At 73.3% G+C, this 57671-nt stretch carries 55 protein-coding genes and 4 tRNA genes (2 of these 59 running past the window's edge); 53 read left to right on the top strand and 6 right to left on the bottom strand.

The genetic code is table 11. The features are described 5' to 3' along the window. Positions 1-171, bottom strand: the beginning of a protein-coding gene (locus tag ACMT9T_RS00800; RefSeq protein ID WP_414743816.1) for a glutathione peroxidase. Its footprint begins 321 nt before the window's first position; only the first 171 of its 492 coding nucleotides appear in the window; the start codon lies at positions 169-171; its stop codon lies off the left edge, out of view. A gap of 130 nt (positions 172-301) precedes the next feature. Then, positions 302-2116, bottom strand: a complete 1815-nt coding sequence (locus ACMT9T_RS00805; protein ID WP_414743817.1) for a glycerol-3-phosphate dehydrogenase/oxidase — start codon at positions 2114-2116, stop codon at positions 302-304. A gap of 61 nt (positions 2117-2177) precedes the next feature. On the opposite strand from ACMT9T_RS00805, the gene ACMT9T_RS00810 reads away from it, so the two are divergent. Next, complete coding sequence (locus ACMT9T_RS00810) at positions 2178-3137, top strand: sugar-binding transcriptional regulator (protein WP_414743818.1); 960 nt, start codon at positions 2178-2180, stop codon at positions 3135-3137. Positions 3138-3158: 21 nt separating this feature from the next. On the opposite strand, the gene ACMT9T_RS00815 is transcribed toward ACMT9T_RS00810, so the two are convergent. After that, positions 3159-3231, bottom strand: a tRNA-Val gene (locus tag ACMT9T_RS00815). Between the two features lie 280 nt (positions 3232-3511). Here ACMT9T_RS00815 and ACMT9T_RS00820 point away from each other — a divergent pair. The 16 genes from ACMT9T_RS00820 (at position 3512) to ACMT9T_RS00895 (ending at position 17516) form a co-directional block, all read left to right on the top strand. Beyond that, a tRNA-Gly gene (locus ACMT9T_RS00820) sits at positions 3512-3583 on the top strand. Positions 3584-3633: 50 nt separating this feature from the next. Continuing rightward, positions 3634-3704, top strand: a tRNA-Cys gene (locus ACMT9T_RS00825). Positions 3705-3717: 13 nt separating this feature from the next. Beyond that, positions 3718-3792, top strand: a tRNA-Val gene (locus tag ACMT9T_RS00830). 164 nt (positions 3793-3956) lie between these two features. After that, positions 3957-6008 carry a threonine--tRNA ligase gene (gene thrS, locus ACMT9T_RS00835; protein ID WP_414743819.1) on the top strand — a complete coding sequence of 684 codons (2052 nt, stop codon included), beginning with the start codon at positions 3957-3959 and terminating at the stop codon, positions 6006-6008. Further along, positions 5996-6595, top strand: coding sequence for an HIT family protein (locus tag ACMT9T_RS00840; RefSeq protein ID WP_414743820.1), 600 nt, complete (start codon positions 5996-5998; stop codon positions 6593-6595). Before thrS ends, ACMT9T_RS00840 begins: the two co-directional genes overlap by 13 nt. Positions 6596-6608: 13 nt before the next feature. Continuing rightward, on the top strand, positions 6609-7511 hold the full coding sequence (gene pdxS / locus ACMT9T_RS00845) for a pyridoxal 5'-phosphate synthase lyase subunit PdxS (protein WP_116055610.1): 903 nt from the start codon (positions 6609-6611) through the stop codon (positions 7509-7511). Continuing rightward, positions 7501-8130 (top strand): pyridoxal 5'-phosphate synthase glutaminase subunit PdxT, encoded by a 630-nt coding sequence (gene pdxT, locus ACMT9T_RS00850; protein WP_414743821.1) that lies wholly within the window; start codon positions 7501-7503, stop codon positions 8128-8130. The genes pdxS and pdxT overlap by 11 nt, the downstream gene beginning before the upstream one ends. A gap of 76 nt (positions 8131-8206) precedes the next feature. Next, on the top strand, positions 8207-8974 hold the full coding sequence (locus ACMT9T_RS00855; RefSeq protein WP_414743822.1) for a YebC/PmpR family DNA-binding transcriptional regulator: 768 nt from the start codon (positions 8207-8209) through the stop codon (positions 8972-8974). A gap of 51 nt (positions 8975-9025) precedes the next feature. After that, positions 9026-9634, top strand: coding sequence for a crossover junction endodeoxyribonuclease RuvC (gene ruvC / locus ACMT9T_RS00860; RefSeq protein ID WP_414743823.1), 609 nt, complete (start codon positions 9026-9028; stop codon positions 9632-9634). 17 nt (positions 9635-9651) lie between these two features. After that, positions 9652-10296: a Holliday junction branch migration protein RuvA gene (ruvA, locus tag ACMT9T_RS00865; protein ID WP_414743824.1), complete on the top strand. Its 645-nt coding sequence runs from the start codon at positions 9652-9654 to the stop codon at positions 10294-10296. After that, positions 10293-11372, top strand: coding sequence for a Holliday junction branch migration DNA helicase RuvB (gene ruvB / locus ACMT9T_RS00870; RefSeq protein WP_414743825.1), 1080 nt, complete (start codon positions 10293-10295; stop codon positions 11370-11372). Before ruvA ends, ruvB begins: the two co-directional genes overlap by 4 nt. 76 nt (positions 11373-11448) lie before the next feature. Continuing rightward, positions 11449-11838 carry a preprotein translocase subunit YajC gene (yajC, locus tag ACMT9T_RS00875; protein ID WP_414743826.1) on the top strand — a complete coding sequence of 130 codons (390 nt, stop codon included), beginning with the start codon at positions 11449-11451 and terminating at the stop codon, positions 11836-11838. Between the two features lie 129 nt (positions 11839-11967). Next, positions 11968-13779 carry a protein translocase subunit SecD gene (secD, locus tag ACMT9T_RS00880; protein WP_414743827.1) on the top strand — a complete coding sequence of 604 codons (1812 nt, stop codon included), beginning with the start codon at positions 11968-11970 and terminating at the stop codon, positions 13777-13779. Further along, positions 13779-14789 carry a protein translocase subunit SecF gene (gene secF, locus ACMT9T_RS00885; RefSeq protein WP_414743828.1) on the top strand — a complete coding sequence of 337 codons (1011 nt, stop codon included), beginning with the start codon at positions 13779-13781 and terminating at the stop codon, positions 14787-14789. Before secD ends, secF begins: the two co-directional genes overlap by 1 nt. Next, positions 14786-15145, top strand: a complete 360-nt coding sequence (locus ACMT9T_RS00890) for a rhodanese-like domain-containing protein (RefSeq protein WP_414743829.1) — start codon at positions 14786-14788, stop codon at positions 15143-15145. Before secF ends, ACMT9T_RS00890 begins: the two co-directional genes overlap by 4 nt. Positions 15146-15266: 121 nt before the next feature. Continuing rightward, on the top strand, positions 15267-17516 hold the full coding sequence (locus ACMT9T_RS00895; RefSeq protein WP_043669726.1) for a RelA/SpoT family protein: 2250 nt from the start codon (positions 15267-15269) through the stop codon (positions 17514-17516). Here ACMT9T_RS00895 and ACMT9T_RS00900 read toward each other — a convergent pair. From ACMT9T_RS00900 to ACMT9T_RS00910, 3 genes are all read right to left on the bottom strand, one after another. Continuing rightward, positions 17503-18120 (bottom strand): type IV toxin-antitoxin system AbiEi family antitoxin, encoded by a 618-nt coding sequence (locus ACMT9T_RS00900; protein ID WP_414743830.1) that lies wholly within the window; start codon positions 18118-18120, stop codon positions 17503-17505. The two genes, ACMT9T_RS00895 and ACMT9T_RS00900, sit on opposite strands and share 14 nt — an antisense overlap. A gap of 95 nt (positions 18121-18215) precedes the next feature. Continuing rightward, on the bottom strand, positions 18216-19448 hold the full coding sequence (locus ACMT9T_RS00905; protein WP_414743831.1) for a DUF349 domain-containing protein: 1233 nt from the start codon (positions 19446-19448) through the stop codon (positions 18216-18218). A 259-nt stretch (positions 19449-19707) separates the two neighbouring features. Next, a complete protein-coding gene (locus ACMT9T_RS00910) occupies positions 19708-20001 on the bottom strand; it encodes a dioxygenase (protein WP_414743832.1) in 294 nt (97 codons plus the stop codon). Positions 20002-20074: 73 nt separating this feature from the next. On the opposite strand from ACMT9T_RS00910, the gene ACMT9T_RS00915 reads away from it, so the two are divergent. The 36 genes from ACMT9T_RS00915 to hisG form a co-directional block, all read left to right on the top strand. Beyond that, complete coding sequence (locus ACMT9T_RS00915; protein WP_414743833.1) at positions 20075-21490, top strand: replication-associated recombination protein A; 1416 nt, start codon at positions 20075-20077, stop codon at positions 21488-21490. 248 nt (positions 21491-21738) lie between these two features. Then, positions 21739-22368, top strand: coding sequence for a 30S ribosomal protein S4 (rpsD, locus tag ACMT9T_RS00920; RefSeq protein WP_012038492.1), 630 nt, complete (start codon positions 21739-21741; stop codon positions 22366-22368). 190 nt (positions 22369-22558) lie between these two features. Further along, the gene (locus tag ACMT9T_RS00925; RefSeq protein ID WP_116055597.1) at positions 22559-22780 is read left to right on the top strand and encodes a hypothetical protein; all 222 of its coding nucleotides are present in this window, start codon (positions 22559-22561) and stop codon (positions 22778-22780) included. 6 nt (positions 22781-22786) lie between these two features. Then, positions 22787-25444 (top strand): alanine--tRNA ligase, encoded by a 2658-nt coding sequence (gene alaS / locus ACMT9T_RS00930; RefSeq protein ID WP_414743834.1) that lies wholly within the window; start codon positions 22787-22789, stop codon positions 25442-25444. Further along, positions 25444-25929 (top strand): Holliday junction resolvase RuvX, encoded by a 486-nt coding sequence (ruvX, locus tag ACMT9T_RS00935; RefSeq protein WP_414743835.1) that lies wholly within the window; start codon positions 25444-25446, stop codon positions 25927-25929. The genes alaS and ruvX overlap by 1 nt, the downstream gene beginning before the upstream one ends. After that, entirely contained in the window at positions 25844-27571 is a 1728-nt protein-coding gene (mltG, locus tag ACMT9T_RS00940) for an endolytic transglycosylase MltG (RefSeq protein WP_414743836.1), read from the top strand. The genes ruvX and mltG overlap by 86 nt, the downstream gene beginning before the upstream one ends. Next, a complete protein-coding gene (locus ACMT9T_RS00945) occupies positions 27564-28454 on the top strand; it encodes a shikimate dehydrogenase (protein ID WP_414743837.1) in 891 nt (296 codons plus the stop codon). Before mltG ends, ACMT9T_RS00945 begins: the two co-directional genes overlap by 8 nt. Positions 28455-28494: 40 nt before the next feature. After that, positions 28495-29733: a chorismate synthase gene (aroC, locus tag ACMT9T_RS00950; protein ID WP_414743838.1), complete on the top strand. Its 1239-nt coding sequence runs from the start codon at positions 28495-28497 to the stop codon at positions 29731-29733. Positions 29734-29735: 2 nt separating this feature from the next. After that, positions 29736-30227, top strand: a complete 492-nt coding sequence (locus ACMT9T_RS00955; protein WP_414743839.1) for a shikimate kinase — start codon at positions 29736-29738, stop codon at positions 30225-30227. Next, the gene (aroB, locus tag ACMT9T_RS00960; protein WP_414743840.1) at positions 30224-31339 is read left to right on the top strand and encodes a 3-dehydroquinate synthase; all 1116 of its coding nucleotides are present in this window, start codon (positions 30224-30226) and stop codon (positions 31337-31339) included. Before ACMT9T_RS00955 ends, aroB begins: the two co-directional genes overlap by 4 nt. Then, a complete protein-coding gene (locus ACMT9T_RS00965; protein ID WP_414743841.1) occupies positions 31336-32118 on the top strand; it encodes an SDR family oxidoreductase in 783 nt (260 codons plus the stop codon). The genes aroB and ACMT9T_RS00965 overlap by 4 nt, the downstream gene beginning before the upstream one ends. A gap of 20 nt (positions 32119-32138) precedes the next feature. Then, complete coding sequence (locus ACMT9T_RS00970; protein ID WP_414743842.1) at positions 32139-32579, top strand: type II 3-dehydroquinate dehydratase; 441 nt, start codon at positions 32139-32141, stop codon at positions 32577-32579. A 114-nt stretch (positions 32580-32693) separates the two neighbouring features. Next, entirely contained in the window at positions 32694-33257 is a 564-nt protein-coding gene (efp, locus tag ACMT9T_RS00975) for an elongation factor P (protein ID WP_063071749.1), read from the top strand. A gap of 4 nt (positions 33258-33261) precedes the next feature. After that, complete coding sequence (nusB, locus tag ACMT9T_RS00980; RefSeq protein ID WP_116055589.1) at positions 33262-33675, top strand: transcription antitermination factor NusB; 414 nt, start codon at positions 33262-33264, stop codon at positions 33673-33675. Between the two features lie 89 nt (positions 33676-33764). Continuing rightward, positions 33765-34634: an ABC transporter ATP-binding protein gene (locus ACMT9T_RS00985; protein WP_414743843.1), complete on the top strand. Its 870-nt coding sequence runs from the start codon at positions 33765-33767 to the stop codon at positions 34632-34634. A 62-nt stretch (positions 34635-34696) separates the two neighbouring features. Beyond that, positions 34697-35752 (top strand): aliphatic sulfonate ABC transporter substrate-binding protein, encoded by a 1056-nt coding sequence (locus ACMT9T_RS00990; RefSeq protein ID WP_414743844.1) that lies wholly within the window; start codon positions 34697-34699, stop codon positions 35750-35752. Further along, positions 35749-36600: an ABC transporter permease gene (locus ACMT9T_RS00995; RefSeq protein ID WP_414743845.1), complete on the top strand. Its 852-nt coding sequence runs from the start codon at positions 35749-35751 to the stop codon at positions 36598-36600. The genes ACMT9T_RS00990 and ACMT9T_RS00995 overlap by 4 nt, the downstream gene beginning before the upstream one ends. A gap of 73 nt (positions 36601-36673) precedes the next feature. Beyond that, a complete protein-coding gene (gene acs, locus ACMT9T_RS01000) occupies positions 36674-38710 on the top strand; it encodes an acetate--CoA ligase (protein WP_414743846.1) in 2037 nt (678 codons plus the stop codon). Positions 38711-38823: 113 nt separating this feature from the next. Further along, positions 38824-39384 (top strand): bifunctional pyr operon transcriptional regulator/uracil phosphoribosyltransferase PyrR, encoded by a 561-nt coding sequence (gene pyrR / locus ACMT9T_RS01005; RefSeq protein ID WP_414743847.1) that lies wholly within the window; start codon positions 38824-38826, stop codon positions 39382-39384. Then, positions 39381-40337: an aspartate carbamoyltransferase catalytic subunit gene (locus tag ACMT9T_RS01010; RefSeq protein ID WP_414743848.1), complete on the top strand. Its 957-nt coding sequence runs from the start codon at positions 39381-39383 to the stop codon at positions 40335-40337. Before pyrR ends, ACMT9T_RS01010 begins: the two co-directional genes overlap by 4 nt. Continuing rightward, entirely contained in the window at positions 40334-41725 is a 1392-nt protein-coding gene (locus tag ACMT9T_RS01015) for a dihydroorotase (protein ID WP_414743849.1), read from the top strand. The genes ACMT9T_RS01010 and ACMT9T_RS01015 overlap by 4 nt, the downstream gene beginning before the upstream one ends. Continuing rightward, the gene (locus ACMT9T_RS01020; protein WP_414743850.1) at positions 41722-42249 is read left to right on the top strand and encodes a PH-like domain-containing protein; all 528 of its coding nucleotides are present in this window, start codon (positions 41722-41724) and stop codon (positions 42247-42249) included. Before ACMT9T_RS01015 ends, ACMT9T_RS01020 begins: the two co-directional genes overlap by 4 nt. 5 nt (positions 42250-42254) lie before the next feature. Then, positions 42255-43424, top strand: coding sequence for a glutamine-hydrolyzing carbamoyl-phosphate synthase small subunit (gene carA, locus ACMT9T_RS01025; RefSeq protein ID WP_414745844.1), 1170 nt, complete (start codon positions 42255-42257; stop codon positions 43422-43424). Further along, entirely contained in the window at positions 43424-46714 is a 3291-nt protein-coding gene (gene carB / locus ACMT9T_RS01030; protein ID WP_414743851.1) for a carbamoyl-phosphate synthase large subunit, read from the top strand. Before carA ends, carB begins: the two co-directional genes overlap by 1 nt. Then, positions 46711-47607: an orotidine-5'-phosphate decarboxylase gene (pyrF, locus tag ACMT9T_RS01035; protein WP_414743852.1), complete on the top strand. Its 897-nt coding sequence runs from the start codon at positions 46711-46713 to the stop codon at positions 47605-47607. Before carB ends, pyrF begins: the two co-directional genes overlap by 4 nt. Further along, complete coding sequence (gene gmk, locus ACMT9T_RS01040; RefSeq protein ID WP_043669661.1) at positions 47604-48512, top strand: guanylate kinase; 909 nt, start codon at positions 47604-47606, stop codon at positions 48510-48512. Before pyrF ends, gmk begins: the two co-directional genes overlap by 4 nt. Positions 48513-48560: 48 nt before the next feature. Further along, positions 48561-48830: a DNA-directed RNA polymerase subunit omega gene (gene rpoZ / locus ACMT9T_RS01045; protein WP_012038467.1), complete on the top strand. Its 270-nt coding sequence runs from the start codon at positions 48561-48563 to the stop codon at positions 48828-48830. 76 nt (positions 48831-48906) lie between these two features. Next, the gene (coaBC, locus tag ACMT9T_RS01050; RefSeq protein ID WP_414743853.1) at positions 48907-50124 is read left to right on the top strand and encodes a bifunctional phosphopantothenoylcysteine decarboxylase/phosphopantothenate--cysteine ligase CoaBC; all 1218 of its coding nucleotides are present in this window, start codon (positions 48907-48909) and stop codon (positions 50122-50124) included. 39 nt (positions 50125-50163) lie between these two features. Further along, positions 50164-51375: a methionine adenosyltransferase gene (metK, locus tag ACMT9T_RS01055; RefSeq protein ID WP_414743854.1), complete on the top strand. Its 1212-nt coding sequence runs from the start codon at positions 50164-50166 to the stop codon at positions 51373-51375. 42 nt (positions 51376-51417) lie between these two features. Further along, complete coding sequence (locus ACMT9T_RS01060) at positions 51418-53502, top strand: primosomal protein N' (RefSeq protein ID WP_414743855.1); 2085 nt, start codon at positions 51418-51420, stop codon at positions 53500-53502. 115 nt (positions 53503-53617) lie between these two features. Continuing rightward, positions 53618-54535 carry a methionyl-tRNA formyltransferase gene (gene fmt / locus ACMT9T_RS01065; protein WP_414743856.1) on the top strand — a complete coding sequence of 306 codons (918 nt, stop codon included), beginning with the start codon at positions 53618-53620 and terminating at the stop codon, positions 54533-54535. Further along, positions 54532-55989: an RsmB/NOP family class I SAM-dependent RNA methyltransferase gene (locus ACMT9T_RS01070; RefSeq protein WP_414743857.1), complete on the top strand. Its 1458-nt coding sequence runs from the start codon at positions 54532-54534 to the stop codon at positions 55987-55989. Before fmt ends, ACMT9T_RS01070 begins: the two co-directional genes overlap by 4 nt. Before the next feature lie 10 nt (positions 55990-55999). After that, a complete protein-coding gene (rpe, locus tag ACMT9T_RS01075; RefSeq protein WP_414743858.1) occupies positions 56000-56668 on the top strand; it encodes a ribulose-phosphate 3-epimerase in 669 nt (222 codons plus the stop codon). A gap of 31 nt (positions 56669-56699) precedes the next feature. Next, positions 56700-57068 (top strand): FKBP-type peptidyl-prolyl cis-trans isomerase, encoded by a 369-nt coding sequence (locus tag ACMT9T_RS01080; RefSeq protein ID WP_012038460.1) that lies wholly within the window; start codon positions 56700-56702, stop codon positions 57066-57068. A gap of 103 nt (positions 57069-57171) precedes the next feature. Continuing rightward, positions 57172-57435, top strand: a complete 264-nt coding sequence (locus ACMT9T_RS01085; protein WP_012038459.1) for a phosphoribosyl-ATP diphosphatase — start codon at positions 57172-57174, stop codon at positions 57433-57435. Between the two features lie 45 nt (positions 57436-57480). Continuing rightward, positions 57481-57671, top strand: the start of a protein-coding gene (gene hisG / locus ACMT9T_RS01090; RefSeq protein ID WP_414743859.1) for an ATP phosphoribosyltransferase. It continues 649 nt past the right edge of the window; the window shows 191 of its 840 coding nt (coding positions 1-191); the start codon lies at positions 57481-57483; the stop codon falls past the right edge of the window.

Below are 57671 nucleotides of genomic sequence, written 5' to 3' on the forward strand. Positions count from 1 at the left end.
GCGCTCCCCGTAGGTGCGCTGCAGCTGCTCGAGCTTCTCGTACTGCGGCGCGAGGCCGCAGCGGGAGGCGACGTTGACGACGAGGACGACCTTGTCGGCGTACGCGCCGAACGTGGTCTCCTCGCCCTGGAGCGTGGTGAGCGGGATCGGGTCGAGCCGGGGATGGGTCATGGCCCGAACGTAGCCCCGTCCCCTGACAGCGCCTCCCGGTCGGCGGAGCCGGGGCGCCCGGGACGCGAGGAGGCCGGCCGCCTCTCGGCGACCGGCCTCCCGGTGCGGATCGGGTCCGCCGTGCGTCCTGCTAGTTCGCGAACTCCGTGACGGTCGCGTCCGCGGCCACCTTCGTCGCGCCCACGTCGACGCCGTGGTACGTGCGCAGCGTGTCGACGGTGTCCTGGATCTCGTCGTCGCGCTCGTCGTCGCTCCAGCCGAGCGCCTCCTGCAGCACGTCCGCGATCTCCGCGAGCATCTCGTGGGTCACGCCGCCGACGAACGCGAGGTTCGTGCGGCGCAGCACGACGTCGGCGAGGTGCACCGCGTCCTCGTGCGTGGCGAAGTACGCGATCTCGGCGCGCGTGAGCTGCGGGTCGGTCGCGAGCGGCGTCGACGGCTGCCCGGAGAGGACGTCGATGACGCTCGTGGCGCGCGTGCCGTAGCGGTTCAGCAGGCGGTCGACCTGCTCGGTGCCGATGCCCTCGGCGCGGGCGGCCTGCGTGGCGATCCAGCGGGCCCGGGCGGTGCTGGAGGACGGGAAGTCCTTGCCGCCGCCGATGGGCATGCCCGTCGTGTCGACCGAGCGCTCGACGCCGAGGCGCGTGGTGGCCTCGGTCGAGAGGTGGGCGGACAGGGCGCGGAACGTGGTCCACTTGCCGCCGACGAGGCTCAGCACCTTGCTGCCGGCGAGACCCGCGATCTCGGTCTCGACGATGCGGTAGTCGCGCGACACGAAGCCGGGCGCCGTGTCCTCGTGGCGCGGCAGCGGGCGGATGCCCGAGTAGCGGTAGACGATGTGGTCGCGGTTCAGCTCGATCTGCGGGAAGACGTGCTTGACGAGGTCGAAGAAGTAGTCGACCTCCTCCTCCGTGCAGACGGCCGGCTCGCTCGGGTCGGCGTCGATGTCGGTCGTGCCGATGAGCACGCGGCCCTTGAGCGGGTAGATGAGGACGATGCGGCCGTCGTTGTTCTCGAAGAAGATCTCGCGGCCCTTGGTGGCCTCGAGCAGCTCGGCGTTGTCGACGACGATGTGCGAGCCCTTGGTGCCGCCCATGAACCTCGTGTCGCCGCCCATGGCCTCGTTCGTGAGGTCGGTCCAGGGGCCGGACGCGTTGACGACGACGTCGGCCGTCACGACGAACTCGGTGCCGGAGATCACGTCGCGCAGCTTCACGCCGCCGTCGGCGACGCCCACGGCCTCGAGGTAGTTGGCGCTGCGCGCGTGGTCGCCCGCGGCGAGGCCGTCCTTGAGCACGTCCAGCGCGAGGCGCTCGGGCTCGTGCACGGAGGCGTCGTAGTAGGTGCCCGTGAACTTGACGTCCTTGTTCAGCGCGGGCATGTCCTCGCGGGCAGCCTTGCCGACGCGGAAGCGGTGACGGGGGACCGAGCCGCCGTCGCGGGAGAAGGAGTCGTACAGCGTCATGCCGACGCTGATGAGCAGGGCGCCGCGCTCCTTGGTGGAGCGCTGCTTGTGGGTCAGCATGCGCAGCGGGGCGTTGAGGATGCCGGAGAACGTGGAGAAGATCGGCATCGTCGTCTGCAGGGGCTTCACGTAGTGGGGCGCGATGCGGATGAGGCCGTTGCGCTCCTCGACGGACTCGCGGACGAGGCGGAACTCGCCGTTCTCGAGGTAGCGGATGCCGCCGTGGATCATGTGCGAGCTGGCCGCCGAGGCGCCCGAGCCGTAGTCGGCGCGCTCGACGAGGACGACGTCGACGCCCTGCAGCGCCAGGTCGCGGAACGTCGCGATGCCGTTGATGCCGCCGCCGATGACGAGCACCTTCGCGCTCGGGCGGTCGTGGATGCGGGCGACGTTGTCCCGCAGGTCGGTCTTCTTCGACGTGGTCACGAGGAGGCTTCTTCCTGTTGTCCTGATGCGTGCGTGGTGCGCGTGCTGATGCATCCATCATCCGCCCGCGAACGGATCATGCGAAGCCCGTGCACGGATGTGCAAGCATGACCGGATGGTCGACGGCATCGCGCACGAGCGCACCCAGGACGCCCTCCGCGCGGCGCACCTCTACTACATGCAGGACCTGACGATGGAGGCCATCGCCCGGGAGCTCGGCACGAGCCGCTCGTCGGTCTCGCGGCTCCTCTCGTTCGCCCGGGAGACGGGGCTCGTCGACATCCAGATCCGCTCGCCGCTCGACCTCGCGACGGTGCTGGGGGAGCAGCTGCACGAGCGGTACGGGGTCGTCGCCCACGTGGTGCCGGTGCCCGACCAGACGAGCGACGTCGACCGGGTGGACCGGGTGGCCCTCTCGGCTGCACGGATGCTCACGCAGTACGTCGACTCGAACATGGTCGTCGGCGTCGCGTGGGGCTCCACCGTCAGCGCCGTCAGCCGCTACCTCGTCCCGAAGCCCACGCACAACACGCTCGTCGTGCAGCTCAACGGGGCCGGCAACGTGCGCACGACCGGGATCATGTACGCCAGCGAGATCCTCCGCCGCTTCGGTCAGGCGTACGGCGCGACCGTCCAGCAGTTCCCCGTGCCCGCGTTCTTCGACGACCCGGCCACGAAGCAGGCGCTCTGGCGGGAGCGGAGCACGAAGCGCGTGCTCGAGCTCCAGGAGCGGATGGACATGGTGCTGTTCGGCGTCGGGTCCCCGGTCGCCCTCGTCCCGAGCCACGTCTACTCGGGCGGCTACCTCGAGAGGTCCGACCAGCGCGCGCTCGACGCGGACGGAGTGGTGGGCGACGTCTCGACCGTCTTCTTCCGCGAGGACGGCTCGTCGGCGGACATCGCCATCAACGCGCGCGCGAGCGGCCCGGACCTCGCGACGATCCGCCGGGCGCCGCGACGCGTGTGCGTCGTGGCGGGAGCCTCCAAGGTGCGGAGCGTGCGCGGAGCGCTGGCCGCGGGGCTCGTGACGGACATCGTCCTCGACGAGGGGACGGCGCGCGCCCTGCTGCAGTAGCGGGGGAGAGGGAGATGACGGTGGGCGATACCGGACTCGAACCGATGACCTCTTCCGTGTGAAGGAAGCGCGCTACCAACTGCGCCAATCGCCCGTGCTCGCACCGCGGACGGTGCGGATCCATGATGCCATACCGCGGGGGCCGTCGCGGTCACGGAGGTCCCGCAGCCGGAGCCCGAGGCGCACGGCGCCGCGACACGCCCGGGTCGCGTCCGGGGGCGCGTCCACCCGATCCGCGTGAACACGGGGGAGCGGGCGGGTGGACGAGCTCGCGGAGGGGCCGCGGCGGGCCTCGTTTTGCACCCGCGACAACAGATCGGCTAGAGTCATCGAGCACGCAGGGTTGCCGGGAAGCCGGGAGCAGCGAGCGAAATGCGGATGTGGCGCAGTGGTAGCGCATCACCTTGCCAAGGTGAGGGTCGCGAGTTCGAATCTCGTCATCCGCTCGAACAGGGGCCCCGAAGGGGGTCCCTTTCACAAGGTGGGAACCACCGGTGGTGGGGTGGCCGAGAGGCGAGGCAGCGGCCTGCAAAGCCGTCCACGCGGGTTCAAATCCCGTCCCCACCTCGAGCAAGTGCATGAGCGATTGGCGCAGCGGTAGCGCGCTTCCCTGACACGGAAGAGGTCGCTGGTTCGATCCCAGTATCGCTCACCACCCAGAAGGCCCCGGGAGACCGGGGCCTTCTGCTTTTCCCCCTGAGGCAGCGCGCGTCCCGTCGATCCGCTCCCGGGTCGGATCCGCACGCCTCCCGTCGAGGAGGCCCTGTCGCGCGCCGGTAGTCTGGATCGGTTCCGTCCCCGTCCCGCAAGGAGCCCGCAGTGGTAGACGCCGCCCAGCCCGAGATCCACGACGAGGCCGCGCCCGCGGAGACGACCGCGCCGGTCGAGGCGACGGAGGCGGGCACGGGGTTCACCCTCTTCAGCGACCGCGCCGTCGTCGCCATGCGCATCGGCGGCGAGCTCAAGGACCTCGCGGCGGACGTCGCCCCCGGCGACCTGGTCGAGCCCGTCCGCATCGACTCGCCCGACGGACTCGCGATCCTCCGCCACTCGGCCGCGCACGTGATGGCCCAGGCCGTGCAGCAGATCAACCCGGAGGCGAAGCTCGGCATCGGCCCGCCCGTCACCGACGGCTTCTACTTCGACTTCGACGTCGCCGAGCCCTTCACGCCCGAGGACCTCAAGGCCATCTCCAAGAACATGGAGCGCATCATCCGCCAGGGGCAGCGGTTCACCCGCCGCGTGGTCTCCGAGGAGGAGGCGCGCGAGCTCATGGCCGACGAGCCGTACAAGCTCGAGCTCATCGGCCTCAAGGGCGGATCCACCGAGGAGCTGGGCGAGGACGGCGAGTCCGTCGAGGTCGGCGGCGCCGAGCTCACGGTCTACGAGAACGTCGACGGCAAGACCGGCGAAGTCTTCTGGCGCGACCTCTGCCGCGGCCCCCACCTGCCGAGCACGCGCATGGTCGGCAACGGCTGGGCGCTCTCGCGCGTCGCCGCGGCCTACTGGCGCGGATCCGAGAAGAACCCGCAGCTGCAGCGCATCTACGGCACGGCGTGGCCCACCAAGGACGAGCTGCGCGCGTACCAGGGCCGCATCGAGGAGGCGCTCAAGCGCGACCACCGCCGCCTCGGCGCCGAGCTCGACCTGTTCTCCTTCCCGGACGAGATCGGCTCGGGCCTCGCGGTCTTCCACCCCAAGGGCGGCATCATCCGCCGGGAGATGGAGGACTACTCGCGCCGCCGGCACGAGGACGGCGGCTACGAGTTCGTCTACTCGCCCCACATCACGAAGTCGAACCTGTTCGAGACGAGCGGCCACCTCGACTTCTACAAGGACGGCATGTTCCCCGCGATGCACCTGGACGAGGCGCGGAACGCCGAGGGGGAGATCACGCGCCAGGGCGCGGACTACTACCTCAAGCCCATGAACTGCCCGATGCACGTGCTCATCTACCGGTCGCGCCAGCGCTCCTACCGCGAGCTGCCGCTGCGCCTGTTCGAGTTCGGCACGGTGTACCGCAACGAGAAGTCGGGCGTGATCCACGGCCTCACCCGCGTGCGCGGCATGACGCAGGACGACGCCCACATCTTCACGACGCGCGAGCGCATGGCCGACGAGCTGAAGGGGACGCTCGAGTTCGTCCTCTCGCTGCTGCGCGACTACGGCCTCGACGACTTCTACCTCGAGCTGTCCACGAAGGACCCGGAGAAGTTCGTCGGGTCCGACGAGGTGTGGGAGGAGGCCACGGAGACGCTCCGCCAGGTGGCTGTCGACACGGGCCTCGAGCTCGTGCCGGATCCCGCGGGCGCCGCGTTCTACGGCCCCAAGATCTCGGTGCAGGCGCGCGACGCCATCGGCCGCACCTGGCAGATGTCCACCATCCAGCTCGACTTCAACCTGCCGGAGCGCTTCGGCCTCGAGTACACGGCGAACGACGGCACGCGCAAGCAGCCGGTGATGATCCACCGCGCGCTGTTCGGATCCATCGAGCGCTTCTTCGGCGTGCTGACCGAGCACTACGCGGGCGCGTTCCCGGTGTGGCTGTCGCCCGTGCAGGTCGTCGGCATCCCCGTGGCCGAGGACTACGAGGAGTACCTCGGCGGCGTCCTCGACCGGCTCCGCGCGGCGGGCGTGCGCACGCAGCTCGACACCTCGGACGACCGCATGCCGAAGAAGATCCGCACGCACACCAAGCTCCGCGTGCCGTACCAGCTCATCGCCGGCGAGGACGACCGCGCGGCCGGATCCGTGAGCTTCCGCTTCCGCGACGGCACGCAGGTGAACGGCGTGCCCGTGGACGAGGCCGTCGAGCGCATCACGGGCGCCATCGCGCGTCGCGAGCAGGTGGTGACCGCATGGCCCGTCTGACCCTGTCGGACCACGAGTCCGGGGGAGAGGACGACGGGGGCGCGACGCGCGTCGACGACCCCGGCCACCTCGCGGGCGTGCCGGACGAGTTCCAGCGCCTGTGGACCCCGCACCGCATGGTCTACATCCAGAAGGGGCAGCAGCCGGACCGCGACGAGTGCCCGTTCTGCATCGCGCCGTCGATGTCGGACGAGGACGCGCTCATCGTGGCGCGCGGCGAGCACGCCTTCGTGCTGCTGAACCTCTTCCCCTACAACAGCGGGCACCTGCTCGTCTGCCCGTACCGCCACATCGCGACCTACGATCTCGCGAGCCCGGAGGAGGTCGCCGAGATCGGGTCCCTCACGCAGACCGCCATGCGGGTCGTGCGCGAGGTGTCGCGGAACGACGGCTACAACATCGGCATGAACCAGGGGCAGGTCGCGGGCGCCGGCATCGCCGAGCACCTGCACCAGCACATCGTGCCGCGGTGGGGGCAGGACGCGAACTTCCTGCCGATCATCGCCAAGACCAAGGCGCTGCCGCAGCTGCTGGGCGACGTCCGCGCATCCATCGCAGCAGCCTGGCCCGCCCCCGCGGGCGAATAGGATAGGGACCACAATGACTGACACCAACACCCCCGGACAGGTCGGCTCGAGCCGCGTCAAGCGCGGACTCGCGGAGATGCTCAAGGGCGGCGTCATCATGGACGTCGTCAACGCCGAGCAGGCGCGCATCGCGGAGGACGCGGGAGCGGTCGCCGTCATGGCGCTCGAGCGCGTCCCCGCGGACATCCGCTCGCAGGGCGGCGTCGCCCGCATGAGCGACCCCGACCTCATCGACCAGATCAAGGCCGAGGTCTCCATCCCCGTCATGGCGAAGGCCCGCATCGGCCACTTCGTCGAGGCGCAGGTGCTGCAGTCCCTCGAGGTCGACTACATCGACGAGTCCGAGGTGCTGAGCCCGGCCGACTACGTGAACCACATCGACAAGTGGGGCTTCACCGTCCCCTTCGTCTGCGGCGCCACGACGCTCGGCGAGGCGCTCCGCCGCATCACCGAGGGCGCGGCCATGATCCGCTCCAAGGGCGAGGCCGGCACGGGCGACGTGTCCGAGGCCACCAAGCACATCCGCACCATCAAGTCCGAGATCCGCGCGCTCAGCGCCCTCACGCACGACGAGATCTACGTCGCGGCGAAGGAGCTCCAGGCGCCGTACGACCTGGTGCTCGAGGTCGCGAGGACGGGCCAGCTGCCCGTCGTGCTGTTCACCGCGGGCGGCGTGGCCACCCCGGCGGACGCCGCGATGATGATGCAGCTCGGGGCCGACGGCGTGTTCGTCGGATCCGGCATCTTCAAGTCCGGCAACCCGGTCGCGCGCGCCAAGGCCGTCGTCACGGCGACGGCGCTCTACCAGGACCCCGACGCGATCGCCCAGGCGTCGCGCGGGCTGGGCGAGGCCATGGTCGGGATCAACGTCGCCGACGTCCCCGCCCCGCACCGCCTCGCCGAGCGTGGCTGGTAGCACCGCGGGCCAGCACGGCGACGGACCGGTCGTCGGCGTCCTCGCGCTGCAGGGGGACGTCCGCGAGCACGTCCACGTGCTCGAGGGCTTCGGCGCCCGGACGCGCCTCGTCCGCCAGCCGAAGGACCTGCCCGGTCTCTCCGGCCTCGTGATCCCGGGCGGCGAGTCCACGGTCATGGACAAGCTGTCGCGCCAGTTCGGCGTCGCGGGGCCGCTGCGCGCCGCCATCGACGACGGGCTCCCGGTCTACGGCACGTGCGCGGGGCTCATCATGCTGGCCGACGAGATCGTCGACGCGATCCAGGGGCAGCGCAGCATCGGCGGCCTCGACGTCTCCGTGCGGCGGAACGCCTTCGGGTCCCAGACGGCGTCGTTCGAGGTCGACCTCGACGTGCCCGCGCTGGGCGATCCGCCCGTGCACGCGGTCTTCATCCGCGCACCCGTGGTCGCGTCCGTCGGCCCGGCCGCGTCGCCGCTCGCCGCGCTCGACGACGGCCGCGTCGTCGCCGTCCGCCAGGGCGCGCTCCTCGGCACCTCGTTCCACCCGGAGGTCACGGGCGACCTCCGCTTCCACCGCCTCTTCCTCGACATGGTCCAGGAGGCGGGCCGCACCCTCTGACCTGCCGGCCCCTCGGCGGGGCCGCCCGATGGTCCATCATTGACAGCGAGCAGACGCCGCGTTAGGAGAACCACCCGTGTCCGGACATTCCAAGTGGGCGACCACGAAGCACAAGAAGGCGATCATCGACTCGCGTCGCGCCAAGTCGTTCGCGAAGCTGATCAAGAACATCGAGGTCGCGGCCAAGATCGGCGGCGCCGACATGTCCGGCAACCCGACCCTCGTCGACGCGGTGCAGAAGGCCAAGAAGACCAGCGTCCCCAATGACAACATCGACCGCGCCGTCAAGCGCGGCGCGGGCCTGCTCGGCGAGGTCGTCGACTACCAGACGATCATGTACGAGGGCTACGCCGCCAACGGCGTCGCGATGCTCGTCGAGTGCCTCACGGACAACAAGAACCGCGCGGCCGCCGAGGTCCGTACCGCCATGAGCCGCAACGGCGGCACCATGGCCGACCCGGGCAGCGTGGCCTACAACTTCCACCGCAAGGGCGTGCTCGCGGTGCCGCACGCGGAGACCCCGACCGAGGACGACGTCCTCGCGGCGGTCCTCGACGCGGGTGCCGAGGAGGTCACCGACCACGGCGAGGTGTTCGAGATCCAGTGCGAGCCGAGCGACATGGTCGCGGTCCGCGAGGCGCTGCAGCAGGCGGGCATCGACTACGACTCCGCCGACGTCGAGTTCGTGCCGCAGGTGAAGGTCGAGGTCGACCTCGAGACCGCGCGCAAGGTCAACAAGCTCATCGACGCCATGGAGGACCTGGACGACGTGCAGAACATCTACGTCAACAGCGACGTGCCCGCCGACGTGCAGGCCGCGCTGGACGACGACGACGAGGAGTAGGGCCTCATCGCCGGGGCGCGGGGGAGCGGCACGGGCGGCACCGGCCCGTCCGTGCGGATCCTCGGGATCGACCCCGGCCTGACGCGCTGCGGCGTCGGGGTGGTCGACGTCTTCGCCGACCGCTCCGCCCGGATCGTCGACGTGCAGGTCGTGCGGACCAGTCCGACGGACGAGCTGCACCACCGGCTGCTCGCGGTCGGCGACGGCATCGAGGAGCTCGTCGACCGCCACCGGCCGCAGGTCGTCGCCATCGAGCGCGTGTTCGCGCAGGACAACCTCTCGACCGTGATGGGTGTCGCGCAGATCACGGGCGTGGCGCTCGTGGGCGCCGCCCGCCGCGGGCTCGACGTCGCCATGCACACGCCGAGCGAGGTGAAGGCCGCCGTCACGGGCTACGGCCAGGCCGACAAGAGGCAGGTCGCGACGATGGTCGCGCGGATCCTCGGGCTCGACGAGCTGCCGACGCCCGCGGACGCGTCGGACGCGCTGGCGCTCGCGATCTGCGCCGGCTGGCGGGCGGGCATGTCCCGCGCGGGGATCGCCGGGACGCCGGCGCCCGCCGTGCGGACGACGGTCGCGGGAGCTCCCGTCGCCGCAGGGCCCACGGCGGCGCAGGCCGCGTGGCTCGCGGCCGAGCGTGCGCAGCGGGGTCGGCGCTAGCTCGTAGGGTTGTGGGCGTGATCTCCTCCCTCCGCGGCACCGTGCTCTCCGTCTCCGGTCAGACCCTCCTGCTGGAGGTGCACGGGGTCGGCTACGGCGTCTCGGTGACGCCGCGGCACGCGCTCGACCTGCGGCACGGATCCGAGGCCACCGTCCTCACGTCCCTCGTGGTCCGCGAGGACTCGCTCACCCTCTTCGGCTTCCCCGGCCCCGACGAGCTGCGCGCCTTCGAGCTCCTCTGCGGCGTCACGGGCGTCGGGCCGAAGTCGGCCCTCGCGGTGCTCGAGCACCTGGATCCGGAGGCCATGGCCGAGGCCGTCGCCGCCGAGGACGACGCCGCGTTCCGCCGCGTCTCCGGCATCGGGCCGAAGACCGCGAAGCTCATCGTGCTGCAGCTCGCCGGCAAGCTCGTCGTCACGCGACCGCGCGCGCGCACCGCGGCATCCGCGGCCTCCAGCGTCACGGCCGACGTCGTCACGGCCCTCATCGGCCTCGGCTGGTCGGAGCGCGTGGCCCGCACCGCGGTCGACGACGCGGCCGCCGCCGCGGCCGAGCAGGGCGCACCCGCCGACATGCCCCGCCTCCTCCGCGTCGCGCTCGGGATGCTCGGGCCGCAGCAGCCCGCGGGCGCCTCCGCGGCCGGCCAGGCGGCCGGCCGGTGACGGGCCTCGCGCACGGCGACGCCTCGAGCCCCGTCCCCGAGTCCGATGCGGAGCTGGCGTTCGAGGGGGCCCTGCGTCCGCGCTCCCTCTCCGAGTTCGTCGGGCAGGTGAAGGTCCGCGGGCAGCTCGAGCTGCTGCTCACGGCCGCGGCGATGCAGAACCGCTCGCCCGACCACATCCTGCTCGCGGGTCCTCCCGGGCTCGGCAAGACCACGCTCGCGATGATCGTGGCCGAGGAGAGCCGCCGACCGCTGCGCCTCACGAGCGGTCCGGCGATCCAGCACGCGGGCGACCTCGCCGCCGTGCTCTCGGCGCTGGTGCCGGGCGAGATCCTCTTCGTCGACGAGATCCACCGCATGGCGCGCTCGGCCGAGGAGATGCTGTACCTCGCGATGGAGGACTTCCGCATCGACATCATGGTCGGCAAGGGCGCGGGCGCCACCTCCATCCCGCTCGAGCTGTCGCCCTTCACGCTCGTCGGCGCCACCACGCGCTCCGGCATGCTGCCGAGCCCCCTGCGCGACCGCTTCGGCTTCACCGCGCACCTCGAGTTCTACGAGACGCACGAGCTCGAGCAGGTCATCCAACGCGCCGCCGGCATGCTGCACCTCGAGATCGAGCACGAGGCCGTGGCGGAGATCGCCGGCCGCTGCCGCGGGACGCCCCGCATCGCGAACCGGCTGCTCCGCCGCGTGCGCGACTACGCGCTCGTGCACGGCACCGAGGCGGGCCTCGCGTCCGTGCGCGCCGCGCTCGACCTCTACGACGTGGATCCGCTCGGCCTCGACCGCCTCGACCGCGCCGTGATGCGCGGCATCCTCACGCGCTTCGGCGGCGGTCCCGTCGGGCTCAACACCCTCGCGGTGTCGGTGGGGGAGGAGGCGGAGACGATCGAGTCGGTCGTCGAGCCGTTCCTCGTGCGCATCGGGCTCGTGACGCGCACGCCGCGCGGGCGGGTGGCGACGCCCGCCGCCTGGCGGCACTTCGGGCTCGAGGCACCGGCCGCGCCGGGCGCTCCGGGACGGACGCCGGGCCCGGGGGGAGCCGCAGAGGCCCTCTTCGGCGATGCCATATGATTCAAGCTGGCCTCCCGCGGAACGTCGCCGGTTCGTCGTGTCCGTCACACCCCAGCTCCTGAAAGGCCCGTCCCGCATGGACCCGTTCACCCTGATCATGTTCGCCGTCCTGGCGCTGCTCATCTTCTTCATGTTCCGCAACAGCCGGAAGCGCCAGAAGGACCTCGCCGAGCTGCAGACCCAGATGGTCCCCGGAGCCGAGGTCATGACGGCCTCCGGCGTCTACGGCACGCTCGTGTCCTTCGACGAGGAGAACAACCTCGCGTACCTCGAGGTCTCGCCCGGCACCGTGTTGAAGCTGCACCGCCAGACGATCGCGCGCGTGGTCGAGCCGACCACCCCGGTCGCCGACGACGCGTCCGTGCTCGTGGACGACGCCCCGGCCGCTGACGTCGTGGACGAGACCGGCACGCCGGACTCCACCCGCCGCCTCGACGACGGCGACGCGCCGACCGCGCGCTCCTGATCCACCCGGCGGGCGCCCTCCGGGCCGCCCGCCGCACCCGGGCCGGAACGCGCCCGGGCCAGCTCCCACCCTCCATCCGGGAACCGCGTCGTCGCGGCGGGCCTCCCGTGAAGAAAGTCGAGTGTCCAGGTGGCCAAGTCGCCCACACCGGTACGCAAGGCCCGGCGCAAGCTCGTCTGGCTCCTCGTGATCATCGGCCTCCTGGCCGGCGGCAACGCGGCCAGCGTCGCTTTCAGCAACGGATCCTGGGCCCCCAAGCTCGCGCTCGACCTCGAGGGCGGCACGCAGATCATCCTCGCGCCGCAGCTCGACGGCGCGTCGTCCGGCCCCACGAGCGAGCAGCTCGCCCAGGCGGTGTCGATCATCCGCCAGCGCGTCGACGCGAGCGGCGTGTCCGAGGCGGAGATCACGACGCAGGGCGGCAGCAACATCGTCGTGAGCCTGCCCGGCGAGCCCGACGCGGCCACCATGCAGCGCCTGCAGTCGTCCGCGAAGCTCGAGCTGCGCCCCGTGCTCGTCGGCGCCCCGGGCACCGCGTCGTCGGCCGCCACGCCGACGCCCGCCCCGACCGACGGATCCGCCCCCGCGGACAGCGCGGCCCCCGCCGACGGATCCACCCCGGCCCCCGCCGCGACGCCCGACCCCGCGACGCTCTCCGACGAGCCCACCGCCGAGCCCACGGGCCCGAGCGACGTGTCGTGGATCACGCCGCGCCTCCAGGCGCAGTTCGCCGCGTACGACTGCGCGACCGCCCCGGAGAGCGACGGGCAGTCCGCCCCCGCCGACCGCGCGATCATCGCCTGCGCCGACGACGGCGCCGCGAAGTACGTGCTCGGCCCGGTCGAGGTCGACGGCAGCACCATCTCCGACGCGACGAGCGGCCTGCAGCAGTCCAGCCAGGGCGTGAGCACCGGCACCTGGTCGGTCAACCTCGTCTTCGACGGCGACGGCACGAAGCAGTTCGGCGACATGTCGACCCGCCTCATCACGCTCGAGTCGCCGCGCAACCAGTTCGCGTTCGTGCTCGACAACGAGGTCATCTCGGCGCCGGTCACGCAGGGCGTCGTCACGAACGGCAAGCCCTCCATCACCGGCAACTTCACGCAGGAGAGCGCGAAGGCGCTGGCCGACCAGCTCAAGTTCGGCGCCCTGCCCCTCAGCTTCACGCTGCAGAGCTCCGACGTGATCTCCGCCACCCTCGGCTCCTCGCAGCTCACGAGCGGCCTGATCGCCGGCCTCATCGGCCTCGTGCTCGTGGTGCTGTACTCGCTCGTGCAGTACCGGGCGCTCGGCATGGTCACCGTCGCCTCGCTCGTGATCGCCGCGGTGATCACCTACCTGCTCATCACCCTGCTCAGTTGGCGGGAGGGGTACCGGCTGTCGCTCGCCGGGGTGGCGGGGCTCATCGTGGCCATCGGCATCACGGCGGACTCGTTCATCGTGTACTTCGAGCGCATCAAGGACGAGCTGCGCGACGGGCGCGGACTCGTCTCCTCCGTGGAGCAGGGCTGGAAGCGCGCGCTCCGCACCATCATCGCCTCGGACACGGTCAACTTCCTCGCGGCCGCCGTGCTGTTCATCCTCGCGGTGGGCAACGTGAAGGGCTTCGCCCTCACCCTCGGGCTCACCACGATCATCGACCTCATCGTCGTGTCGCTCTTCACGCACCCGATCCTGCAGCTGCTCGCGAACCGGCGCTTCTTCGCCGAGGGCCACCGCATGAGCGGGCTCGACCCGCGGGCGCTCGGCGCGGTCTACCGGGGACGCGCCACGTTCCGCGCGCCGACCGCCACCTCCGGACGCGGCGCCGCGGCGGCCAAGGAGGCCGCCCGCCGGCAGACCATCGCCGAGCGCAAGGCGGCCCAGGGCCAGGCGCCCGGATCCACGAAGACCGCGACGATCGACGCGCCGCGGGCCGACGACACGAGCAGGGACGACTGATGGCTGGCTTCTCCGAGTTCGGCAACGACCTCTACACGGGCAAGCGCTCGTTCGACATCGTCGGGCGCCGCCGCCTCTGGTACGGCATCGCGGCCGTCTGCATCCTCATCTCGATCCTCGGCCCGCTGGTGCGGGGCGGCTTCACGTTCGGCATCGAGTTCACGGGCGGATCCGAGTACACGGTGAGCGGCGTGCAATCGCAGTCGCAGGACATCGCGAGCGACGCGGTCGCCACCGTGACGTCCGTGCCCGCGCGGGTCTCGTCGGTCGGCAGCGACGGCGTGCGCGTCCAGACCGACCAGCTGCAGCCGGACGACAGCTCCGCCGTCCGGCAGGCGCTCGCGACCGCGTACGGCGTCGAGACGTCCAGCGTCACCGAGTCCTTCATCGGGCCGTCCTGGGGCCAGGACATCACCCGCCAGGCGCTGTGGGGCCTCGTCGTGTTCCTCGCCCTCGCCGCCGTCGTCATGTCGGTCTACTTCCGCACGTGGAAGATGTCGGTCGCGGCGATCATCGCGCTCCTGCACGACCTCGTCCTCACGGCCGGCATCTACGGCATCACGGGCTTCGAGGTGACGCCGGCCGCCGTCATCGGCTTCCTGACGATCCTCGGCTACTCGCTCTACGACACGGTCGTGGTGTTCGACAAGATCCGCGAGAACACCTCGGAGGACGGCCAGGAGTCCCGCCGCACCTTCGCGCAGTCGGTGAACCTGGCGGTGAACCAGACCCTGGTGCGCTCCATCAACACCTCGGTCGTCGCCATCCTGCCGGTCGGCTCGATCCTCTTCATCGGCGCCGTGGTGCTCGGCGCCGGCACGCTCCGCGACATCGCCCTGTCGCTCTTCATCGGCATCATCGTCGGCACCTACTCGACGATCTTCATCGCGGCTCCGCTCTACGCCCACCTCCGCGAGGGCGAGCCGAAGGTCAAGCGGGGCGACGCCCTCGCCGCTGCAGCCGCGAGCCGCGCCCAGGCCGAGCGCGCCGCGGCTACGGTGGAGGCATGACCAGCGCACAGGGGGCAGGCGTGCCCGAGGACCTCGACGCCGCGACGGCCAAGGCCCGCACGACCACCGGCGAGTCCTGGCTCCTCGACGTCCGCGAGCAGGACGAGTGGGAGGCCGGCCACTCCGCGGTCGCCCACCACATCCCGATGGGCGAGCTCGAGGCCCGCGCGGGGGAGATCCCGACGGACCAGCACATCGCCGTCGTCTGCCGATCCGGGCACCGCTCGTCGATCGCGACGCAGGCCCTCCTCCGCGGCGGCTTCGCCGCCTCCAACGTCACGGGCGGCATGCACGCCTGGTCCGAGATGGGCGGCGACCTCGTGACGGACGACGGCGAGCCCGGCCGCGTCGCCTGATCCCCTCACCGGCCACCCCGCGCGCGCATGCGCGCATGCGGTCCGTGCGACGGCAGCGTGGTCGGGAGCGTTCCGGCGCGGTGATAATTTGGTCTCCAGCACACGCCTGGGAGGCTGAACGATGACGGAGACGACCTCGAGCACGGCTTCCCTCCGGCGCCTGGTGCCCCGCCTCTTCTCCCGGGCGCAGCCCGCCGGGGCCGTCGAGCAGCTCATCCGCACCGCCCGGCTGCACCACCCCAAGTCCGACGTGAGCCTCATCGAGCGCGCGTACGCGGTCGCCGAGCGGGCGCACGAGGGTCAGAAGCGCAAGAGCGGCGAGCCGTACATCACCCACCCGGTCGCGGTGGCCCAGATCCTGGCGGACCTCGGGATCGGACCGAAGACGCTGGCCGCCGCCCTGCTCCACGACACGGTGGAGGACACGGACTACACGCTGGACATGCTCCGGCACGACTTCGGCGACGAGATCGCCATGCTCGTCGACGGGGTCACGAAGCTCGACAAGCTCAAGTACGGCGACAGCGCGCAGGCCGAGACCGTGCGGAAGATGGTCGTGGCCATGTCGAAGGACATCCGCGTCCTCGTCATCAAGCTCGCGGATCGCCTGCACAACGCGCGCACATGGGGCTTCGTCGAGTCGGCCTCCGCCGAGCGGAAGGCCAAGGAGACGCTCGAGATCTACGCGCCGCTCGCGCACCGCCTCGGCATCTCGACCATCAAGTGGGAGCTCGAGGACCTCTCGTTCGCCGTGCTGTACCCGAAGATCTACGTCGAGATCGAGAACCTCGTGAAGCAGCGGACGCCGCAGCGCGAGCAGTTCGTGCAGCAGGTGATCGACAGCGTCAACGACGACCTGCGCGCCGCCCGGATCCGCGGCAAGGTCGCCGGCAGGCCCAAGCAGTACTACTCGATCTACCAGAAGATGGTCGTGCGCGGCCGCGAGTTCGACGAGATCTACGACCTCGTGGGCATCCGCGTCCTGGTCGACTCCCTCCGCGACTGCTATGCCGTGCTGGGGGCCATCCACGCGCGCTGGACGCCGGTGCCCGGGCGCTTCAAGGACTACATCGCCACCCCGAAGTTCAACCTCTACCAGTCGCTGCACACCACGGTCATCGGGCCGAAGGGACGACCGGTCGAGATCCAGATCCGTACGCACGAGATGCACCAGCGCGCGGAGTTCGGCGTCGCCGCGCACTGGAAGTACAAGGAGCGGATGAACGGCGGGCGCACGACGGAGGTCTCTCCGCAGGGCGACACCGACCTCGCGTGGCTCGCGCACATCTCCGACTGGCAGTCGGAGACGGCCGATCCCGGCGAGTTCCTCGACTCTCTGCGCTTCGAGATCGGCGCGAAGGAGGTCTACGTCTTCACGCCGCACGGGAAGGTCATCGGCCTCCCTGCCGGCGGCACGCCCGTCGACTTCGCCTACGCCGTGCACACGGACGTCGGCCACCGCACCATGGGCGCGAAGGTCAACGGCCGCCTCGTGCCGCTCGAGAACCCGCTCACCACGGGAGACGTCGTCGAGGTGTTCACGTCGAAGAACCCCGACAGCGGCCCCAGCAAGGACTGGCTGGCGTTCGTCAAGAGCGCGCGCGCGCGGAACAAGATCAAGCAGTGGTTCACGAAGGAGCGCCGCGAGGAGGCGATCGAGCAGGGCAAGGACGCCATCGCCCGCGCCATGCGCAAGCAGAACCTCCCGCTCCAGAAGCTCATGAACCAGGACGCGTTCTCGGACGTGGCCCAGAGCATGAAGTACGACGACGTGGCCGCCCTGTACGCGGCCGTCGGCGAGGGGCACGTCTCGACCCAGTCGGTGATCGAGAAGGTGCTGTCGTCCATCCAGGGCGACAGTGGCGGGGAAGCCGAGGAGGTCTTCGCCGTCACCCAGCGCTCCCGTGTGTCGCGCAACAGCGACTCGGGCGTGCTGGTGCGCGGGGCGCCGGACATCCTGGTGAAGCTCGCCAAGTGCTGCACGCCCGTGCCGGGCGACGCGATCATCGGATTCGTCACGCGAGGCGCCGGCGTCTCGGTGCACCAGGCGTCGTGCCACAACGTCGACTCCCTGCGGTCGGAACCGGATCGCATGATCGAGGTCGAGTGGGCGCCGTCGTCCAAGAGCCTGTTCCTCGTCCACATCCAGGTGGAGGCGCTCGACCGGTCCGGCCTGCTCAGCGACGTGACGCGCGTGCTCTCCGAGCACCACGTCAACATCCTCTCCGCCTCCGTGTCCACGTCGTCGAACCGTCTGGCGATCAGCCGGTTCGTCTTCGAGATGGGTGACGTGACCCACCTCGACCGCGTGCTCAACGCGGTGCGGCGGATAGACGCCGTCTACGACGTCTACCGCGTCAACGGCGGCTGAGCGGACCCGGCGGACCCCCGCCGTCCGCCGAGGTCGCCGGGTCGACCGCGTCGGCTCGACGGGCGAGCGCGCCGAGCCGGGCGAGCGCCCGGCGCTTGTCGGGCAGCGCGCCGCAGTCCGCGAGGTGCTCGCGGGCCGCGGCGACCGTGACGCCGGGCAGCGCGAGGAGGCCGAGGCAGGCGCTCTCGTGCCGCGGGGTGAGGTCGGCCACCGTGCGCGCGATGTCGCACAGCGTGCGCAGCGGCGTGGTGACGCGGAGGCCGGCCAGCACGACCGTGTCGCGCTCGTCGAGCACCACCTCCCGGATGCGCACGTTCCGGAGCGCCGGCGGGTGGCAGCGCGCGACCGTGTCGACGCAGTACTCGTGCGTGCGCGGCGGGGTGCGCACGGCGCCGTGCACCCACGCCGCGGTCGACCGCTCCGCGATGAGGCGGGAGGGGACCTGCGCCGCGAGCGCGGCGGCGCGCAGCCACGGCGACGCGAGCTCGTCGACGGGGGAGTAGCAGGCGTCGACCTCGTACACCTCGCCGTCGAGACGGGCGGAGCACAGCTCGGCGAGGGGGAGGTCGAGCACGGACAGGACGGGGGCGAGGCGGGGTGACATGGGCGCACCATGCCACCGGCCTCTCCCGCACGGACGACGGCCCGGGATCCTGTGGAGGATCCCGGGCCGTCGTCGGGGTGCGGAGGGGGCGCGGGCTACGAGCCGAGCGCGTCCAGCCAGACGCGCCGGGCGGCGAGCGCCTCCTCGGCGTCCTTGATCCGACGGGCGTCGCCGTCGGCCTTGGCCGCGTCGAGCTCGCGCTGCAGCTTGTCGATGGCCGCGCCGAGCTGCGAGGCGAGGCCTTCGGAACGCGCCTTCGTCTCCGGGTTGTTCTTGCGCCAGAACTCCTCGTCGAGCGTGCGGACGTGGGTCTCGACCTTGCGGAGCCGGTCCTCGACGGTCTTGACGCTGTCACGGGGCACGCGCCCGATCGCGTCCCAGCGGAGCTGCACGGCGGTGAGCTTGTCGCGCGCGGCGGTGCGCTCGGTGATCTGCAGGATCGGCTCGGCCTCGTCGAGCAGCGAGAGCTTGGCCTGCAGGTTGGCCTGCTGCTCCTCGTCGTCCGCGGCGTCGACCTCGGCCTTGGCGCCGTAGAGCACGTCGCCCGCGGCCTTGAACTGCGCCCAGAGGGCGTCGTCGTAGCGCTTGCCGGCCCGCCCCGCGAGCTTCCACTCGTCGAGGAGCCGGCGGTAGGCGGGGATGCCGCCCACGCCCTGGGGCTCGAGCGCGCGCGCCTGCTCGACGATGGCCTGCTTCTTCGAGCGGGCGTCCTTGTGGGCGTTGTCGAGCTCGGCGAAGAACGCCTTGCGCTCGGTGTCGATGGTGGAGCGCGCCGTGCGGAAGCGCTTCCAGAGCTCGTTGGCCTCGTTCTTCGGCAGGCGCGGGCCGGTCTGCTGGTGCTGCTGCCAGCGGCCGAACAGGGCGTCCACCTCCGCGGTCAGCTGCTTCCACTGCACCTTGGAGAAGTCCTGGCTCGCGAGGCGCTCGGTCTCCTCGACGATGGCGGTGCGCTCGGCGATCGCGCCCTGCACCACCTGCCGCTGCTCCTCGCCCTGCTTCTCGGTGAGCTCGCCCACGGTGGCGGCGAGGACGTCGAGGCGCGCCCGGAGCGCGCCGAGGTCGCCGACGGCGTTCGCGCCGTCCACGGCCTCGATGAGGTGGGCGACCGCCTTGGACACGTCCGACGCAGGGGCGCCGCGCTTGGCGCGCTGCTCCAGGAGCGTGACCTGGCCGGCGAGGTCGGTGAACTTGCGCTGGAAGTAGGCCAGCGCCTCCTCCGGGGTGCCGTCCGGGTACTGGCCGACGGCGCGTTCGCCGTCGCCCTCGCGCAGGAAGACGGTGCCCGTCTCGTCGACGCGGCCCCAGGGGGTCTGCTCGTTGTCAACCACGGATTCCACCTCGTTCGTAGGACCGGACGGACCGGTGCGGAGACGTGCACGTCAGCCTAGAGCACGGTCATCGCGCGGGTTCGCCGCAGGCGGCGGCGGGCTGACCTGTCGATCATGCCCCAGCGCGGGCCGCGCTGGCGTCCGCCGGCACGGATCGGACCGCCCTCGCAGGGGCTCGTGAGGACCGGACGGCCGAGCCGGCTCGGCCCGATCACCCGCCTGGCTCAGCCGCGGGCGTCCCGCCGGACGCGCTGTCGTGTCAGGGGGCCGGGGTCGTGTCCGTCGGCGCGGGGTCGGCGGGGCCCGTCGGGGACGGTTCGGGCGAGGAGGGGGAGGACGACGGCGCCGGCGTCGGGGCCGGGGCGCCGGGTCCGGACTCGTACGCGAGCTGCGCGCCGACCGCGAGCGCGGCCACGAGGATCACGCCGACGACGGCCACCAGGTCGTCGCGACGACGGCGTCGGACGGCGCGGGCGTGCAGCTCCTGGCGGGCCGCGTAGCGGCGGAGCCGGGCCTGCGCCTCGCGGGCTGCGCGGTCGTTCCTGGGGGCCACGGCGTCCTCACGGTCGGTCCCGCCCGAGGCGGCGGTACGGGAACCCTAGCCGGTCGCGCCTACCATCGAGATCATGACCGACACGCGACCGGGCCTCCGCTCGGGGGCCACGCCCCTGGCCGTCCGGATGCGTCCCCGCAGCCTCGACGAGGTCACCGGCCAGCGGCACCTGCTGACCCCGGGATCGCCGCTCGTGAGCCTCGCCTCCGACGTGGCGGGGGAGCAGGGCTCGGTCTCGATCATCCTGTGGGGCCCGCCGGGCACGGGCAAGACGACTCTCGCGCAGGCGATCGCGCACGGATCCAGCCGTCGCTTCGTGGAGCTGTCCGCGGTGACGGCGGGCGTCCGCGACGTGCGCCAGGTGATGGAGAAGGCGCTGAGCGACCGCGACCTCTTCGGCGTCTCGACCGTGCTCTTCCTCGACGAGATCCACCGCTTCACGAAGGCGCAGCAGGACGCGCTGCTGCCGGGCGTGGAGAACGGCTGGGTCATCCTCATCGCGGCCACCACGGAGAACCCGTCCTTCTCCGTCATCTCGCCCCTCCTCTCCCGCAGCCTCCTGCTGACGCTCGAGCAGCTCGACGACGACGACCTCGGGGTGCTCGTCGACCGCGCCGTGGCGGACGCCCGGGGGCTCGGCGGGCGGTTCGCGCTGGACGACGACGCGCGCGCCATGATCATCCGGCTCGCCTCGGGCGACGCCCGCCGTGCGCTGACGGCGCTCGAGGCGGCGGCCGTCTCGGCGCAGGCGGACGCCTCGGGCAGGGCGCGCGCGGCGGAGGCGGACGAGGACGACGAGGGGGACGAGGACGGCGACGGCGACGAGGCCGCCCCCGTCGCCGATCCCGCGCCCATCCCCATCTCCACCGAGCAGGTCGCCCTCGCGGTCGACCGGGCGCTGCTCCGCTACGACCGCAACGGCGACGAGCACTACGACGTCATCAGCGCCTTCATCAAGTCGATCCGCGGATCCGACGTCGACGCCGCCCTCCACTACCTGGCGCGCATGATCGAGGCGGGGGAGGACCCGCGCTTCATCGCCCGGCGGATCATCGTCTCGGCCTCCGAGGACATCGGGCTCGCCGACCCGCAGGCGCTCGTCGTCGCGGTGGCCGCGGCGGACGCCGTGCAGCTCATCGGCATGCCCGAGGGGCGGATCCCGCTGGCCCAGGCCGTCGTGCACCTCGCCACCGCGCCCAAGTCGAACGCGTCCTACCTCGGCATCGACCAGGCGATCGCCGACGTGCGCGCCGGCGCCTTCGGACGCGTGCCGCTGCACCTCCGCGACGCCCACTACCCGGGCGCGAAGCGGCTCGGCCACGGCAAGGGCTACCGCTACCCGCACGACGCGGACATCGGGGTCGTGACGCAGCAGTACCTGCCCGACGAGCTCGTCGGCCGCACCTACTACTCGCCGACGCAGCACGGGCACGAGCGCGACCTCTCGACGCGGCTGGAGAAGCTGCGGCGCATCGTCCGCGGCGGGTGATCCCGGCGCGGCGCAGCCCCGGGATCGCCGCGATCGCGTGCTACGCTTGCTGACGCCTAGATGGGGTGTCGCGTGCGGCTGCGTCGACATCCAGATCCAAGGGACACGTCCTGTAGCCGGACGACCCGTGGCGAATCCCTCTACTTCCGCAGGAACCGCATCAGCGGTCTCGATCGTCGCGCGCCCATGCGTGTGCGCGGACGCCCTGCATCATCCGTAGTCAGAGACTTTCTCCCTGGAAGGAAAACGTGTCCACCAAGTCACGCACCCGCAGCAAGACCCGCCTCTCCCGCGCGCTGGGCATCCCGCTCACGCCGAAGGCGGCCAAGTACCTCGAGAAGCGCCCCTACGCGCCGGGCGAGCACGGCCGGTCCAAGCGCAAGCAGGACAGCGACTACGCGGTCCGCCTCCGCGAGAAGCAGCGCCTGCGCGCCCAGTACGGCATCCGCGAGGCCCAGCTCAAGATCGCCTTCCAGGAGGCGCGTCGCACCCAGGGCCTGACCGGTGAGAACCTCGTCGAGATCCTCGAGCAGCGCCTCGACGCGCTCGTCGTCCGCTCCGGCCTCGCGCGCACCACGGCGCAGGCCCGCCAGCTCGTCGTGCACCGCCACATCATGGTCGACGGCAAGATCGTCGACCGCCCCTCCTTCCGCGTGAAGGCCGGCCAGATGATCCACGTCAAGCCGCGCTCCGAGGGCACCGAGCCCTTCCAGGTCGCCGCCGCCGGCGGTCACGCCGATGTGCTGCCGAAGCTCCCCTCGTACCTCGAGGTCGAGCTCGACAAGCTGCAGGCCCGCCTCGTGCGCCTGCCGAAGCGCGCCGAGGTCCCCGTGACCTGCGAGGTCCAGCTGGTCGTCGAGTACTACGCGGCCCGCTAGCCCGACCGCACCACCGTCCGCGAGGCGGGTCGCCCTTTCGGGCGGCCCGCCTCGCGGCGTATCCGGGGCAGGGCGCCGGCCCGCTTCGGGAGGCCCGCGGCCCGGCCGGTAGGATCGCCCTCGGCCCCCGAGGCCTCTCGCGTACCGCACGTCACCTCCGTCAGGGGGCAGCTCCCGGAAGGGGAGAAGCATGAAGAACCTCGTCCTCATCGCCGTGGGGGTCGTCATCGGCTTCGCCGTCGCCCACGTGGTCGACCGCACGCCGGCCGGGCACCGCCTCCTCCAGGACGTCGACGCGCGCGCCCGCCGCTTCGGCGAGGCCGTCGAGGACGGCTACCGCCGCCGCGAGGCCGAGCTCCGCTCCGCCGTGGGCGAGGCCGAGGACACCATCACCGAGCTGGGAAAGCAGTAGAACCGCATGCAGACCGCAGACATCCGCAACGCCTGGCTGACCTACTTCGGCGACCGGGGGCACACCGTCGTGCCGTCGGCGTCGCTCGTGAGCGACGACCCCACACTGCTCTTCACGGTGGCCGGCATGGTCCCGTTCGTGCCGTACCTCACGGGCGTCGTGCCCGCGCCGTTCCCGCGCGCCACGAGCGTCCAGAAGTGCATCCGCACCCTCGACATCGAGGAGGTCGGCCGCACGCCCCGCCACGGCACGTTCTTCCAGATGAACGGCAACTTCTCCTTCGGCGACTACTTCAAGGAGCAGGCCATCGCGTACGCGTGGGAGCTGCTCACCACGAGCGAGGCCGACGGCGGGCTGGGCTTCTCGCCCGACGACCTCTGGGTCACCGTCTACCACGAGGACGACGAGGCCCGGCAGGCGTGGAAGCGCATCGCGGGACTGCCCGACGACCGGATCCAGGGCCTCGGCCGCGACACGAACTACTGGCACACCGGCCAGCCCGGCCCCGCGGGCCCCTGCTCCGAGATCTTCTTCGACCGCGGCCCGGCCTACGGCGCGGACGGCGGCCCGGCCACGGACGACGACCGCTACGTGGAGATCTGGAACCTCGTCTTCATGCAGTACCTGCGCGGGGTCGGCACGAGCAAGAGCGACTTCGAGATCCTCGGCGACCTGCCGAAGAAGAACATCGACACCGGCATGGGCCTCGAGCGCGTCGCCTTCCTCAAGCAGGGCGTCGAGAACATGTACGAGATCGACCAGGTGCGCCCGGTCCTCGACCGCGCCGCCGAGCTCGCGGGCCGACGCTACGGCGCCGACCACGAGGACGACGTGCGCATGCGCATCGTCGCCGACCACGTGCGCTCGTCCCTCATGCTCATGTCCGACGGCGTGCGCCCGTCCAACGAGGGGCGCGGCTACATCCTGCGTCGCCTCATGCGCCGCACGGTGCGCGCGATGCGCCTGATGGGCGTCGACGCGGCGACCTTCGGCGAGCTGTTCCCCGCGTCGCGCGACGCGATGAAGGCCGCGTACCCCGAGGTCTCCGACGACTTCGACCGCATCTCCCGCCTCGCCTACGCCGAGGAGGAGACGTTCCTCCGCACGCTCTCGGGCGGCACCACGATCCTCGACGTGGCCGTCGGCGAGACGAAGGCGAAGGGCGGCGAGCGGATCGCGGGCGACACCGCGTTCCTGCTGCACGACACGTTCGGCTTCCCCATCGACCTGACGCTGGAGATGGCGGAGGAGAACGGCCTCACGGTCGACCGCGAGGCCTTCGACCGGCTGATGCTGGAGCAGCGCACGCGCGCCAAGGCCGACGCCAAGAGCAAGAAGACGGCGCTGGCCGACCTCACCGTCTACAGCGAGTTCCGCGCGGCGGGCGAGACGCGCTTCACCGGGTACGACGAGCTCGAGACGGGCACGACGATCCTCGGCCTCATCGTCGGCGGGCACAGCGTCGACCACGCGGTCGCGGGCGACATCGCCGAGGTCATCCTCCCCGAGACGAGCCTCTACGCGGAGTCCGGCGGGCAGGAGGCCGACGCCGGCAGCATCGTGGGCCAGGGCTTCGACCTCGAGGTGCTCGACGTCCAGAAGCCCGTGAAGGGCCTCATCAGCCACCGCGTGCAGGTCCGCTCGGGCGAGGTGGGCGTCGGCGACGCCGCCACGACCGTCGTCGACGCCGACTGGCGCCGCGGAGCGACCCAGGCGCACTCCGGCACGCACCTCGTGCACGCCGCGCTCCGCCAGGTGCTCGGCCAGGACGCGCACCAGTCCGGCTCGTACAACCGCGCCGGCTACATGCGCCTCGACTTCGCGTGGAACCAGGCGCTGAGCCCGGAGACGCGCAGCGAGATCGAGGACATCGCGAACGGCGCCGTGCGCGACGACCTGCAGGTCGTGACACGGGTCATGCCGATCGACGAGGCCAAGCAGCTCGGCGCCATGGCGCTGTTCGGCGAGAAGTACGGCGACACCGTGCGCGTCGTCGACATCGGCGGCCCGTGGTCGCGCGAGCTCTGCGCGGGCACGCACGTGTCCTCCAGCGCGCAGATCGGGCTCATCAACGTCGTCGGGGAGTCGTCCGTCGGATCCACCAACCGCCGCATCGAGTCGCTCGTGGGCCGCGAGGCGTTCCAGGACCTCGCCGTCGAGCGCGCCATCGTGTCGCAGCTCACGTCGAGCCTCAAGACGCCGCGCGAGCAGCTGCCCGACCGCATCGCCGACCTCATGCAGAACCTCAAGACCGCGGAGCGGCGCATCGCCGACTTCGAGGCGCAGGCGCTGCAGCAGCGCGTGCCCGCGCTCCTGCAGCAGGGCGCGCGCGTGGGCGCCGTCACGCTGATCCAGGAGTCGCTCGGCGCGGTCCGCTCGGCGGACGAGGTGCGGCAGCTCGTGACCCTCGTGCGCGAGCGCGCGGGGTCCGAGCCGGTCGTCGTCGCCCTCGCGGGCGACGCGGGCGGCAAGCCGACCGTCATCGTCGCCACCAACCAGGCCGCGCGCGACGCCGGCGCCAAGGCGGGCCAGCTCGCCCGCGCCGCGGCGGCGGTGCTCGGCGGCGGCGGCGGCGGCAAGGACGACCTCGCCCAGGGCGGCGGGTCCGACGTGTCGGCCATCGCCGGCGCGCTGGCCGCCGTCCGCCAGGCGCTCGCGTCCTGATGCGGGTCGGCGCGCGTCTCGCGGTCGACGTCGGGAAGGCGCGCATCGGGCTCGCCCGGTCGGATCCGCACGGCCTGATCGCGACGCCCGTCGAGACCGTCCCGCGCGACGCGGGCGGCTCGGCGGACGTGCGGCGGATCCTGGAGGTCGCCGCGGAGGTCGACTGCGTGGAGCTCGTCGTGGGCCTGCCGCTCGCGCTCTCCGGTCGCGCGACGGCGTCCACGGACGACGCCGAGGGCTTCGCCCGGCGCCTCGCGGACGCCTCCCCGATCCCGGTCCGGCTCGTCGACGAGCGGCTCTCGACGGTGTCCGCCCAGAGCGCGCTGCGCTCCTCGGGCAGAGGCTCCCGTAAGCAGAAGCCCGTGATCGACCAGGTAGCGGCCGTTATAATCCTTCAACATGCGCTCGAGAGCGAGCGCACCGCCGGCTCCCCACCCGGTGCTCTCGTCCCGAGGAACCGAGTCGATCCTGACCGACACGCCTGAGACCGATCCCGCCCGACGCGCCACGACGGCCGCGGGCGCGGGCGGCGACCCCTTCGAGAGCCTGTTCGGCGACGTCGCCGCGGCTCCCGACACCGGACCCGACCGCCCCTCGGCCCCCGCCGCCGCATCCGGCCCCGCACCTGCCGCCGACGCTCCGCGGGGTGCGGGACCCGGCATCGGCACGGGCGCGCCCATGACGCGTCGCGAGCTCCGCGCCCTCCGCGAGGCCGCCGAGGCGCGCTCGGGCCAGGAGTCTCGCGTCCCGGACGACGTCCCGCCTGCGGCGCCTGCTGCTCCGGCTCCCGCGCCCTCGGCTCGTCCTGCCGCGTCGGCGGCCCCCGCGCGTCCCGCCGCGGACGTCCGCCCCCGCGCGGACGCCCGCCCCCGCCCGGATGTCGCCGCCGCCGCGTCGACCTCGGCGTCCTCCGCAGCGGGCGACGCCTCGTCCGCCTCCGCAGCAGCCCTCGGCGTCGCGGCCTCCGCCGACGCCCCCGCCCGCTCGGCGTCCACCCCGTCCCGCTCCGACGCGCGCGACGGAGCCCGGGGATCGACGCCCCGACGGACCCCGCCCGTCCTCCCGAAGGCGAAGCGCCGCCACCCCAAGTGGCCCTACGTCGTGGTCCTGCTCGTGGTGCTCTTCGGCGGCGCGGGCGTCATCGCCACGTCGCTGTTCGGCCCCGTGGTGAGCGCGCTGCTCACGCCCGCCGAGCCCACCGACTACGACGGCGACGGCGCGGGCGAGGTGCAGGTGGTCGTCAAGACGGGCGACACCGGCAGCACGATCGGCGACACGCTCGCCGCGCAGGACGTCGTGAAGACGTCGAAGGCCTTCTACCAGGCCGTGGTCCGCTCGGGCAGCGAGGTCGTCTTCCAGCCGGGCACGTACACGCTGCGGAAGCAGATGAGCGCGGCCTCCGCGCTGCAGATGCTGCAGGATCCGGCCAGCCAGATCCAGGCCAAGGTCACCATCCCCGAGGGGCAGACCGTGGCGCAGGCGTTCGAGCTCGTCGCGGAGGGCACGGGCACGCCCGTGGCCGAGCTGGAGGCGGCCACCGCCGACCGGGCCGCGCTCGGCATCCCGGCCGAGGCGCCGAACATCGAGGGCTACCTCTTCCCCGCGACCTACGACTTCCCGCCCGGCACGTCCGCGACGGACATGGTGAAGGCCATGGTCGGCCGCACCTTCCAGGCGCTCGACCAGGCGGGCGTCCCCGCCGGCGACCGGCACCGCGTGCTCACGATGGCGGCGCTGATCCAGAAGGAGGCGCGCTTCGAGGGCGACTTCTACAAGGTGTCGCGCGTGTTCCAGAACCGCATCGACGCCGGCATGCCGCTGCAGTCCGACGCGACCGTCGCGTACGGGGCGCAGTCCGTGGGACGGGTCACCACCACCGACGCCGAGCGCGCCGACGACAACCCGTGGAACACGTACGTGCACCCGGGCCTGCCCGTCGGGCCCATCTCCAACCCGGGCGACCTGGCGATCAAGGCGGCCATCGCGCCCGCGGACGGGCCGTGGCTGTACTTCGTCACCGTCAACACCATCACGGGCGACACCGTCTTCTCGCAGACGTACGAGGAGCACCTCAAGGCCGTCGCGCAGTGGCAGCAGTTCATGAAGGACAACCCGGGCAATGGCTGATCCGCGGACGCCGGCCGTGCGGCTGGCGGTCCTCGGCAGCCCCATCGCGCACTCGCTGTCGCCGCGCCTGCACCGGGCGGCGTACGACCTGCTCGGGCTCGACTGGGCGTACGAGGCCGTGGAGTGCACGGGGGCCGAGCTGCCCGCGTTCGTCGCGGGCCTCGGATCCGGCTGGCGCGGCCTCTCGCTGACGATGCCGCTCAAGCGCGACGTGCTGCCGCTCCTCGACCGGCTCGACGACACCGCCCGGCTCGCGGGCGCGGCCAACACGCTGCTCGTGGAGCGGGACGGCGAGGGCGCCGTCATCCGTCGCGGCGCCAACACCGACGTCGCCGGCATCGTCCGCGCGTTCGGGATGGCCGGCGTCGAGCGGTGCGGGCGCGCGGTCGTGCTCGGCGCCGGATCCACGGCGCGCTCGGCCGTCGTCGCGCTCGCCCGGATGGGCGCGCGCGAGGTCGTCGTGGCGGCCCGGCGGCCGGAGCAGGGGCGGGAGCTCGCGCCGCTCGCCGACGAGCTGGCCGTCGCGCTCGGCGTCGTGCCGCTCGACGCCGCGGTGGGCGCGCTCCGCGACGCCGACACCGTGATCAGCACCCTGCCGGGCGACGCCGCCGCGGCCGTGCCGCTGCCCGGGGCCCTGCCCGAGGCGACCGTCCTCCTCGACGTGACGTACGCGCCCTGGCCGACCGGCATCGCCGCCGCCTGGGAACGCGCGGGCGGCCGCGTGGTCCCGGGGATCGACATGCTCGTGCACCAGGCGCTCGGGCAGGTGCGCCTGTTCGCGCAGGGCGACGACGTGCGACCGCTGCTCGACGAGGAGCGCGTGCTGGCCGCCATGCTCGCGAGCGTCGGCCGCGATCCGCGGAGGCCCTGGACCGGGGCCTGACCCGCGGGAGCGCCTCCGGGCGCTGTGGGAGGATGGGCGCATGCTGCGTTGGCTCACCGCCGGGGAATCCCACGGCCCCGAACTCATCGCCGTCCTGGAGGGCCTGCCCGCGGGCGTGCCCGTCAGCCTCGACGGCATCCGCGCCGACCTCGCCCGTCGCAAGCTCGGCTACGGCCGCGGCGCGCGCATGGGGTTCGAGCAGGACGAGCTGAGCCTCTCCACGGGCGTGGTGCACGGGCGCACGCTCGGCAGCCCCATCGCGGTGCGCATCGGCAACACGGAGTGGCCCAAGTGGGTCGACATCATGAGCCCCGAGCCCGTGGATCCCGAGAAGCTGCAGGGCGCGCGCGCCGCGGCCCTCACGCGCCCCCGCCCCGGCCACGCCGACCTCGTGGGCATGCAGAAGTACGACTTCGACGAGGCCCGCCCCGTGCTCGAGCGCGCGAGCGCCCGCGAGACCGCGGCCCGCGTCGCGCTCGGCGCCGTCGCCCGCGCGTTCCTCGCCGAGCTCGGGATCACGCTCGTCAGCCACACGCTCTCCATCGGCCCCGTCCGCGTGCCCGAGGGCGCGCCGCTGCCGACGCCGGCCGACGTCGACGCGCTCGACGCGGATCCGCTGCGCTGCTTCCACGCCGAGACGAGCGCCCGCATGGTCGCCGAGGTCGACGACACGAAGGCGAGCGGCGACACGGTCGGCGGCGTCGTCGAGGTGCTCGCCTACGACCTGCCGCCGGGCCTCGGCTCGCACGTGCACTGGGATCGCCGCCTCGACTCGAAGCTCGCGGCCGCGCTCATGGGCATCCAGGCCATCAAGGGCGTGGAGGTCGGCGACGGCTTCCTCACCACCACGCGCCGCGGATCCGAGGCGCACGACGAGCTGTTCTCCACCGCTGCCGGCATCGGCCGCTCCACCGACCGCGCCGGCGGCACCGAGGGCGGCATGAGCACGGGCACCGTCCTCCGCGTCCGCGCCGGGATGAAGCCCATCGCGACCGTGCCGCGCGCGCTCCGCACGGTCGACACCGCGACGGGCGGCGCCGCCCCGGCGAACCACCAGCGCTCCGACGTGTGCGCCGTGCCCGCCGCGGGCGTCGTCGCCGAGGCCATGGTCGCGCTCACGCTCGCCGACGCCGTGCTCGAGAAGTTCGGCGGCGACTCCGTGGGCGAGACCCTCCGCAACCTCCGCGGCTACCTCGACGCGATCCCCGAGGGTCGCCGCTCCGGCGCCGACCTCGTGGACGAGGCGGACGCCGCACCGCCCGCACCGCCCGAGGCCTGAGCGTGCCGGTCGTCCTGATCGGCCCGCCCGGCGCGGGCAAGACCACGGTCGGCCGCCGCGTGGCCCGCGGGCTGGGCGTGCCGTTCACGGACACCGACCGCGCCGTCGTGGACGCGCACGGACCCATCGCCGACATCTTCCGCGAGCACGGCGAGCCGCGGTTCCGCCAGCTCGAGCGCGAGGCGGTCGCGCGGGCGCTCGCGGACGGCGGCGTCGTCTCGCTCGGCGGGGGAGCCGTGCTGGATCCCGCCACCCGCGCCGACCTCGCCGCGTGCCCGGTCGTGCTCCTCACCGTCAGCGAGCACGCCGTGCGCGCGCGGATCCGCGGCGACGACCGCCCGCTCGTCGACGGCCTCGACAGCTGGCGCCGCATCGTCGCCGACCGCGAGGAGCTCTACCGCTCCCTCGCCGACCTGACCATCGACACCTCCGACCGCCCGCTCCCGCGCATCGTCCGCGAGATCGAGCGCTTCGCCCGGGAGAGGCAGCCATGACCGACCAGAACGCCCCCGAGACCGCCGTCGCCGAGCCCGGCGCGCCCACCGTGATCCACGTCTCGGGCACGCCGGGCTACGACGTGACCGTGGGCCGCGGCCTCATCCCGGGCGTGGGCGCGCTGCTCGGGCCGCGCGTCCGCAAGGTGCTCATCGTGCACGCGCCGGCCCTCGCCGAGGAGGCCTCGCGGCTCCGCGAGCGCCTGCAGGGCGACGTGGAGGTGTACCTGGCGGAGGTGCCCGACGCCGAGGGCGCCAAGCGCATCGAGGTCGCCGCGTTCTGCTGGAAGATCATGGGCACCACCGACTTCACGCGCTCCGACGCCGTGATCACGCTCGGCGGTGGCGCCACGACCGACCTCGGCGGCTTCGTCGCGGCGACGTGGCTGCGCGGCGTGATGCTCATCCAGATCCCGACGACCGTGCTCGCCATGGTGGACGCGGCCGTCGGCGGCAAGACCGGCATCAACACGTCCGAGGGCAAGAACCTCGTCGGCGCCTTCTACGCGCCGACCGCCGTGATCGTCGACCTCGACCTCCTCGCGACCCTGCCGCGGGAGGAGATCGTGACGGGCTTCGCGGAGATCGTGAAGGCCGGGTTCATCGCCGTGCCCGAGATCCTCGACGTCATCGAGCGCGACGTCGCGCGCGTCACCGACCCGACGAGCCCCGAGTTCCGGCACGTCGTTGAGCTCGCCATCGCCATGAAGGCCGAGGTCGTGGGGGAGGACTTCACCGAGAAGGGCCGCCGCGAGATCCTCAACTACGGGCACACGCTCGGCCACGCCATCGAGCACGCGGAGCGCTACCGCTGGCGGCACGGCGCGGCCGTCGCGGTGGGCATGGTCTTCGCCGCCGAGCTGTCGCGGCTCACCCGCTCGCTGTCGGACGAGGCGGTCGACCGGCACCGGCGGATCCTCGACTCGCTCGACCTGCCCACGAGCTACCCCGTCGGCCGCTGGCCCACGCTCGTCGCGAGCATGAAGCGCGACAAGAAGGCGCGCGGCGACATGATGCGCTTCATCGTGCTCGACGGCGTCGGCCGCGCCAGCGTGCTCAACGGGCCCGAGGAGGCGCTGCTGTTCGCCGCGTACCAGGAGATCGGCTCGTGACCGACCCCGCGCATCCGGGCGCGCCGCGGCCCGTCGCCCTCATCACGGGCGTCGGCCGGGTCTCCGGCATCGGCGCGGCCATCGTGGAGAGCCTCGCGCTCGACGGCTGGGACGTGGCGTTCGCCTACTGGTCCGGGTACGACGAGCGGATGCCGTGGGGCCGCCAGCCCGAGGATCCCGCCCGGGTCGCCGATGCCGTGGCGCGCGCGGGCGGCCGCGCGCACGCGATGGAGGCCGACCTCCTCGACACGGACGCCGCGGACCGGCTCCTCGAGGGCGCCGAGCAGGAGCTCGGCCCGATCACCGCGCTCGTCCTCGCCCACTGCGAGTCCGTCGACAGCCCCCTGCTGGACACGACGGTGGAGGACCTCGACCGGCACCTCGCGGTCAACGTGCGGGCGTCGCTGCAGCTCATCCAGGGCTTCGCCCGCCGGTACCGCGCGATGCCGGGAGCCGGCCGGATCGTCGCGCTCACGAGCGACCACGTCGTGGGCAACGTGCCCTACGGCGCGTCGAAGGCCGCGCTCGACCGCATCGTGATCGCGGCGGCGCGCGAGCTCGAGGACATCCGCATCACCGCCAACCTCGTGGATCCCGGCCCCACCGACACGGGCTGGTTCACGCCCGAGATCCGGGCGCACCTGCAGGAGACCACGCCGCGCGGGCGCCTCGCCGAGCCGCGCGACGCGGCAGCCCTGGTCAGCTTCCTGCTCTCGGCCGAGGGCGGCTGGATCAACGGCCAGCGCATCCGCTCCGACGGCGGCCAGAGCGTCGGCTGACCCGCCCTAGGCTGGGTCGCATGTCACGCGTGCTCGTCCTCAACGGCCCCAACCTCGGACGGCTCGGCAGCCGCGAGCCCGACGTCTACGGGACGGGATCCCTGGAGGACCTCCGCCGCGAGCTCGTCGCGTTCGCGCCGTCCGACGTGGAGATCGACCTCCGTCAGACGGACGACGAGGCGACCCTCATCGGCTGGCTGCACGAGGCCGTCGACACCCGGACGCCCGTGATCATGAACCCGGCCGCGTTCACGCACTACTCGTACGCGCTCCGCGACGCCGCCGCGCTCGTGACGAAGGCGGGGATCCTGCTCCTCGAGGTGCACCTGTCCAACCCGCACGCGCGCGAGGAGTTCCGGCACACCAGCGTCATCTCGCCCGTGGCCTCAGGCGTCATCGCGGGCCTCGGCCAGGGCTCGTACCTCCTCGCCCTCGCGCACGTGGTGACCGGCACCCGATAGGCTGATCCCTCAGGAAAGCCGCACGCGCCCCTCGGGCCCCCGCGGCGTCCTCCGCGCCGGCACCTCTCGCCGCCGCCGCATCCCGCTCGTCGAACAGGCAAGGACCCTCCCCGCATGGCCTCTACCGCTGACATCAAGAACGGCATCGTCCTCAACATGGACGGCCAGCTGTGGACCGTCATCGAGTTCCAGCACGTGAAGCCGGGCAAGGGCGGCGCGTTCGTGCGCACCAAGGTCAAGAACGTCATGACCGGCAAGGTCGTCGACCGCACGTTCAACGCGGGCGCGAAGATCGAGACCGAGACGGTCGACCGCCGCGACTTCCAGTACCTCTACGCCGACGGCGAGAACTTCGTGTTCATGGACACGAGCGACTACGACCAGATCACGCTGTCCGCCGCGCAGGTCGGCGACGCCAAGAACTTCATGCTGGAGAACCAGGACGTCACCGTGGCGCTGCACAACGGCGAGGGGCTCTACGTCGAGCTGCCCGCGTCGGTCGTGCTGACCATCACGTACACGGAGCCGGGCCTGCAGGGCGACCGCTCGACGGGCGGCACCAAGCCCGCGACGGTCGAGACCGGGCACCAGATCCAGGTCCCGCTCTTCCTCGAGCAGGGCACGCGCGTCAAGGTGGACACCCGCACGGGCGACTACCTCGGCCGCGTCACCGACTGACCCCGTGAGCGCACGCACCAAGGCGCGCAAGCGCGCCCTCGACGTCCTGTACGTCGCCGACATCCGCGGGGAGAGCATCCCCGCCACCCTCGCGGTCGAGCAGCAGCGCGCCGCGGCCGAGCCCGACCGGCAGGCCTCGTGGCAGTACGCCCGCGAGATCGCCGAGGGGTTCGTCGAGCACCAGGACGAGATCGACGAGCTCATCGAGACGTACTCGGTGAACTGGACCCTCGCCCGCATGCCCGCCGTCGACCGCGCGATCCTGCGCATCGGCATCTGGGAGATCCTGTTCAACCAGGACGTGCCCGACGGCGTCGCCATCTCGGAGAGCGTCGACCTCGCGTCGTCGCTGTCGACCGACGAGTCGGCGTCGTTCGTGAACGGCATGCTCGCGCGCATCGCGGCCACGCAGGCCTGATCCCGCCCGCCGTTACGCCGCGTGACGGAACGCGACGGCGTGTGACGCGGCCCCGGGCGGCGGCGAGCGCGTCGCCCTAGCGTCGGGTCATGCCCGTCACCGCACCCGCCTCGCACCGCGATCCCGCGACGCCCGCCCCGGCCGGCGCCCTGCGGGATCCCGCGCCCGCCTCGGCCGGAGCCGTCGCGCTCCGCGGGGTCGGCCGGTCGTTCCCCGTCGCCGGCACGCGCGAGCGGCGGGCCGTGCTCCGCGACGTCGGCCTCGACCTCGCGGCGGGCGACGTCGTCGCGATCCTCGGCCCGTCCGGCTGCGGCAAGTCGACCCTCCTCCGGCAGGTGAGCGGCCTCGACCGGCCCGACGCCGGATCCCTCTCCATCGACGGCACGCCCGTGCAGGACGTCGACCAGCGCTCCGCGGTCGCGTTCCAGGAGCCGCGCCTCCTGCCGTGGCGCACCATCGGCGCCAACGTGCGCCTCGGCCTGCCGCGCGACGTGCCGCGCGCCGAGGGGGACACCCGCGTGCGCGACCTCCTCGAGCTCACCGGGCTCGCCGAGGCGGCGGGCCTCCGTCCGCGCCAGGTCTCCGGCGGCATGGCCCAGCGCGCCGCGCTCGCCCGGGCCCTCGCGCGCCGACCGCGCGTGCTCGTGCTCGACGAGCCGTTCGGCGCGCTCGACGCCCTCACGCGGCTGCGCATGCAGGACCTGCTGCTGGACGTGCACGCGGCCATCCCGACGACGGTCCTGCTCGTCACGCACGATGTGGACGAGGCCCTGCACCTCGCCGACCGCGTGGTGCTGCTCGGGCCGGATCCCGCTCCCGGCGCGGCGCCCGGCGCCACCGTCCGCCGCGTGCTCGACGTGCCCGGCGCCCGACCGCGCGACCGCGGCGACGCGACCCTCGCCGCCCTCCGCGCCGAGCTGCTCGAGGGGCTCGGCGTGCCGGGCCACCGCGCCCGCTGACGCGCCCCGCCCGCCGCACCTCCCACCCGCCGCACCACCCGACACCGCACCGAGGACCCATCGTGACCCGACACCTTCCCCGCAGATCCCTTCCCGCCCTCGCGCTCGCGAGCGCCGCCGTGATGCTCCTCGCCGGATGCGCCGCGGGGGAGGGGTCCGCCGTCGCACCGGCCGCCGCTCCCGCCACCGCGGGCACCGAGGGCTGGAGCGCGGACACGCTCACCGTCGACTGGGCGACCTACAACCCGCTGAGCCTCATCGTGAAGGACCAGGGCCTGCTGGAGAAGCGCCTGGGATCGGAGGTGGAGGTGGACTGGGTGCAGTCGGCCGGATCCAACAAGGCCAACGAGCTGCTGCGCGCCGGGGCCGTCGACGTGGGATCCACCGCCGGGTCCGCGGCGCTCCTCGCCCGGGCGAACGGCTCGCCCATCCGCACCATCGACGTGTACTCGCAGCCGGAGTGGACCGCGATCGTCGTGCCGGAGGGGTCGCCCATCACGAGCGTCGACCAGCTCCGCGGGGCGGACATCGCCGCGACGAAGGGCACCGACCCGTACTTCTTCCTGCTGCAGGCGCTCGACGAGGCCGGCATCCCCGCCTCCGACGTCACCATCCAGAACCTCCAGCACGCCGACGGTCGCGCCGCCCTCGAGAACGGCTCCGTCGACGCGTGGGCCGGGCTCGACCCGCTCATGGCGGCGAGCCAGGCGCAGGCGGGATCCACGCTGCTCTACCGGAACGTCGACTTCGCGACCTACGGGTTCCTCAACGCCACGCAGTCGTTCCTCGACGCGTCGCCCGACCTGGCGCAGGCCGTCGTCGACGCGTACGAGCAGGCGCGCGCGTGGGCCGTCGACCACCCCGACGAGACCGCGGCGATCCTCGCGCAGGCCGCCGCGATCGATCCGGCCGTGGCGTCCACCGTCATCGACCGCACGAACCTCAGCGTCGATCCCGTGCCCGGCGACGCGCAGCGCACGGTGCTCGAGCGCGTCGGCCCGATCCTCGTGGAGTCGGGCGACGTGCCCGACCAGGGGCGGGTGGACACGGCGCTCGACGAGCTGTTCGAGCCGCGGTTCGCCGAGGCCGCCGACCCGGACGCGGGGACGGCCGGATGACCGCGCTCGACGCGGCCGCGCTCGACCGGTCCGACCTCGCGCCCGACGGCGAGCCCCCGGCGGACCCGCGTGCCGCCGACGCCTGGGGCTCCGTCGGCGGCCCGCTCGCTCGCGCGGGTCTCGGCCTGATCGTCCCCCTCATCGTCATCGGGCTATGGGCGGTCGTCACCGCGACGGGCGCCGTCCCGCCCCACCTGCTCCCGGCGCCGCTCGACGTGGTGCGCGCGGGGATCCAGCTCGCCGAGCAGGGGATCCTCGGGCAGTACGTCGCCATCTCGCTGCAGCGCGTGCTCCTCGGCTTCGCGCTCGGGGCGACCGTGGGCCTCGTGCTCGGCGCCGTCGTCGGCCTGTCGCGCGTCGGCCGGCTGCTCCTCGCGCCGACCGCGGGCGCGTTCCGCACCGTGCCGTCGCTCGCGTGGGTGCCGCTGCTCCTGCTCTGGATGGGGATCAACGAGGACTCCAAGGTCACGCTCGTCGCCATCGGCGCGATGTTCCCCGTCTACACGACGGTCGCGGGGGCGCTCCGGCACGTCGACCCGCACCTGGTGGAGGTGGGGCGCGCGTTCGGGCTGCGGCGGATCCCGCTGCTCCTCACCGTGCAGCTGCCCGCCGTGCTGCCCGCGGTCGTGTCCGGGCTCCGGCTCGCGCTCGCGCAGTCGTGGCTGTTCCTCGTCGCGGCGGAGCTGCTCGCCGCGTCGATGGGGCTCGGCTTCCTGCTCACCGAGTCGTCGTCGAACGGGCGCGTGGACCGCGTGCTCCTCGCGATCGTGCTGCTCGCCGTGCTCGGGGCGGTCACGGACGCCGTCGTGGGCCTCGTCGAGCGGGTGCTCGTGCGCCGCTGGGGCTGATCGCGCGGCGCTCCGTGTCGTCGCGTGACATCCCGGTTCCGGATCGCGCGGGCGGCGCACGTAGCGTCGGCGCATGACCTCCCCGCGCACCGAGCAGGCCGAGACCGTCCCCGCACCCGACGCCGCCCCGAAGCAGGCCCTCTTCCCACCGCCCGCCGCGCTGGCCGCCGCCGCGAACGTCACCGGCGAGGCGTACGCGCGGGCCGAGGCGGATCCGGTCGCCTTCTGGGAGGAGGCCGCCCGCCGCCTCGACTGGGACACGCCGTGGCACACGGCGCACACGTGGATCCCGCCGGTCGCCGCCGACGGCACCCCGCAGGTCCCCGCCGCGACGTGGTTCGCGGGCGGCCGTCTCAACGTCGCGGCGAACTGCGTCGACCGGCACGTCGCCGCCGGCCGGGGCGGGAAGGTCGCGCTGCACTTCGAGGGCGAGCCGGGGGACCGCCGCACGGTGACCTACCGCGACCTCCAGGACGAGGTGTCCCGCGCCGCGAACGCGCTCACCGCGCTCGGCGTCGGGCCCGGCGACCGCGTCGTGATCTACCTCCCGGTGCTCGTCGAGACCGTCGTCGCGACGCTCGCCGTCGCGCGCATCGGCGCCGTGCACTCGCTCGTCTTCGGCGGCTTCTCCGCGGAGGCCCTCCGCTTCCGGGTCGAGGACACGGGCGCGAAGCTCCTCATCACGAGCGACGGGCAGAACCGTCGCGGCACCGCCGTCGCCACCAAGCCGCAGGCCGACGAGGCCGTCGCGGGCGTCGCGTCGATCGAGCACGTGCTCGTCGTCCGCCGCACGGGCCAGGACGTGCCGTGGACCGCGGGCCGCGACGTGTGGTGGCACGACGCCGTGGGATCCGCGTCGCCCGTGCACGAGCCCCGGGCCTTCGACGCCGAGCACCCGCTCTTCGTCATCTACACCTCCGGCACGACGGGCCGCCCCAAGGGACTGGTGCACACGTCGGGCGGGTACCTGACGCACGCCTCGTGGGCGCACTGGGCGCACTTCGACGCGAAGCCCGACGACGTGCACTGGTGCACCGCCGACCTCGCCTGGGTCACGGCGCACACGTACGAGATCTACGGCCCGCTCTCCAACGGCCTCACGCAAGTGATCTACGAGGGGACGCCCGACACGCCCCATCGCGGGCGGCACCTCGAGATCATCGAGCGCTACGGGGTGACGACGTACTACACGGCGCCCACGCTGATCCGCTCGCTCATGAGCTGGTTCCCCGACGGCGTCGCCGGGCACGACCTGTCGAGCATCCGGCTGCTGGGATCCGTGGGGGAGGCGATCAACCCCGCCGCATGGCTGTGGTTCCACCGGGAGATCGGCGGCGGACGCGCGCCCGTCGTCGACACGTGGTGGCAGTCGGAGACGGGGGCCGCCGTCATCGCGCCGCTGCCCGGCGTCTCGACGCTGAAGCCCGGCGCCGCCGGACGCGCGCTGCCCGGCTTCCGGGTGGACGTGGTCGACGACGACGGCGAGCCCGCCGCCGCCGGCGAACGGGGCCTCCTCGTGATCCAGCGCCCCTGGCCCGGCATGGCCCGCACGGTGTGGGGCGATCCCGAGCGCTACCGCCGCGCCTACTGGGAGCGCTTCGCCGACCGCGGCTGGTTCCTCGCGGGCGACGGCGCCCGCCGCGACGCCGACGGCGACGTCGCGCTCCAGGGCCGGATCGACGAGGTCGTCAACGTCTCCGGGCACCGGCTGTCGACCATCGAGATCGAGTCGGCGCTCGTCGCGCACCCGCGGGTGGGGGAGGCCGGGGTGACGGGCGTCGCCGACGACCTCACCGGTCAGCGGGTCGTCGCCTTCGTCGTGCCCCGCGGCGACGACCGGCCCGCGGACGACGACGCGGCCGGCTGGGCGGCGCTCGCCGCGGAGCTGGAGCCGCTCCTCACCGCGCACGTGGCCCGCGCCATCGGCCCGGTCGCGAAGCCGCGGCGCGTGGTCGCGGTGCCGGACGTGCCGAAGACGCGCTCGGGGAAGATCATGCGGCGCCTCCTCGCCGACCTCGTCGATGGACGGACCCTCGGCGACGCCACGAGCCTCCAGGACGCTGCGGTGCTCGGCCGGATCCGCGCGGTGCTCGACGCGTCCGCGCGCTGAGGACACGCGCGGGCGGGGGTCCGACCCGCGGGCCCCGGCGGACACCCGCTAGAGTGACCGGCGGAACAGACCACCTTTAACATCCGTCCCGAGAGGCGGGGAAGGAGGTCGGATTGCCTCAGCGCGTCGTGCTGCAGCCCTCTGACATCACCCGTGCGCTCACGCGCATCGCCCACGAGATCCTCGAGTCGAACCGCGGCCCCGCAGGGCTGCTGCTCCTCGGCATCCCGACCCGCGGCACCGTCCTCGCCGAGCGCATCGGCCGGATCATCGCCCGCCTCGAGCCCGAGGCCCCCGCCGACCTGGTGGGCTCGCTCGACGTCACCATGTACCGTGACGACCTGCAGCGGAACCCCACCCGCGCGCCCGCGCCCTCGCTGCTGCCCGCGGGCGGCGTCGACGGCCGCACGGTCGTGCTCGTGGACGACGTGCTCTTCTCCGGCCGCACCGTGCGCGCCGCGCTCGACGCCATCGGCGACCTCGGCCGCCCCACGGCCGTGCGGCTCGCCGCGCTGGTCGACCGGGGCCACCGCGAGCTCCCCATCCGCGCCGACTTCGTGGGCAAGAACCTGCCGTCGAGCCTCGCCGAGCGGATCTTCGTGCGGCTCGACGAGATCGACGGCGAGGACGCCGTCACGATCCAGGGCCCCGACGACGAGGGGGCGGGCGCATGAGGCACCTGCTCTCCACCCGCGACCTGTCGCGTAACGAGGCCGTCCGCATCCTCGACGTGGCCGAGGACATGGCCGACGTCGGCACGCGCGAGATCAAGAAGACCCCCGCGCTCCGCGGCCGCACGGTCGTCAACCTCTTCTTCGAGGACTCGACGCGCACGCGCATCTCGTTCGAGGCCGCGGCCAAGCGCCTCTCGGCCGACGTCATCAACTTCAGCGCCAAGGGATCCAGCGTCTCCAAGGGCGAGAGCCTCAAGGACACCGCGCAGACGCTCCAGGCGATGGGCGCCGACGGCGTGGTCGTCCGGCACCCGTCGTCGGGCGCGCCGCACACGCTCGCCGGCAGCGGCTGGATCGACGCCGGCATCGTCAACGCGGGCGACGGCACGCACGAGCACCCCACGCAGGCGCTGCTCGACGCGTTCACGATCCGCCGCCGGCTGCACGGATCCGCCGCGCGCGGGAAGGGCCTCGACGGCACGCGCGTCGTCATCGTCGGCGACGTGCTCCACAGCCGCGTCGCGCGCTCGAACGCGTGGCTGCTCACGACGCTCGGCGCCGAGGTCACGCTCGTCGCGCCGCCCACGCTCGTGCCGGTGGGCGTCGGATCCTGGCCGGTCACGGTCCGCTACGACCTCGACGCCGCGCTCCGCGAGGGGAAGCCGGACGCCGTGATGATGCTCCGGATCCAGGCCGAGCGCATGCGCGCCGCCTTCTTCCCGAACCCGCGCGAGTACGCGCGCATCTGGGGACTCGACGACGCGCGGCTCGCGCTCCTCGGGCCCGATACGATCGTCATGCACCCGGGGCCCATGAACCGCGGGCTCGAGATATCCGCCGCCGCCGCCGACTCGGAGAGGTCCACGGTGCGCGAGCAGGTCGCCAACGGCGTCTCGGTGCGCATGGCCGTCCTCTACCTCCTGCTGTCCGGCGACGGGAAGGCCGACCGATGACCCCGAACGACACCCACCTGATCCGCGGAGCGACCCTGCCCTCGGGCGAGCGCGCCGACATCCTCGTCGCCGACGGGCTGATCCGCGAGATCGGCCCTGACCTCGAGACCCCCGAGGGCGCGCACGTCGTCGAGGCCGACGGCCTCGTCGCCCTGCCCGGACTCGTGGACCTGCACGTGCACCTGCGCGAGCCCGGCTACGAGCAGAGCGAGACCGTGCTCACCGGATCCCGCGCCGCGGCCCTCGGCGGCTTCACCGCCGTCTTCGCGATGGCCAACACCATGCCCGTGCAGGACACGGCGGGCGTGGTCGAGCAGGTCAAGGCGCTCGGCGACGCGGCCGGGTACGCCACGGTCCGCCCCATCGGGGCCGTGTCGGTGGGCCTCGCGGGGGAGTCGATGGCCGAGATCGGCGCCATGGCGTCGAGCCGCGCCGCCGTCCGCGTCTTCTCCGACGACGGCAAGTGCGTCTCCGACCCGCTCCTCATGCGCCGCGCGCTCGAGTACGTGAAGGCGTTCGACGGCGTCATCGCGCAGCACGCGCAGGACCCGCGCCTCACCGAGGGCGCCACCATGAACGAGGGCGCGCTGTCCGGCGAGCTCGGCATCACGGGCTGGCCCGCGGTCGCCGAGGAGTCGATCATCGCGCGCGACGTGCTGCTCGCCGAGCACGTCGGATCCCGCCTGCACGTCTGCCACGTCTCCACCGCCGGCTCCGTCGACGTGATCCGCTGGGCCAAGGCCCGCGGGGTCGACGTCACGGCCGAGGTCACGCCGCACCACCTGCTCCTCACCGAGGACCTGGTCGCCGGCTACGACGCGCGCTACAAGGTCAACCCGCCGCTCCGCCGCCGCGAGGACGTCGAGGCCCTGCGCGCCGCGCTCGCCGATGGCACGATCGACGTGGTCGCGACCGACCACGCGCCGCACCCCACGGAGGCCAAGGACTGCGAGTGGGACGCGGCCGCGTTCGGCATGGTCGGCCTCGAGTCGGCGCTCTCCGTGGTGCAGCTCGCCATGGTCGACACCGGGCTCCTCGACTGGGCCGGCGTCGCGCGCGTCATGTCGCACGCGCCCGCGCGCATCGGCCGCCTCGCCGAGCACGGGCACGCGCTCGCCGGCGGATCCCCGGCCGACATCACGCTCTATGACCCGACCGCGTCGCGCGTCTTCGGCCGCGACGACCTCGGCGGCCTCAGCGGCAACTCGCCGTACCTCGAGATGACGCTGCCCGGCCGCGTCGTCGCGACCTTCCACCGCGGCTACCCGACGGTGCTCGACGGCGCGCTCGTCGACCGCGAGACGGTCGCCCGCGCCGCGGTCCTCCGCGACCGCGCGGACGCCGACGCCCGCGACGCCGCATCCGACGCCCCGGCGGGACGCGCATGAGCGACCGCGTGGGACCCGCGGTCACCGTGATCGCGCTCCTCCTCCTGCTGCTCGCGCTCATGGCGCTCGGCTGGCGCGCGCGCCGGCGCCGCCAGCGCGCGCTGCCCGAGCCGCCGCGTCCGCCCGCCGGGCTCGGCGCGCCGACGCTCGAGGTCGACGTGCTCTACGTCGCCACGACCACCGCGGGCGAGCCGCTCGACCGGCTGACGGTCCGGCCCCTCGGCTTCCGGGGGCGCGCGGCGGCCCGCGTGCACGACGCCGGGCTGGTGCTCGCGATCGACGGCGAGCGCGAGGTGCTCGTGCCCGCCGACCGCATCACCGGATCCGGCCTCGCGACCTACGCGATCGACCGCGTCGTGGAGGAGGGCGGCCTCGTGGCCGTCACCTGGATCCTCGACCAGGTCGCCCGCACCGAGGTCGACACGTACCTCCGGGTGATCGACCCGCGCGAGAAGACCGCGCTCGTCGACGCCCTCCACCGGATCCCGCGCCTGGCGCACGACGACGACAACGAAGGGAAGTGACCGACATGGCCCGACACGAACCAGCTGTCCTGGTGCTCGAGGACGGACGGAGGTACGTCGGACGCGCGTACGGCGCCCGCGGCACCACGCTCGGCGAGGCCGTCTTCGCGACCGGCATGACCGGCTACCAGGAGACGATCACCGACCCGTCCTACGCGGGCCAGATCGTGCTCCAGACGGCGCCGCACATCGGCAACACCGGCATGAACGACGACGACATGGAGTCCCGCCGCATCTGGGTCGCCGGCTACGTCGTCCGCGACCCCTCCCGCGTGGTCTCCAACTTCCGCGGCACCCGCACGCTCGAGGACGACCTGGTCGCCCAGGGCGTCGTCGGCATCTCCGGCATCGACACCCGCGCGGTCACGCGTCGGATCCGCGACGAGGGCGCCATGCGCGCCGGCGTCTTCTCCGGCGAGGCCTTCGCGCTCGGCGACGAGGAGCAGCTCGCGCAGGTGCGGCAGGCACCCGACATGGCGGGCCGCAACCTCTCCGCCGAGGTCTCCACGCAGGAGACGTACACGATCCCCGCGGTGGGGACGCGCATCGGATCCGTCGCGGTGCTCGACCTCGGCATCAAGACCGCGACCGTCAAGCACCTCGCGGCCCGCGGCCTCGACGTGCACGTCGTGCCGCAGTCGATCACCACGGAGCAGCTCGCCGAGCTCGCGCCCACCGCGGTCTTCTACTCGAACGGCCCCGGCGACCCCGAGGCGTCGCAGTACCACGTGGAGCTGCTGCAGGACGTGCTCCGCAAGGGCATCCCGTTCTTCGGGATCTGCTTCGGCAACCAGCTCCTCGGCCGCGCCCTCGGCTTCGACACCTACAAGCTGCCGTTCGGCCACCGCGGGATCAACCAGCCCGTGCTCGACCGCCGCACCGGCCGCGTCGAGATCACGAGCCAGAACCACGGCTTCGCGGTGTCCGCGCCGCTCGACGGCCCCGTCGACAGCCCCGCCGGCTTCGGCCGCGCGGAGGTCAGCCACGTCTCGCTCAACGACCAGGTCGTCGAGGGGCTGAACTGCCTCGACATCCCCGCCTTCAGCGTCCAGTACCACCCGGAGGCGGCCGCCGGCCCTCACGACTCGTCGTACCTCTTCGACCGGTTCATCGAGCTGATCCACGCCGCGGGCGACGCCCCCGCATCCGCCGCGACCCCCCAGGAGACCGTGTAATGCCCAAGCGCGACGACATCAACTCCGTCCTCGTCATCGGCTCCGGGCCGATCGTCATCGGCCAGGCCGCCGAGTTCGACTACTCGGGCACGCAGGCCTGCCGCGTGCTCCGCGAGGAGGGCGTGCGCGTCATCCTCGTGAACTCGAACCCCGCCACGATCATGACCGACCCGGGCTTCGCCGACGCGACCTACATCGAGCCGATCACGAGCGAGGTGCTCGAGAAGATCATCATCAAGGAGAAGCCGGACGCGGTGCTCCCGACGCTCGGCGGCCAGACCGCGCTCAACGCGGCCATCCGGCTCGACGAGCTCGGCATCCTCGCCAAGCACGGCGTCGAGCTCATCGGCGCCAAGGTCGAGGCCATCCAGAAGGGCGAGGACCGCCAGCTCTTCAAGGACCTCGTCATCGAGTCCGGCGCCGACGTGGCCCGATCGCACGTCGCGAAGACGCTCGAGCAGGCCGTCGAGTACGCCGAGGACCTCGGCTACCCGCTCGTGATCCGCCCGTCCTTCACCATGGGCGGCCTCGGCTCCGGCTTCGCGCACACCCGCCAGGAGCTCGAGCGCATGGTCGCGGACGGCCTGCAGTCGAGCCCCACCACCGAGGTGCTCCTCGAGGAGTCGATCCTCGGCTGGAAGGAGTACGAGCTGGAGCTCATGCGCGACACGGCCGACAACACGGTCGTCGTCTGCTCCATCGAGAACGTGGACCCGGTCGGCGTGCACACGGGCGACTCGATCACGGTCGCGCCGGCGCTCACGCTCACCGACCGCGAGTACCAGCACATGCGCGACATCGGGATCGACATCATCCGCCGGGTGGGCGTCGACACGGGCGGCTGCAACATCCAGTTCGCGGTGGATCCCACGAACGGCCGCCTCATCGTCATCGAGATGAACCCGCGCGTCTCCCGCTCGAGCGCGCTCGCGTCGAAGGCCACGGGCTTCCCGATCGCGAAGATCGCCGCGAAGCTCGCCATCGGCTACCGCCTCGACGAGATCCCGAACGACATCACCAAGGTCACGCCCGCGAGCTTCGAGCCCACGCTCGACTACGTGGTCGTGAAGGTCCCGCGCTTCGCGTTCGAGAAGTTCCCGGCCGCCGACGCCGAGCTCACCACCACCATGAAGTCGGTGGGCGAGGCCATGGCCATCGGCCGTAACTACTCCACCGCGCTGCAGAAGGCGCTGCGCTCGCTCGAGAAGCGCGGATCCTCGTTCCACTGGGGGCCCGAGACCCGCTCGGTCGACGAGCTGCTCGAGGTGAGCCGCACGCCCACCGACGGCCGCATCGTCACGGTGCAGCAGGCGCTCCGCGCGGGCGCCACGCCGGAGCAGGTCTTCGACGCGACGAAGATCGACCCCTGGTTCATCGACCAGATCGTCCTCATCAACGAGGTCGCCGACGCCGTGCGCGACGCCGACGAGCTCGACGCGGACACCATCCGCGAGGCCAAGGACCACGGCTTCTCGGACGCGCAGATCGCGGAGATCCGCGGCCTGACCGAGCAGGAGGTGCGCGACGCGCGCCAGGCGGCGGACATCCGCCCCGTGTACAAGACGGTCGACACGTGCGCGGGCGAGTTCCCGGCGCTCACGCCGTACCACTACTCCAGCTACGACTCCGAGACGGAGATCGTGCCGTCCGACCGCCGCAAGGTGATCATCCTGGGCTCGGGCCCGAACCGCATCGGCCAGGGCATCGAGTTCGACTACTCGTGCGTGCACGCGTCCTTCGCGCTGTCCGACGCGGGCTTCGAGACGATCATGATCAACTGCAACCCGGAGACGGTCTCGACCGACTACGACACGAGCGACCGGCTCTACTTCGAGCCGCTCACGCTCGAGGACGTGCTGGAGATCGTGCACGCGGAGCAGCAGGCGGGCGAGCTCGTCGGCGTCGTCGTGCAGCTCGGCGGCCAGACCGCGCTGGGGCTCGCCAAGGGCCTCGAGGCCGCGGGCGTCCCGATCCTCGGCACGAGCCCGTCGGCCATCGACCTCGCGGAGGAGCGGGGCCTGTTCTCCGGGATCCTCGACGCCGCGGGCCTCGTGGCGCCCCGCAACGGCACGGCCGTCGCGATCGACGAGGCCGTGGTCGTCGCGGAGGAGATCGGCTACCCCGTCCTCGTCCGCCCGAGCTACGTGCTCGGCGGCCGCGGCATGGAGATCGTCTTCGACACCGCCACGCTGCACGACTACTTCCTGCGCATGGCCGACCAGGGCATCATCGGCGAGGGGAAGCCCCTCCTCATCGACCGGTTCCTCGACGACGCCATCGAGATCGACATCGACGCCATCTACGACGGCACCGAGCTGTACGTCGGCGGCGTCATGGAGCACATCGAGGAGGCCGGGATCCACTCGGGCGACTCGAGCTGCACGCTCCCGCCCGTGACCCTCGGCCGCGGCCAGATCCAGCAGGTCGTCGACGCCACGCGCGCCATCGCCGAGGGCGTGGGCGTGCGGGGCCTGCTCAACGTGCAGTTCGCGATCGGCGCGGGCGTGCTCTACGTCCTCGAGGCGAACCCGCGCGCGAGCCGCACGGTGCCGTTCGTCTCCAAGGCGCTCGGCATCCCGCTCGCGAAGGCCGCGTCGCTCGTCATGGTCGGCACGTCCATCGCCGAGCTGAAGGCGTCCGGCCTCCTGCCCGAGCGCGACGGATCCGACGTGCCGATGGACTCGCCCGTCGCCGTGAAGGAGGCCGTGCTGCCCTTCAAGCGGTTCCGCACGAAGGACGGCCTCATCGTCGACTCCGTGCTCGGCCCGGAGATGCGCTCGACCGGCGAGGTCATGGGCATCGACCGCGACTTCCCGCGGGCGTTCGCCAAGAGCCAGGAGGCGGCGTTCGGCGGCCTCCCGCTCTCGGGCACGGTGTTCGTCTCGGTCGCCGACCGCGACAAGCGCTCCATCGTGCTGCCGGTGCTCCGCCTCCAGCAGCTGGGCTTCGAGGTGCTCGCCACGGCGGGCACGGCGGAGGTCCTCAGCCGCAACGGGATCCAGGCGCGCGTCGTCCGCAAGTACAGCGAGGAGCCCGCCGCGGGCGACTCGCCGTCGATCGTCGACCTGATCAACCGCGACGAGGTGGACGTCGTCATCAACACGCCCTCCGGCCGCACGGCCCGCGCGGACGGCTACGAGATCCGCGCGGCGGCCGTCGCGGCGGACAAGGCGCTGTTCACGACCATCGCGCAGCTCACGGCCGCGGTCGCGTCGTTCGACGCCATCCGCGAGGGCTTCGACGTCACGAGCCTGCAGGACTACGCGATCGCCCGCGAGGCCCGCAGGTGACGACCGCCGACGGCGGGGCGGCTGCGGTCGCCCCGCCGTTCGGCGCGCGCCTGGCCCGCGCGTTCCGCGAGCGCGGGCACCTCTGCGTCGGCATCGACCCGCACCGGTCGCTGCTCGACGAGTGGGGCCTCGCCGACGACGCGCGCGGCCTCGAGGAGTTCGGCCTGCGCGTGGTCGAGGCGACCGCGGGGCGGGCGGGCATCGTGAAGCCGCAGGTCGCGTTCTTCGAGCGCCACGGATCCGCCGGGTACGCCGCCCTCGAGCGCGTGCTCGCCGCCGCGCGCGACGCCGGCCTCCTGGTGATCGCCGACGCCAAGCGCGGCGACATCGGCTCCACGGTCGACGCGTACGGCGCCGCGTGGCTCGCGCCCGACAGCCCGCTGCGCGCGGACGCCGTCACCCTCACCGCGTACACGGGCGTGGGATCCCTCGACGGCGTGCGCGCCGCGGCGGAGGCCTGGGGCGCGGGCGTCTTCGTCCTCGCCGCCACCTCGAACCCCGAGGCCCGTGACCTGCAGCGCGCGGTCCTCCCGGCCGACGGATCCGCCGACGCCGCCCGCACGGTGGCCCGTGGGATCCAGGACGCCGCGGCCGCCGCGAACGGCCCGCTCGACGACCCGTCGGCGGATCCGGGCGCCTTCGGCCTCGTCGTCGGCGCGACCGTCGACGCCGCCGACGCCGGGCTCGACCTCGGGCAGCTCACCCGCACGCCGATCCTCGCGCCGGGCTTCGGCCACCAGGGCGCGCTGCTCGGCGATGTCCGGAAGCTGTTCGGCCCGGCCGCCCGCGTTGTGATCGCGAGCGCGTCCCGGAGTATCCTCCAGGCAGGGCCACGGCGTGTCGCGGAGGCCGTCACCGACCACGCCGGACGACTCGAAGAGGTGCTGCCATGAGGCCCGAACCACCCGAGGTCGACCGGGTCGCCGCATCCCAGGCCGCCGTCGCCGCGCGCCGAGCGCGCGCCGAGGTGAAGCACGACATCGTCACGGGGGAGCGCACCCCGCTCGGCGTGCTCGACGCGTCCGCGGATCCCGCCCGCCGCGCCGAGGCCACGCTCCGCGTCACCGAGTTCCTCACGAGCATCCCGAACATCGGGCCCACCAAGCTCGAGCGGATCCTCGGCGACCTCGGCATCTCCACCGCCAAGCGCCTCGGCGGGCTCGGCGTGCACCAGCGCGTGCGCCTCACCCGGTTCCTCGAGGAGTGGCAGGCCGCCAAGCAGATCGTGGAGCCCAGCCGCCTCGTCGTGCTCGCCGGCCCCACCGCGGTCGGCAAGGGCACGGTCTCGACCTTCATCCGCGAGAACGAGCCCGACGTGCTGCTCTCCGTCTCCGCCACCACGCGCGCCCCGCGTCCCGGCGAGGTCGAGGGCGTCAACTACTACTTCGTCTCCGACGCCGAGTTCGACCGGATGGTCGAGCACGAGGAGCTGCTCGAGTGGGCCACGGTGCACAACGCGCACCGCTACGGCACGCCGCGCGCGCCCATCGACGCCGCTCTGGCCGAGGGCCGCAGCGTGCTGCTCGAGATCGACATCCAGGGCGCGCGCCAGGTGAAGGCCGCCATGCCGGAGGCCCGGCTCGTGTTCCTGCTGCCGCCCACCTGGGAGGAGCTGGTGCGCCGCCTGGTCGGCCGCGGCACCGAGGGACCCGAGGAGCAGCAGCGCCGCCTGGACACCGCGAAGGTCGAGCTGGCCGCCCAGGACGAGTTCGACCACCTCGTCGTGAACCGCGATGTCGCGGAGGCCGCGCGCGAGGTCGTAGACTTGATGAGATCCAGGAAGGCCGTCGGTCCATGACGCGGACCCGTGCGGCCTTCTTCCATGCAATGAGGAAGCGGCACATCCATGGTTGACAAGACCCAGGGCATCATCGACCCGCCCATCGACGAGCTCCTCTCGAAGGTCGACTCGAAGTACGCGCTCGTGATCTTCGCCTCCAAGCGGGCCCGCCAGATCAACGACTACTACGCCGACCTCCACGAGGGCAGCCTGTTCGACAACGTGGGGCCGCTCGTCGACTCCACCATCGACGACAAGCCCCTCTCGGTCGCCATGCACGAGATCAACGAGGACAAGCTCGTCGCCACGCCCATCGTGGAGCCCGCGGCCTCCTAGCCGCTCCGCCCCGGATGCCCCGCGCCGACCGCACCCCGCCCGCCCTCCCGGCCCTCGAGCCCCGGAGCGCCGCGCGGTGATGGTCGTCGTGGGGATCACGGGCGGCATCGCGGCCTACAAGGCCGTCGGCGTGGTCCGGGGCCTCGTGCTCCTCGGCCACGACGTGCACGTCGTGCCCACCGAGGCCGCGCTCCGCTTCGTCGGGAAGCCGACGCTCGAGGCCGTGAGCCGCAACCCGGTCACGAGCGACCTCTACGACGGGGTCTCCGAGGTCCGCCACGTGGCGCTCGGCCAGAAGGCCGACCTCATCGTCGTCGCCCCCGCCACCGCGCACACGCTCGCGTCGATGGCCCTGGGGCTCTCGGACGACCTGCTCGGCACCACGGTCCTCGCCAGCCGCGCGCCGTTGGTCGTCGCCCCCGCGATGCACACCGAGATGTGGCAGCACCCGGCGACCCAGGCCAACGCGGCGCTCCTCCGCTCCCGCGGCGTCACGCTCGTCGGTCCCACGTCCGGCCGCCTCACCGGCACCGACTCGGGGCCCGGCCGCATGGCCGAGGTCGAGGACGTCATCGCCGCGGCCCTCGCCGCCGTCCGCCCCGGCGGGCGCGACCTCGAGGGGCGACGCATCGTCGTCTCCGCGGGCGGCACGCGCGAGCCGCTGGATCCCGTGCGCTTCCTCGGCAACCGCTCCTCCGGCCGGCAGGGCGTCGCCCTCGCGACGGCCGCGCGCGACCGCGGGGCCGACGTGGTGCTCGTCGCCGCGCACCTCGAGGTGCCCGCGCCGTCGGGCGTCCGCGTCGTGCCCGTCTCGACCGCGCTCGAGCTCTCCGACGCCATGGTGCGCGAGGCCGAGGAGGCCGACGTCGTGATCATGGCCGCGGCCGTCGCCGACTACCGGCCCGTCTCCGTGTCCGCGGGGAAGATCAAGAAGGAGCAGGCGGGCGACGCGCTCTCCGTCGAGCTGGTGCGGAACCCGGACATCCTGCAGCGCCTCGCCGCCGACGCCGCCATGCCGCGCGCGGACGGCACGCGCCGCCTCGTCGTGGGCTTCGCCGCCGAGACCGAGGAGGACCCGGCCGAGCTGGTGCGGATCGGCCGCGAGAAGCTCGCGCGGAAGGGCTGCGACCTGCTCGTCCTCAACAGGGTCGGGTGGTCCGAGGGGTTCGCCACGGAGGGCAACACGATCACGGTGCTCGCGAGGAGCGGAGATACACTGGCCGAGGCCTCCGGCTCCAAGGAGCAGGTCGCCCATCGAATTCTCGACGTCGTGGGCGCGCCGATTCCGCAGTAGCGAACGGCGCGCGACCACGCGATCCCCTGGAGCTCCTCTGTGACCGACCTGCGCCTGTTCACCTCCGAGTCCGTCACCGAGGGCCACCCCGACAAGATCTGCGACCAGATCTCGGACAGCATCCTCGACGCGCTCCTGGCGCAGGACCCGACGAGCCGCGCGGCCGTCGAGACGCTCGTCACCACGGGCCTGGTGCACGTGGCCGGCGAGGTCACCACGAGCGGGTACGTCGACATCCCGCAGATCGTGCGCGACCGCATCCGGGACATCGGCTACGACTCGTCCGAGGTCGGCTTCGACGGCAGCAACTGCGGTGTCACGGTGTCCATCGGCGCGCAGTCGCCCGACATCGCGCAGGGCGTCGACCGCTCGTACGAGTCCCGCTCGGGATCCGCGTCCACCGACGCGCACGACCTCCAGGGCGCCGGCGACCAGGGCCTCATGTTCGGCTACGCGTCGCGCGACACCCCCGTCTTCATGCCCCTCCCCGTGTACCTCGCGCACCGCCTCGCCGAGCGCCTCGCGGCCGTCCGGCACTCGGGCGAGCTCGCCTACCTCCGGCCCGACGGCAAGACGCAGGTCACGATCGGCTACGACGGCCTCGTCCCGCGCACGGTCGACACCGTCGTGCTCTCCACGCAGCACGGCCCGCAGGTGTCGCAGGAGGACCTCCGCCGCGAGGTCGAGGAGCACGTCATCCGCCCGGTGCTCGCGCAGGCCGCCGAGATCGGCATCGAGCTCGACTCGCGCGACGCGACCCTGCTCATCAACCCCACGGGCAAGTTCGAGATCGGCGGGCCCAAGGGCGACGCCGGTCTCACCGGCCGCAAGATCATCGTCGACACCTACGGCGGCTTCAGCCGGCACGGCGGCGGCGCGTTCAGCGGCAAGGACCCGTCGAAGGTCGACCGCAGCGCCGCGTACGCCATGCGCTGGGTCGCGAAGAACGCGGTCGCCGCGGGCCTCGCCGACCGGCTCGAGGTGCAGGTCGCGTACGCCATCGGCAAGGCCGCGCCCGTCGGCCTCTACGTCGAGGCGTTCGGCACGGCGCACGTGCCCGAGGAGCGCATCGTGCGCGCCATCCGCGACGTCTTCGACCTGCGTCCCGCCGCCATCGTCGAGCGGCTCGACCTGCTCCGCCCCATCTACGCGCAGACCGCCGCCTACGGGCACTTCGGCCGCGAGCTGCCGGACTTCACCTGGGAGGCGCTCGACCGTGTCGCCGACCTGCAGAGCGCCGCGGGGCTCTGACGCGCCCAGCCGCACGGCCCGCCGCGTGAGCGGGGGAGCGCGATGACGGCGGCGGATGCGGCGGCCGGTGCGACCGGTGCCGCCGCGCCCGACGCGTCGAGCGCGCCCGCGCGCCCGCCCGTGGTGCGGGTCATGGTCGACTCGCCGCTGCCGCAGCTCGACCGGCTGTTCGACTACGCGGTCCCCGAGGCGCTGCGGGAGACGTGCGTCCCCGGCGTCCGCGTGCGCGTGCCGCTGCGCTCCGCGGGACGCGTGGCCGACGGCTACGTGGTCGAGGTCGGCGACGGGCAGGGCTACGACGGCGCGCTCAGCGAGGTGGAGCAGGTCGTGTCGCCGCTGCCCGTGCTGCGGCCGGAGATCTGGACGCTCGCGCGGGAGGTCGCCGACCGGCAGGCCGGCACCGTGTCCGACGTGATCCGGCTGGCCGTGCCGCCGCGGCAGGTGCGCGTGGAGAAGGCGCACCTCGCGGCGCTGGGGGCGGCCGCCGACGCGGATCCGGTCGAGGCGCCCGAGGACCCCGCCGGCGTCGCCGAGCCCGCCGACGCCGTCCCCGAGGCCCTCCCGCCCGTCGACGGCTACGCGCCCGGCACGCTCGACGCGGTGGTCGACGGATCCGGTCGCGCCGCCGTCGACGCGATCCCCGAGGTCGTCGAGCTGCCGGGCGGGGCGTGGGCCGGCCGCTGGGCCGTCACGCTCGCGCAGGCCGCCGCGCGCGTGCTCGCGTCCGGCCGCAGCAGCGTCCTCGTCGTCCCCGACTACCGCGACCAGGACCAGCTGGAGGCCGCCCTCGCGGCGCACGCCCCGGCCGGATCCGTGCTGCGCACCGACGCGCGCCAGTCCGGCCCCGACCGCTACCGGTCCTTCCTCGCCGGGCTCGGCGACGCGCCCCGCATCGTGGTCGGCAACCGCTCGGCCGTCTACGCGCCCGCGCCGCGCCTCGGCCTCGTCGCGATGTGGGATGAGGGCGACCCGCTGCACGCGGAGCCGCTGAGCCCCTACGCCCACGCGCGCGACGTGGCGCTCCTCCGCAGCCGCCAGCAGGGGACGGCGCTCGTCCTGCTCGCGCACTCGCGGAGCACCGAGGTCGAGCGCCTCGTCGCGATCGGCTACCTGGGCACCGTCTCGCCCGCGGTCAACCGGCCGCCGCGCGTCATCCCGACCACGTCGCAGACGGGCGACGAGGGCTTCGCCCGGCAGGCCCGGATCCCGTCGGGCGCGTGGCGCGCGGCCAAGGACGCGGTGGAGCACGGGCCGGTCCTCATCCAGGTCGCGCGCCCCGGCTACGCGCCGCTCGTCGCCTGCCGGGCCTGCCGCCAGGCCGCGCGCTGCACCGTCTGCACGGGCCCGCTCGGCATGTCCACCGCCACGAGCACGCCCACGTGCGGCTGGTGCGGGCACCTCGCGGGCGACTGGCGCTGCGCCAACTGCGGATCCGACGAGCTGCGCCTCGTGACCATCGGCGCCGGCCGCACGGCGGAGGAGCTGGGCCGCGCGTTCCCCGGGGTGCAGGTCGTGCTGGCCGACGGCGAGCGCCACGTGCAGGAGGTGGACGCGGAGTCGCGCCTCGTCGTCGCCACGCGCGGCGCCGAGCCCGTGGCCGCGGGCGGCTACCGCGCGATCCTGCTCCTCGACGGCGAGCGGATGCTCGCGCGGGAGAGCCTGCGGGTGGGGGAGGACGTGCTGCGCCAGTGGTCGAACGCCGCCGCCCTCGCCGCGCCGCGCGCGCCCGTGATGCTCGTGGGCGTCGGCGGCCAGGTCGCGCGCGCCCTCGCCACCTGGCAGCAGCCGCGGTACGCGCACGAGGAGCTGCTCGAGCGGCGTGCTCTGCGCTTCCCGCCCGCGGTGCGCGCCGCGAGCGTCGAGGGGCTGCCGGACGCGGTCGGCGCCGCCGTCGAGCGGCTCGACGGGATCGAGGGGGTCGACGTGCTCGGCCCCGTCCCGACCGAGCAGGGCCGCGTGCGCGCCATCGTCCGGCTCGACTACGCGGCGGGCCCCGACGCGGCGCGCGAGCTCCGCGCGGCCGTCGTGCGCAACGCCTCCAGCCGCCGCAAGCCCGTCGCGGGCCGCACCGGGTTCCGGCCCACCGTCCCGCTCCGTGTACGGTTCGACGACACGGGGCTGTTCTGATCCGCGGCGCGCCCGCCGCCCGCGCCACGGCCCACTCCACCGGCGGCGCCGCCCCGGCCCCCGCCTCCTCCGCCCGCCCCGACCACCCCGCACGCCGTCCCCGGGAGGGATCCGCATGAGACTCGTCTTCGCCGGCACGCCCCTGGCGGCCGTGCCCTCACTTCAGCTCCTCGCCGCGTCCGGCCACGAGGTCGCCCTCGTCGTCACGCGCGCCGACGCGCCGCTCGGCCGGAAGCGCGTGCTCACGCCGTCGCCCGTCGCCGCGGAGGCCGAGCGCCTCGGCATCCCGACGCTCCGCGTGAACCGGCTCGACGAGGAGGCGACCGCCCGCATCGCCGCCGTCGAGGCCGACCTCGGCGTGATCGTCGCGTATGGCGGCCTGGTGCGCGAGCCGCTGCTGTCCACGCCGGCGCGCGGCTGGATCAACCTGCACTTCTCGCTCCTGCCCCGGTGGCGCGGCGCCGCGCCCGTGCAGCGGTCGATCATGGCGGGCGAGCGCGTCACGGGCGCGAGCGTCTTCCAGCTCGAGCGCGGCATGGACACGGGTCCCGTCTTCGCCATGGAGGAGCGGCCCACGGGCGACCACGAGACCGCCGGGCATGTCCTCGACGCCCTCGCGGTCCAGGGCGCCGACCTGCTCCTGCGCACGGTCGACGCGATCGCCGCGGGCACCGCCGTCGCGCGCTCCCAGGAGGGCGAGCCGACGCTCGCGCCCAAGACCACGATCGAGGACGGCCGCATCGACTGGGCGCGGCCGGCGGAGGAGGTGCTCGCCCGGATCCGCGGCGTCACGCCCGAGCCCGGCGCGCACACGTCCGTGGACGACGTGCGCCTCAAGGTCCACCGCGCGGCCGCCCTGCGCGACGCCGCGCCGCTCGCGCCCGGCGCGATCGCCGTCGTCGACGGCCGCGTCGCCGTCGGCACCGCCAGCCACCCCGTCGAGCTCATCCAGGTGCAGCCCGCCGGCAAGAGCCCGATGCCCGCCGCCGACTGGTGGCGCGGCGTCTCGAGGAAGGACGTGACCGCGCGATGAGCGAGAGCACAGGACGCCCCGCCCGCCGACCGGGCGGCCGCCGTCGCCCCGACGATCGACCCGACGTCGGCGGTCCCGCCACCGTCAGCCCCGCCCGCCGCGTCGCCTACGATGTCGTGAGCGCGGTCCGCGAGTCCGACGCGTACGCGAACCTGCTGCTGCCGGTCAAGATCCGCCGCGCCGCCCTCTCCGCGCAGGACGCGGCCCTCGCCACCGAGCTCGCCTACGGCACGCTCCGCATGTCCGGGTACTACGACCGCGTGATCGAGCTCGCCGCCGGCCGCCCCGTCACCGCGATCGACGCGCCCATCCTCGACGTGCTGCGCCTCTCGGTCCATCAGCTCCTCAGCATGCGCGTCGCCACGCACGCGGCCGTGAACGAGGGCGTCGACATGGCCCGCGCGGTCGGATCCCGCTCCGCCACGGGCTTCGTCAACGGCGTCCTCCGCACCGTCACGCGCTCAGAGCCCGCCGAGTGGCGCCAGCGCGTGCTCGACAGCGCCGCGAGCGACGACGAGCGCCTCGCCCTCGAGCACTCGCACCCGCTGTGGGTGCTCCGCGCGCTCCGCCAGGCGCTCGCCCGCGAGGGCCGCGCCGACGAGCTCGAGGACCTGCTCCGCGCCGACAACGCCGCGCCCGCCGTCAGCCTCGTCGCGCTCCCGGGCCTCGCGACCGTCGCGGAGACCGGCGAGCAGCCGGCCGCGTTCTCGCCCGTCGGCGCGTACCTCGAGGGCGGCGATCCGATGGACGCGCCCGGCGTCGCCGAGGGCCGCGTCCGCGTGCAGGACGAGGGCTCCCAGCTCGCCGCCCTCGCGCTCAGCCGCGCGCGCCCCGTCACCCCCGGCGAGCGCTGGCTCGACCTCTGCGCGGGCCCCGGCGGCAAGGCCGCGCTCCTCGCCGCGGAGGCCGGTCGCTCCGGCGCCCTGCTCACCGCCAACGAGGTCGTGCCCGCCCGCGCCGGGCTCGTCCGCGACGCCCTCCGCGCCGTCCCCGGCGACACCGAGGTCTGGGAGCTCGACGGCACGACCGTGGGGGAGGAGCACCCGGGCGCCTTCGACCGGATCCTGCTCGACGCCCCGTGCAGCGGCCTCGGCGCCCTCCGCCGCCGCCCCGAGGCGCGCTGGCGGAAGACCCCGCGCGACGTCGCGGGCCTCGGCGCGCTCCAGGCCGGCCTCATCGACTCCGCCATCGGCGCGCTCGCGCCCGGCGGGATCCTCGCCTACGTCACGTGCTCGCCGCACCTCGCCGAGACCCGCGCCATCGTGCAGGCCGCGCTCCAGCGCCACCCGGACGTGACCGCGCTCGACACGCGCGCCGTGCTCGCGGAGGTGGCCGACGGCGACCTCGAGCTGCCCGCCGACCCCGACGCCGGGGCCCGCGGATCCAGCGTGCAGCTCTGGCCGCACCGGCACGGTACGGACGCGATGTTCATCGCCCTGCTGACCCGCCGGTAGGGTCGGGATCATGCCCGTCCGCATCGAACCGAGCATCCTGTCCGCCGACTTCGCGAACCTCGAGCGCGAGATCCAGCGCCTCGTCACCGCCGACCTCGTGCACGTCGACATCATGGACAACCACTTCGTGCCGAACCTCACGTTCGGGCTGCCCATGGTGCAGCGCCTGCAGGAGGTGACGCCGGTCCCGCTCGACATCCACCTGATGATCGACGACGTCGACCGTTGGGCCCCCGGCTACGCGGAGGCGGGCGCCGCGAGCGTCACCTTCCACGCGGAGGCCACGCGGGAGCCCGTCGCGCTCGCCCGGCGGCTCCGCGAGATCGGCGCGCGCGCCGGCATCGCGCTGAAGCCCGGCACCCCCGTCGACGACTACCTCGACCTCCTCCACGAGTTCGACCAGGTGCTCGTGATGACGGTCGAGCCCGGCTTCGGCGGCCAGTCGTTCATGCCCGAGACCATGCCCAAGCTCCGCGCGCTGCGCTCGCGCCTCCGCGACACCGGGCACGACGTGTGGCTGCAGGTCGACGGCGGCATCGACGTCGAGACCATCGGCCGCGCGGCCGAGGCCGGCGCCGACACGTTCGTCTCCGGATCCGGCGTCTTCCGCGGCGGCGACCCCGAGGCCTCCATCGCCGAGCTGCGCCGCGCGGCCGAGGCGCACCCGCACGCGCACTGAAGCCCTGCGCGGGATCTGCTTGACTGGATCCATGACCGACACCACCAAGCCCGAGGTCGAGCCCGTCGACGGCCCGGCCCCCGCAGAGCTCACCATCTCCGACATCACCGTGGGCGACGGCCCCGAGGCCCAGCCCGGCGACACGGTCGACGTGCACTACCTCGGCGTCGACTTCGAGTCCGGCGAGGAGTTCGACTCCTCGTGGAGCCGCGGCCAGTCCGTGCGCTTCCCCCTCCGCAGCCTCATCGCGGGCTGGCAGCAGGGCATCCCCGGCATGAAGGTCGGCGGACGCCGCCAGCTCGTCGTCCCGCCGGAGCTCGCCTACGGCCCCGCGGGCGGCGGCCACCGCCTCTCCGGCCGCACCCTGATCTTCGTGATCGACCTGCAGGGCGTCGGCTAGCGCCGGATCGCACCAGCAGCACCACCGGGAGGCCGGGAGCGCATCGCTCCCGGCCTCCCGTCGTCGTCCGAGGGGTGCTCGGGACGCCTGTACCCTGGAGCACGTGAAGACCTTCGATGACCTGTTCGGCGAGCTGACCCGCATCGCCGCCGAGCGGCCCGAGGGGTCCGGCACCGTCCGCGAGCTCGACGGCGGCGTGCACGCGATCGGCAAGAAGGTCGTCGAGGAGGCCGCCGAGGTCTGGATGGCGGCCGAGCACGAGTCCGACGACCGCGCGGCCGAGGAGATCTCGCAGCTGCTGTACCACGTGCAGGTCATGATGATCGCGCGCGGCCTCACCCTGGAGGACGTCGGCCGACATCTGTGACGCGCCCCGTCACCCGTCGACCCCACCCCGGAAGAAGTGATCCCCATGCTCCGTGTCGCCGTGCCCAACAAGGGCTCGCTCGCCGAGACCGCCGCCCAGATGCTCGCGGAGGCCGGGTACGCCGGACGCCGCGACCCGAAGGAGCTCTACGTCCTCGACGCGCGCAACGACGTCGAGTTCTTCTACCTCCGCCCCCGTGACATCGCGACCTACGTGGGATCCGGCGCGCTCGACGT

It is taken from the genome of Clavibacter vidaverae (assembly GCF_047529985.1).
Classification (GTDB): Bacteria; Actinomycetota; Actinomycetes; order Actinomycetales; family Microbacteriaceae; genus Clavibacter; species Clavibacter nebraskensis_A.

Bases quoted from the DNA above. Each gene is read 5' to 3' on its own strand.
- ACMT9T_RS00805 (WP_414743817.1), bottom strand. From the start codon at position 2,116: ATGCATCAGCACGCGCACCACGCACGCATCAGGACAACAGGAAGAAGC.
- ACMT9T_RS00810 (WP_414743818.1), top strand. From the start codon at position 2,178: ATGGTCGACGGCATCGCGCACGAGCGCACCCAGGACGCCCTCCGCGCG.
- ACMT9T_RS00840 (WP_414743820.1), top strand. From the start codon at position 5,996: ATGGCCCGTCTGACCCTGTCGGACCACGAGTCCGGGGGAGAGGACGAC.
- pdxS (WP_116055610.1), top strand. From the start codon at position 6,609: ATGACTGACACCAACACCCCCGGACAGGTCGGCTCGAGCCGCGTCAAG.
- yajC (WP_414743826.1), top strand. From the start codon at position 11,449: ATGGACCCGTTCACCCTGATCATGTTCGCCGTCCTGGCGCTGCTCATC.
- secF (WP_414743828.1), top strand. From the start codon at position 13,779: ATGGCTGGCTTCTCCGAGTTCGGCAACGACCTCTACACGGGCAAGCGC.
- ACMT9T_RS00890 (WP_414743829.1), top strand. From the start codon at position 14,786: ATGACCAGCGCACAGGGGGCAGGCGTGCCCGAGGACCTCGACGCCGCG.
- ACMT9T_RS00895 (WP_043669726.1), top strand. From the start codon at position 15,267: ATGACGGAGACGACCTCGAGCACGGCTTCCCTCCGGCGCCTGGTGCCC.
- ACMT9T_RS00900 (WP_414743830.1), bottom strand. From the start codon at position 18,120: ATGTCACCCCGCCTCGCCCCCGTCCTGTCCGTGCTCGACCTCCCCCTC.
- ACMT9T_RS00915 (WP_414743833.1), top strand. From the start codon at position 20,075: ATGACCGACACGCGACCGGGCCTCCGCTCGGGGGCCACGCCCCTGGCC.
- ACMT9T_RS00925 (WP_116055597.1), top strand. From the start codon at position 22,559: ATGAAGAACCTCGTCCTCATCGCCGTGGGGGTCGTCATCGGCTTCGCC.
- alaS (WP_414743834.1), top strand. From the start codon at position 22,787: ATGCAGACCGCAGACATCCGCAACGCCTGGCTGACCTACTTCGGCGAC.
- ruvX (WP_414743835.1), top strand. From the start codon at position 25,444: ATGCGGGTCGGCGCGCGTCTCGCGGTCGACGTCGGGAAGGCGCGCATC.
- mltG (WP_414743836.1), top strand. From the start codon at position 25,844: ATGCGCTCGAGAGCGAGCGCACCGCCGGCTCCCCACCCGGTGCTCTCG.
- ACMT9T_RS00945 (WP_414743837.1), top strand. From the start codon at position 27,564: ATGGCTGATCCGCGGACGCCGGCCGTGCGGCTGGCGGTCCTCGGCAGC.
- aroC (WP_414743838.1), top strand. From the start codon at position 28,495: ATGCTGCGTTGGCTCACCGCCGGGGAATCCCACGGCCCCGAACTCATC.
- aroB (WP_414743840.1), top strand. From the start codon at position 30,224: ATGACCGACCAGAACGCCCCCGAGACCGCCGTCGCCGAGCCCGGCGCG.
- ACMT9T_RS00970 (WP_414743842.1), top strand. From the start codon at position 32,139: ATGTCACGCGTGCTCGTCCTCAACGGCCCCAACCTCGGACGGCTCGGC.
- efp (WP_063071749.1), top strand. From the start codon at position 32,694: ATGGCCTCTACCGCTGACATCAAGAACGGCATCGTCCTCAACATGGAC.
- ACMT9T_RS00985 (WP_414743843.1), top strand. From the start codon at position 33,765: ATGCCCGTCACCGCACCCGCCTCGCACCGCGATCCCGCGACGCCCGCC.
- ACMT9T_RS00995 (WP_414743845.1), top strand. From the start codon at position 35,749: ATGACCGCGCTCGACGCGGCCGCGCTCGACCGGTCCGACCTCGCGCCC.
- acs (WP_414743846.1), top strand. From the start codon at position 36,674: ATGACCTCCCCGCGCACCGAGCAGGCCGAGACCGTCCCCGCACCCGAC.
- ACMT9T_RS01010 (WP_414743848.1), top strand. From the start codon at position 39,381: ATGAGGCACCTGCTCTCCACCCGCGACCTGTCGCGTAACGAGGCCGTC.
- ACMT9T_RS01015 (WP_414743849.1), top strand. From the start codon at position 40,334: ATGACCCCGAACGACACCCACCTGATCCGCGGAGCGACCCTGCCCTCG.
- ACMT9T_RS01020 (WP_414743850.1), top strand. From the start codon at position 41,722: ATGAGCGACCGCGTGGGACCCGCGGTCACCGTGATCGCGCTCCTCCTC.
- carA (WP_414745844.1), top strand. From the start codon at position 42,255: ATGGCCCGACACGAACCAGCTGTCCTGGTGCTCGAGGACGGACGGAGG.
- carB (WP_414743851.1), top strand. From the start codon at position 43,424: ATGCCCAAGCGCGACGACATCAACTCCGTCCTCGTCATCGGCTCCGGG.
- gmk (WP_043669661.1), top strand. From the start codon at position 47,604: ATGAGGCCCGAACCACCCGAGGTCGACCGGGTCGCCGCATCCCAGGCC.
- rpoZ (WP_012038467.1), top strand. From the start codon at position 48,561: ATGGTTGACAAGACCCAGGGCATCATCGACCCGCCCATCGACGAGCTC.
- ACMT9T_RS01060 (WP_414743855.1), top strand. From the start codon at position 51,418: ATGACGGCGGCGGATGCGGCGGCCGGTGCGACCGGTGCCGCCGCGCCC.
- fmt (WP_414743856.1), top strand. From the start codon at position 53,618: ATGAGACTCGTCTTCGCCGGCACGCCCCTGGCGGCCGTGCCCTCACTT.
- ACMT9T_RS01070 (WP_414743857.1), top strand. From the start codon at position 54,532: ATGAGCGAGAGCACAGGACGCCCCGCCCGCCGACCGGGCGGCCGCCGT.
- rpe (WP_414743858.1), top strand. From the start codon at position 56,000: ATGCCCGTCCGCATCGAACCGAGCATCCTGTCCGCCGACTTCGCGAAC.
- ACMT9T_RS01080 (WP_012038460.1), top strand. From the start codon at position 56,700: ATGACCGACACCACCAAGCCCGAGGTCGAGCCCGTCGACGGCCCGGCC.